At 55.8% G+C, this 54,770-nt stretch carries 62 protein-coding genes, 1 tRNA gene and 1 pseudogene (1 of these 64 running past the window's edge); 25 read left to right on the top strand and 39 right to left on the bottom strand.

What is annotated here, in order from left to right:
• Both A4E33_RS07245 and A4E33_RS07240 read left to right on the top strand, forming a co-directional pair.
• Positions 1–398 carry the end of a hydantoinase/oxoprolinase family protein gene (locus tag A4E33_RS07245; protein WP_292347022.1) on the top strand. The gene continues 535 nt to the left of window position 1, outside the view, so only the last 398 of its 933 coding nucleotides appear in the window; its start codon lies beyond the left edge, outside the window; it ends in the stop codon at positions 396–398.
• A gap of 30 nt (positions 399–428) precedes the next feature.
• A complete protein-coding gene (locus A4E33_RS07240) occupies positions 429–677 on the top strand; it encodes a hypothetical protein (protein ID WP_292347021.1) in 249 nt (82 codons plus the stop codon).
• A 27-nt stretch (positions 678–704) separates the two neighbouring features.
• On the opposite strand, the gene hypE is transcribed toward A4E33_RS07240, so the two are convergent.
• Genes hypE through A4E33_RS07225 form a run of 3 tightly spaced genes read right to left on the bottom strand, consistent with a single transcriptional unit; the run spans position 705 to position 2,264 of the window.
• Positions 705–1,700 carry a hydrogenase expression/formation protein HypE gene (hypE, locus tag A4E33_RS07235; RefSeq protein ID WP_292347020.1) on the bottom strand — a complete coding sequence of 332 codons (996 nt, stop codon included), beginning with the start codon at positions 1,698–1,700 and terminating at the stop codon, positions 705–707.
• Positions 1,701–2,039: a hydrogenase maturation nickel metallochaperone HypA gene (locus A4E33_RS07230; protein ID WP_292347019.1), complete on the bottom strand. Its 339-nt coding sequence runs from the start codon at positions 2,037–2,039 to the stop codon at positions 1,701–1,703. It abuts the gene before it with no gap.
• Positions 2,040–2,264 (bottom strand): HypC/HybG/HupF family hydrogenase formation chaperone, encoded by a 225-nt coding sequence (locus A4E33_RS07225; RefSeq protein ID WP_292347018.1) that lies wholly within the window; start codon positions 2,262–2,264, stop codon positions 2,040–2,042.
• Between the two features lie 201 nt (positions 2,265–2,465).
• Between A4E33_RS07225 and A4E33_RS07220 the strand changes: the two genes are divergently transcribed.
• The 4 genes from A4E33_RS07220 (at position 2,466) to A4E33_RS07205 (ending at position 6,181) form a co-directional block, all read left to right on the top strand.
• Complete coding sequence (locus A4E33_RS07220) at positions 2,466–2,879, top strand: hypothetical protein (protein ID WP_292347017.1); 414 nt, start codon at positions 2,466–2,468, stop codon at positions 2,877–2,879.
• 314 nt (positions 2,880–3,193) lie between these two features.
• Positions 3,194–5,062 carry a tetratricopeptide repeat protein gene (locus A4E33_RS07215; RefSeq protein WP_292347016.1) on the top strand — a complete coding sequence of 623 codons (1,869 nt, stop codon included), beginning with the start codon at positions 3,194–3,196 and terminating at the stop codon, positions 5,060–5,062.
• Positions 5,063–5,073: 11 nt separating this feature from the next.
• Positions 5,074–5,448, top strand: coding sequence for an ArsR family transcriptional regulator (locus A4E33_RS07210; RefSeq protein ID WP_292347015.1), 375 nt, complete (start codon positions 5,074–5,076; stop codon positions 5,446–5,448).
• A gap of 91 nt (positions 5,449–5,539) precedes the next feature.
• Positions 5,540–6,181, top strand: coding sequence for a hypothetical protein (locus A4E33_RS07205; RefSeq protein WP_292347014.1), 642 nt, complete (start codon positions 5,540–5,542; stop codon positions 6,179–6,181).
• A 38-nt stretch (positions 6,182–6,219) separates the two neighbouring features.
• Here the strand turns inward: A4E33_RS07205 and A4E33_RS07200 are convergent, their stop codons facing one another.
• From A4E33_RS07200 to A4E33_RS07185, 4 genes are all read right to left on the bottom strand, one after another.
• Positions 6,220–6,576, bottom strand: a complete 357-nt coding sequence (locus A4E33_RS07200; RefSeq protein ID WP_292347013.1) for a hypothetical protein — start codon at positions 6,574–6,576, stop codon at positions 6,220–6,222.
• Entirely contained in the window at positions 6,545–7,516 is a 972-nt protein-coding gene (locus A4E33_RS07195; protein WP_292347012.1) for a tyrosine-type recombinase/integrase, read from the bottom strand. The genes A4E33_RS07200 and A4E33_RS07195 overlap by 32 nt, the downstream gene beginning before the upstream one ends.
• Positions 7,517–7,710: 194 nt before the next feature.
• Positions 7,711–7,795 (bottom strand) — tRNA-Ser (locus A4E33_RS07190).
• An 84-nt stretch (positions 7,796–7,879) separates the two neighbouring features.
• The gene (locus tag A4E33_RS07185; protein ID WP_292347011.1) at positions 7,880–8,956 is read right to left on the bottom strand and encodes a hypothetical protein; all 1,077 of its coding nucleotides are present in this window, start codon (positions 8,954–8,956) and stop codon (positions 7,880–7,882) included.
• A gap of 28 nt (positions 8,957–8,984) precedes the next feature.
• On the opposite strand from A4E33_RS07185, the gene A4E33_RS07180 reads away from it, so the two are divergent.
• Positions 8,985–9,971: an archaeosine biosynthesis radical SAM protein RaSEA gene (locus tag A4E33_RS07180; RefSeq protein ID WP_292347059.1), complete on the top strand. Its 987-nt coding sequence runs from the start codon at positions 8,985–8,987 to the stop codon at positions 9,969–9,971.
• Positions 9,972–10,207: 236 nt separating this feature from the next.
• Here the strand turns inward: A4E33_RS07180 and A4E33_RS07175 are convergent, their stop codons facing one another.
• The 3 genes from A4E33_RS07175 to A4E33_RS07165 all read right to left on the bottom strand — a co-directional run bounded on the left by A4E33_RS07175 (position 10,208) and on the right by A4E33_RS07165 (position 13,166).
• Positions 10,208–11,446, bottom strand: coding sequence for a TIGR00300 family protein (locus A4E33_RS07175; RefSeq protein WP_292347010.1), 1,239 nt, complete (start codon positions 11,444–11,446; stop codon positions 10,208–10,210).
• Between the two features lie 125 nt (positions 11,447–11,571).
• Positions 11,572–12,174, bottom strand: a complete 603-nt coding sequence (locus tag A4E33_RS07170) for an NTP transferase domain-containing protein (protein ID WP_292347009.1) — start codon at positions 12,172–12,174, stop codon at positions 11,572–11,574.
• Entirely contained in the window at positions 12,162–13,166 is a 1,005-nt protein-coding gene (locus A4E33_RS07165; protein WP_292347008.1) for a histidinol-phosphate transaminase, read from the bottom strand. The genes A4E33_RS07170 and A4E33_RS07165 overlap by 13 nt, the downstream gene beginning before the upstream one ends.
• A 195-nt stretch (positions 13,167–13,361) precedes the next feature.
• Here A4E33_RS07165 and A4E33_RS07160 point away from each other — a divergent pair, with 195 nt between their 5' ends.
• The 4 genes from A4E33_RS07160 (at position 13,362) to A4E33_RS07145 (ending at position 17,264) form a co-directional block, all read left to right on the top strand.
• Positions 13,362–13,541, top strand: coding sequence for a type II toxin-antitoxin system ParD family antitoxin (locus A4E33_RS07160; protein WP_292347007.1), 180 nt, complete (start codon positions 13,362–13,364; stop codon positions 13,539–13,541).
• Positions 13,542–13,555: 14 nt separating this feature from the next.
• Positions 13,556–14,725 (top strand): cell division protein FtsZ, encoded by a 1,170-nt coding sequence (ftsZ, locus tag A4E33_RS07155; RefSeq protein ID WP_292347006.1) that lies wholly within the window; start codon positions 13,556–13,558, stop codon positions 14,723–14,725.
• Positions 14,726–15,201: 476 nt separating this feature from the next.
• Positions 15,202–16,062: a coiled-coil protein gene (locus tag A4E33_RS07150; protein WP_292347005.1), complete on the top strand. Its 861-nt coding sequence runs from the start codon at positions 15,202–15,204 to the stop codon at positions 16,060–16,062.
• Between the two features lie 74 nt (positions 16,063–16,136).
• Positions 16,137–17,264: a DUF373 family protein gene (locus tag A4E33_RS07145; protein ID WP_292347004.1), complete on the top strand. Its 1,128-nt coding sequence runs from the start codon at positions 16,137–16,139 to the stop codon at positions 17,262–17,264.
• Between the two features lie 94 nt (positions 17,265–17,358).
• On the opposite strand, the gene A4E33_RS07140 is transcribed toward A4E33_RS07145, so the two are convergent.
• The 9 genes from A4E33_RS07140 to A4E33_RS07100 all read right to left on the bottom strand — a co-directional run bounded on the left by A4E33_RS07140 (position 17,359) and on the right by A4E33_RS07100 (position 23,039).
• Positions 17,359–17,874, bottom strand: coding sequence for a hypothetical protein (locus A4E33_RS07140; protein WP_292347003.1), 516 nt, complete (start codon positions 17,872–17,874; stop codon positions 17,359–17,361).
• Positions 17,875–17,948: 74 nt separating this feature from the next.
• Positions 17,949–18,230: a DNA-binding protein Alba gene (gene albA, locus A4E33_RS07135; protein ID WP_292347002.1), complete on the bottom strand. Its 282-nt coding sequence runs from the start codon at positions 18,228–18,230 to the stop codon at positions 17,949–17,951.
• 14 nt (positions 18,231–18,244) lie between these two features.
• Positions 18,245–19,264 carry an aspartate-semialdehyde dehydrogenase gene (asd, locus tag A4E33_RS07130; protein ID WP_292347058.1) on the bottom strand — a complete coding sequence of 340 codons (1,020 nt, stop codon included), beginning with the start codon at positions 19,262–19,264 and terminating at the stop codon, positions 18,245–18,247.
• Positions 19,265–19,527: 263 nt separating this feature from the next.
• Positions 19,528–19,701, bottom strand: a complete 174-nt coding sequence (locus A4E33_RS07125; protein ID WP_292347057.1) for a 4Fe-4S binding protein — start codon at positions 19,699–19,701, stop codon at positions 19,528–19,530.
• A gap of 251 nt (positions 19,702–19,952) precedes the next feature.
• Positions 19,953–20,717 (bottom strand): 4-hydroxy-tetrahydrodipicolinate reductase, encoded by a 765-nt coding sequence (gene dapB, locus A4E33_RS07120; RefSeq protein ID WP_292347001.1) that lies wholly within the window; start codon positions 20,715–20,717, stop codon positions 19,953–19,955.
• A gap of 6 nt (positions 20,718–20,723) precedes the next feature.
• Positions 20,724–21,677, bottom strand: coding sequence for a 4-hydroxy-tetrahydrodipicolinate synthase (dapA, locus tag A4E33_RS07115; protein ID WP_292347000.1), 954 nt, complete (start codon positions 21,675–21,677; stop codon positions 20,724–20,726).
• A gap of 8 nt (positions 21,678–21,685) precedes the next feature.
• Positions 21,686–21,877, bottom strand: coding sequence for a 30S ribosomal protein S17e (locus A4E33_RS07110; protein WP_292346999.1), 192 nt, complete (start codon positions 21,875–21,877; stop codon positions 21,686–21,688).
• A 26-nt stretch (positions 21,878–21,903) separates the two neighbouring features.
• Positions 21,904–22,443, bottom strand: a complete 540-nt coding sequence (locus tag A4E33_RS07105; RefSeq protein WP_292346998.1) for a thiamine-phosphate synthase family protein — start codon at positions 22,441–22,443, stop codon at positions 21,904–21,906.
• Positions 22,444–22,487: 44 nt separating this feature from the next.
• Complete coding sequence (locus A4E33_RS07100) at positions 22,488–23,039, bottom strand: HDIG domain-containing metalloprotein (RefSeq protein ID WP_292346997.1); 552 nt, start codon at positions 23,037–23,039, stop codon at positions 22,488–22,490.
• 373 nt (positions 23,040–23,412) lie between these two features.
• On the opposite strand from A4E33_RS07100, the gene A4E33_RS07095 reads away from it, so the two are divergent.
• Positions 23,413–23,589, top strand: a complete 177-nt coding sequence (locus tag A4E33_RS07095) for a hypothetical protein (RefSeq protein WP_292346996.1) — start codon at positions 23,413–23,415, stop codon at positions 23,587–23,589.
• On the opposite strand, the gene priL is transcribed toward A4E33_RS07095, so the two are convergent.
• Both priL and A4E33_RS07085 read right to left on the bottom strand, forming a co-directional pair.
• Positions 23,582–24,679 (bottom strand): DNA primase regulatory subunit PriL, encoded by a 1,098-nt coding sequence (gene priL, locus A4E33_RS07090; protein ID WP_292346995.1) that lies wholly within the window; start codon positions 24,677–24,679, stop codon positions 23,582–23,584. The two genes, A4E33_RS07095 and priL, sit on opposite strands and share 8 nt — an antisense overlap.
• Entirely contained in the window at positions 24,679–25,422 is a 744-nt protein-coding gene (locus A4E33_RS07085; protein WP_292346994.1) for a DNA polymerase sliding clamp, read from the bottom strand. The genes priL and A4E33_RS07085 overlap by 1 nt, the downstream gene beginning before the upstream one ends.
• Positions 25,423–25,521: 99 nt before the next feature.
• Between A4E33_RS07085 and A4E33_RS07080 the strand changes: the two genes are divergently transcribed.
• The 4 genes from A4E33_RS07080 to A4E33_RS07065 all read left to right on the top strand — a co-directional run bounded on the left by A4E33_RS07080 (position 25,522) and on the right by A4E33_RS07065 (position 28,790).
• Complete coding sequence (locus A4E33_RS07080) at positions 25,522–26,118, top strand: RlmE family RNA methyltransferase (protein ID WP_292346993.1); 597 nt, start codon at positions 25,522–25,524, stop codon at positions 26,116–26,118.
• Positions 26,115–26,993 (top strand): GTP 3',8-cyclase MoaA, encoded by an 879-nt coding sequence (moaA, locus tag A4E33_RS07075; RefSeq protein ID WP_292346992.1) that lies wholly within the window; start codon positions 26,115–26,117, stop codon positions 26,991–26,993. The genes A4E33_RS07080 and moaA overlap by 4 nt, the downstream gene beginning before the upstream one ends.
• Before the next feature lie 96 nt (positions 26,994–27,089).
• Positions 27,090–27,593, top strand: a complete 504-nt coding sequence (locus A4E33_RS07070) for a hypothetical protein (protein ID WP_292346991.1) — start codon at positions 27,090–27,092, stop codon at positions 27,591–27,593.
• 18 nt (positions 27,594–27,611) lie between these two features.
• A complete protein-coding gene (locus A4E33_RS07065) occupies positions 27,612–28,790 on the top strand; it encodes a M20/M25/M40 family metallo-hydrolase (RefSeq protein WP_292346990.1) in 1,179 nt (392 codons plus the stop codon).
• Positions 28,791–29,090: 300 nt separating this feature from the next.
• On the opposite strand, the gene A4E33_RS07060 is transcribed toward A4E33_RS07065, so the two are convergent.
• From A4E33_RS07060 to A4E33_RS07030, 7 genes are all read right to left on the bottom strand, one after another.
• Positions 29,091–30,080 carry a tetratricopeptide repeat protein gene (locus A4E33_RS07060; RefSeq protein ID WP_292346989.1) on the bottom strand — a complete coding sequence of 330 codons (990 nt, stop codon included), beginning with the start codon at positions 30,078–30,080 and terminating at the stop codon, positions 29,091–29,093.
• Between the two features lie 37 nt (positions 30,081–30,117).
• Complete coding sequence (locus A4E33_RS07055; protein ID WP_292346988.1) at positions 30,118–31,233, bottom strand: MFS transporter; 1,116 nt, start codon at positions 31,231–31,233, stop codon at positions 30,118–30,120.
• Positions 31,234–31,244: 11 nt separating this feature from the next.
• On the bottom strand, positions 31,245–33,164 hold the full coding sequence (locus A4E33_RS07050; protein ID WP_292346987.1) for a beta-CASP ribonuclease aCPSF1: 1,920 nt from the start codon (positions 33,162–33,164) through the stop codon (positions 31,245–31,247).
• A gap of 24 nt (positions 33,165–33,188) precedes the next feature.
• A complete protein-coding gene (gene psmB, locus A4E33_RS07045; protein WP_292346986.1) occupies positions 33,189–33,830 on the bottom strand; it encodes an archaeal proteasome endopeptidase complex subunit beta in 642 nt (213 codons plus the stop codon).
• 84 nt (positions 33,831–33,914) lie between these two features.
• Positions 33,915–34,763: a CBS domain-containing protein gene (locus A4E33_RS07040; protein ID WP_292346985.1), complete on the bottom strand. Its 849-nt coding sequence runs from the start codon at positions 34,761–34,763 to the stop codon at positions 33,915–33,917.
• Positions 34,764–34,768: 5 nt separating this feature from the next.
• Positions 34,769–35,203 carry a universal stress protein gene (locus A4E33_RS07035; protein WP_363053982.1) on the bottom strand — a complete coding sequence of 145 codons (435 nt, stop codon included), beginning with the start codon at positions 35,201–35,203 and terminating at the stop codon, positions 34,769–34,771.
• Between the two features lie 32 nt (positions 35,204–35,235).
• Positions 35,236–36,276 (bottom strand): amidohydrolase family protein, encoded by a 1,041-nt coding sequence (locus A4E33_RS07030; protein ID WP_292346984.1) that lies wholly within the window; start codon positions 36,274–36,276, stop codon positions 35,236–35,238.
• A gap of 45 nt (positions 36,277–36,321) precedes the next feature.
• On the opposite strand from A4E33_RS07030, the gene A4E33_RS07025 reads away from it, so the two are divergent.
• Complete coding sequence (locus tag A4E33_RS07025) at positions 36,322–36,489, top strand: preprotein translocase subunit Sec61beta (protein WP_292346983.1); 168 nt, start codon at positions 36,322–36,324, stop codon at positions 36,487–36,489.
• Positions 36,490–36,502: 13 nt separating this feature from the next.
• Here A4E33_RS07025 and A4E33_RS07020 read toward each other — a convergent pair.
• Positions 36,503–37,122 (bottom strand): annotated as a pseudogene (locus A4E33_RS07020) (coenzyme F420-0:L-glutamate ligase).
• 371 nt (positions 37,123–37,493) lie between these two features.
• Between A4E33_RS07020 and A4E33_RS07015 the strand changes: the two are divergent.
• The 3 genes from A4E33_RS07015 to A4E33_RS07005 all read left to right on the top strand — a co-directional run bounded on the left by A4E33_RS07015 (position 37,494) and on the right by A4E33_RS07005 (position 39,048).
• A complete protein-coding gene (locus tag A4E33_RS07015) occupies positions 37,494–38,204 on the top strand; it encodes a hypothetical protein (RefSeq protein ID WP_292346982.1) in 711 nt (236 codons plus the stop codon).
• 114 nt (positions 38,205–38,318) lie between these two features.
• Positions 38,319–38,585, top strand: coding sequence for a hypothetical protein (locus A4E33_RS07010; protein WP_292346981.1), 267 nt, complete (start codon positions 38,319–38,321; stop codon positions 38,583–38,585).
• Between the two features lie 178 nt (positions 38,586–38,763).
• The gene (locus tag A4E33_RS07005; RefSeq protein WP_292346980.1) at positions 38,764–39,048 is read left to right on the top strand and encodes a DUF1922 domain-containing protein; all 285 of its coding nucleotides are present in this window, start codon (positions 38,764–38,766) and stop codon (positions 39,046–39,048) included.
• 233 nt (positions 39,049–39,281) lie between these two features.
• Here the strand turns inward: A4E33_RS07005 and A4E33_RS07000 are convergent, their stop codons facing one another.
• Entirely contained in the window at positions 39,282–40,658 is a 1,377-nt protein-coding gene (locus A4E33_RS07000) for an MFS transporter (RefSeq protein ID WP_292346979.1), read from the bottom strand.
• A 77-nt stretch (positions 40,659–40,735) separates the two neighbouring features.
• Between A4E33_RS07000 and A4E33_RS06995 the strand changes: the two genes are divergently transcribed.
• Together A4E33_RS06995 and A4E33_RS06990 are read left to right on the top strand one after the other, a co-directional pair.
• Positions 40,736–42,010 carry an NAD(P)/FAD-dependent oxidoreductase gene (locus tag A4E33_RS06995; RefSeq protein WP_292346978.1) on the top strand — a complete coding sequence of 425 codons (1,275 nt, stop codon included), beginning with the start codon at positions 40,736–40,738 and terminating at the stop codon, positions 42,008–42,010.
• A gap of 119 nt (positions 42,011–42,129) precedes the next feature.
• Positions 42,130–43,542 (top strand): hypothetical protein, encoded by a 1,413-nt coding sequence (locus A4E33_RS06990; protein WP_292346977.1) that lies wholly within the window; start codon positions 42,130–42,132, stop codon positions 43,540–43,542.
• Between the two features lie 308 nt (positions 43,543–43,850).
• Here the strand turns inward: A4E33_RS06990 and A4E33_RS06985 are convergent, their stop codons facing one another.
• From A4E33_RS06985 to A4E33_RS06955, 7 genes are all read right to left on the bottom strand, one after another.
• Entirely contained in the window at positions 43,851–45,617 is a 1,767-nt protein-coding gene (locus A4E33_RS06985) for a PEGA domain-containing protein (RefSeq protein ID WP_292346976.1), read from the bottom strand.
• A 442-nt stretch (positions 45,618–46,059) separates the two neighbouring features.
• Positions 46,060–46,503 carry a phosphate-starvation-inducible PsiE family protein gene (locus A4E33_RS06980; RefSeq protein WP_292346975.1) on the bottom strand — a complete coding sequence of 148 codons (444 nt, stop codon included), beginning with the start codon at positions 46,501–46,503 and terminating at the stop codon, positions 46,060–46,062.
• A gap of 2 nt (positions 46,504–46,505) precedes the next feature.
• Positions 46,506–47,267 (bottom strand): uroporphyrinogen-III C-methyltransferase, encoded by a 762-nt coding sequence (cobA, locus tag A4E33_RS06975; RefSeq protein WP_292346974.1) that lies wholly within the window; start codon positions 47,265–47,267, stop codon positions 46,506–46,508.
• Positions 47,264–48,157: a hydroxymethylbilane synthase gene (gene hemC / locus A4E33_RS06970; protein ID WP_292346973.1), complete on the bottom strand. Its 894-nt coding sequence runs from the start codon at positions 48,155–48,157 to the stop codon at positions 47,264–47,266. Before hemC ends, cobA begins: the two co-directional genes overlap by 4 nt.
• Entirely contained in the window at positions 48,148–49,419 is a 1,272-nt protein-coding gene (locus A4E33_RS06965; RefSeq protein ID WP_292346972.1) for a glutamate-1-semialdehyde 2,1-aminomutase, read from the bottom strand. The genes hemC and A4E33_RS06965 overlap by 10 nt, the downstream gene beginning before the upstream one ends.
• Positions 49,412–50,389: a porphobilinogen synthase gene (gene hemB, locus A4E33_RS06960; protein WP_292347055.1), complete on the bottom strand. Its 978-nt coding sequence runs from the start codon at positions 50,387–50,389 to the stop codon at positions 49,412–49,414. The genes A4E33_RS06965 and hemB overlap by 8 nt, the downstream gene beginning before the upstream one ends.
• 620 nt (positions 50,390–51,009) lie before the next feature.
• Positions 51,010–51,744, bottom strand: a complete 735-nt coding sequence (locus A4E33_RS06955) for a flavodoxin family protein (RefSeq protein ID WP_292346971.1) — start codon at positions 51,742–51,744, stop codon at positions 51,010–51,012.
• Between the two features lie 70 nt (positions 51,745–51,814).
• Here A4E33_RS06955 and A4E33_RS06950 point away from each other — a divergent pair, with 70 nt between their 5' ends.
• The 3 genes from A4E33_RS06950 (at position 51,815) to A4E33_RS06940 (ending at position 53,481) form a co-directional block, all read left to right on the top strand.
• Positions 51,815–52,060, top strand: a complete 246-nt coding sequence (locus A4E33_RS06950; RefSeq protein WP_292346970.1) for a DUF2769 domain-containing protein — start codon at positions 51,815–51,817, stop codon at positions 52,058–52,060.
• 66 nt (positions 52,061–52,126) lie between these two features.
• On the top strand, positions 52,127–52,792 hold the full coding sequence (locus tag A4E33_RS06945; protein ID WP_292346969.1) for a hypothetical protein: 666 nt from the start codon (positions 52,127–52,129) through the stop codon (positions 52,790–52,792).
• Positions 52,793–52,881: 89 nt separating this feature from the next.
• On the top strand, positions 52,882–53,481 hold the full coding sequence (locus A4E33_RS06940; RefSeq protein ID WP_292346968.1) for an NAD(P)H-dependent oxidoreductase: 600 nt from the start codon (positions 52,882–52,884) through the stop codon (positions 53,479–53,481).
• Positions 53,482–53,488: 7 nt separating this feature from the next.
• On the opposite strand, the gene A4E33_RS06935 is transcribed toward A4E33_RS06940, so the two are convergent.
• Both A4E33_RS06935 and A4E33_RS06930 read right to left on the bottom strand, forming a co-directional pair.
• Positions 53,489–54,103, bottom strand: coding sequence for a hypothetical protein (locus A4E33_RS06935; protein WP_292346967.1), 615 nt, complete (start codon positions 54,101–54,103; stop codon positions 53,489–53,491).
• Positions 54,104–54,166: 63 nt separating this feature from the next.
• Entirely contained in the window at positions 54,167–54,715 is a 549-nt protein-coding gene (locus tag A4E33_RS06930) for a hypothetical protein (protein ID WP_292346966.1), read from the bottom strand.
• Positions 54,716–54,770 lie beyond the last annotated feature (55 nt).

Below are 54,770 nucleotides of genomic sequence, written 5' to 3'. Positions count from 1 at the left end.
GCGAATATTTCGCAACGAGCGCGGATGCCCACTTGGTCCTCGGGCATATCACGCCTTCGCTCTATACCTGCGACACTCCCGACCGTAAGGAAAAGACCAATGAAGCTGCGTTCCGCCGGCTCGCCCGCGTGGTCTGTGCAGACCTCGACGAGATCGGGATCTCCGGTGCAATGCAGGTGGCCGAACAGTTCTGGAAGGTCCAGCGGGATATTGTCTGCGGCACGGCCCGGCGGGTTTCACAGATATCCGGTGCAAGGGAGATTATCGTTGCCGGGATCGGTGCCCCCCTGTTCTGTGCGGAACTCGGGGGGATCGATCTTACCCGCGAACTCGGGCCGGCAGCGGATGCGCTCCCCGCGTTTGCTGTGCGTGAACTGGGAAAAGCGAATGATCTCTGACAGGGGGCTCACAGATCCGGAGATGCTGTCGTGAAACCATGGAAGATCAGCCTCATACTCTTTGCCGGCTCCCTGGTCCTGACAGGATTCTTCTGGATGTTCGGGCTTCCGTTCTTCTTCCTTTTCCTCTTCATCCCGCTGATCCCGCTGTTCACCGGGTCCCGGCAGAGACGGCGATGCCCGGTCTGCGGGTGGGAAACCTCCGGCAGCGAACGCTTCTGTCCGTATGATGCGTCCCAGCTTGAAGATTCCGCCTGTGGTGAAACCGGAAAAGGATAGAAAGGATCCGGGGTATTTTCGAATTTTTCAGCAGACTCTCGGAACGGGATCGCCCATCGGGGGCTCGATGAACCGCTCGCCGCCTATCGAGGTCTCCATGATAACGTGAGAGCCTTTTGTCACGGTACCAATAATCGCAGCGTCCTTCCCGTACTTGTGCGAATGGAGGGCATCGAGGATTGCACTGGCGGAGGACGCCGGCACTCCCATGACAACCTTTCCCTCGTTTGCCACTTCGAGGGGATCGATGCCGAGCATACCGGCAGCACTCCGGACGTTTTTCCGGATCGGTATCTTCTCTTCCTGGACCCGGACACAGACCCCGCTTTTCCGTGCCATCTCGTTGATGGTGCTGGCAAAACCCCCCCTCGTAGGATCCTTCATGGCATGGACCGTGCCGGCGTCGAGCACTTTCTCGACCATCCCCCAGAGCGGCGAAACGTCCGATTTGATCTGTTCCCCGAGGTCGAATCCCTCGCGGTGGGCCATGATGGCAAGACCGTGATCCCCCAGCGTGCCGGAGACGATGATGACATCGCCGGGAACAAGCCCGTTGTCGCGGACGATAGTCTTTGCAACCCCGATACCGGCTGTGTTGATGACGATCCCGTCCAGAGCACCCCGCTCCATCACCTTTGTGTCTCCGGTGACAAGGTTCGCTCCCGCCTCGCCCAGCGCCTCGTCCATGGATGCAACGATCCGTGCAAGATCGTCTGTTTCAAACCCTTCTTCAATGATCATGCCGCAGGAGAGTGCGACAGGTTTCCCCCCCATCATCGCAAGGTCATTGATAGTGCCACAGACCGAGATCCTGCCGATATCCCCGCCTGGAAAAAAGATGGGCCGGATAATATGTGAATCCGTTGTGAAGACAAGGTTTTCACCCCTGAACGGGATTACCGCGCCATCGTCAAGGGCCTCCAGCCCTATACCGCCGGCGTTATTGTGCCGTACCTTCGTGAGGATCCGGAGGAGTTCCCCCATGACTTCGCCCCCGGCCCCGTGCATCATGTTCACTTTCATCTAATCATCCACCTCAATCTCAACGTTGGTGACAACGATCTCCCGGCCCTTCACCAGTTCTGGTAATGCGCCGCATTTCGGGCAAACATAGATTTCAGATCCTGAATAGCCGCAGGGGCATTTCGTCTGGGGATCCGTTTCATTGCATTCGAGAACAGCATCCTTAAAAAGGGGGTCCTCCTCCTTGATGGTATTGAACAGGAACACAACCTGTTCCGGGTTGACCATTGCCATCTTTCCGACTTCTACATTGATCTTCTTTACGTTCTTTGCATGGTGCTCGAGGGCAGCAGTCCGTGCTGTTGCATACAGGTCATACGCGATGGTGTACTCGTGCATTCAGTTTTCCATCGCGGTAAAGACTTCCCTGAACAGTTCCCGGGTCTCCAGCCCCTCCTCTCGTGAGAGGCGCTGGATGGCAAAACCGACGTGGACAAGGACAAATTCGCCGACTTTCACGTCCACAAGATCCAGCCGTACTTCCTGGCGGAGTTCCCCGTAATCGACAACCCCGATGTTTCCCTCTTTAATCTCGATGACTTCAGCCGGGACTGCAACGCACATAATCTGCCCTCACGTTCCTGACAGGCAATGTTGGCGCTTGGAACAGATAAAAACAATGATGATGAACGGAATTGGCCGGATTGCAGGACTGTCGGGATCTGCCGGATGCCTGTATCAACCCCGATTCACCGCATCTGCAACCCCGTTACTTTCACCGTGCCCATTCCATGTCTTTATACCTCCGGCCTGCAGGTATTCTGTATGAATCAAAAGAACATCGCGATTGCCGGTCTTGCCGGCGGAACGCTCCTCTTCGTCCTCCTTTTTGGCCTGAACGTGATCATGAACCAGATCATTCCCTTCGATATCGCCCGATTCCCCGGCATGCGCTCCATGGAAGACCCGGTCATGCTGCTCTTTTTTGTATACCCCTTTGTTGTTGCGGTTGCTGCGGCATATCTCTTTGATATCCTTTCCCCGGTTCTCTCCGGATCTGTCATGCAGAAAGGCGTGTCATTCGGGGTCATCCTGCTTGTCATCATTGCCATACCCTCGAACTTCGCCATGTATACCTCCATGGACTGGCCGGTTTCGTTCTATATCGGCAACATGATCTGGGCTGTCACCGGTTTTCTCTCGGCAGGAATCCTGTTTGCACGGATTTGGAATGTATAAAGCGTGGCAGTTTTTTTGGAAAAGGAACAACGCCGGGGAAGGGAGACCGAATAGGTGGTACCTAATCCCCCCGATTTTAAGGCTAAATTGAGCGTTTTTTGGTAAGCGCGCGGATTTCTAATTTTTTTTGAATCATATGTGGAGCTCGGCCGCATTGTGTATTTTTTGTATTCTACAATAACTCCGAGCGAGAATCGCTTGATTCATTCCCCATTGACATCTGCGATCTCAAATGAAAAAATATTTTATTCAATAGACTTATTTTGCATAACTTGAGAATTTAGATAAATTACATTAAGGGTTGCATTTTTTTCATGGATGCTGATGATTATCAACAGGAAGGAGAAACCCTCTACAGTCTCGGGCGGTATCAAGAGGCGGTTGATGCTTTTAATCAAGTATTATTACTTGAACCAAATTCGGCTCAGGCATGGTATGGGAAGGGACTTGCTCTTCAGAATCTCAATAAGTTTCAAGAAGCGTTTGATTCCTATGAACAGGCATTATCAAACGATTCTGAGTTTGCGGCCCCCTGGATTGGAAAAGGAATGGTTTTCCTAATTTTTGGTAAATATGGAGATGGGGTTGATGCTTTTGATAAGGCAATATCATTGGATCCCGAAGACGTAACAGCATGGAATGGAAGAGCGGTCGCATTTAACCTCCTTGGAAAATTTCCCGAAGCAATCAATGCATACAATCAAGCAATAACACTCGCTCCAGATAATGCTTCACTTTGGAATAAAAAAGCCGAAACGATGGAAAGTCTCGGAATTCTTCAGGACGCTCTTGACTCATATAACAAAGCACTATCTCTTGATCCCTGCAATGCCGCAGCATATCATGGAATCGGCCATGTATTGTGTGAATTGTCTCGATATGATGATGCTTTAGCGATCTATGAAAAAGCATTGTCTATCGATCCAAATGATATTCAATCATGGGATGGGCAAGGGATTGCTTTTCATATGCTCGGTAAGTTCGATGAAGCTATAGAAGCCTTCGATCATGCTTTAACAATTGATTCTGATAATTCAGGAGTATGGTGTCATAAAGGGTCCACATTCTATGAACTTGGCAAGAATCAACAGGCATTGAATGCTTATGACCGAGCTCTCTCAATCGATCAAAATAATCCTTCTATTTGGAATAATAAAGGGGCTGCACTTGAAAAAATCGGAATAACTCAGGAAGCACTCCTTTGCTATGATAGGGCGTTATCAATTGACCCGAATTATACCTTGGCACGAAACAACCGAGAGATTGCCCTTGAAAATCTGAATAAAAACCGGGATGCTTTTTCGTGGTACCAAAAGGGGAAAGACTATTATTCATCGGGCGATTTTAAAAATGCGGAACTTGCTTTCGAAAAATCCTTATCCGCGAACCCAGAAAATTCCGATGCTTGGCATCTGCGGGGGAAATCATTAGTATTACAATTAAACTTCGAAGAAGGGATGAAATCTTTTGAAAATGCAGTAAAGACTGATCCTAATAATAAAGAAGCAAAAAAATCTTTGATATCAGCATCAGACAGTCGGGATCGCCTGAATAGATCTATTGAACTGGTTGAACAAGTATTAGACAAACCCGTTTCTAAAAAAGATCCAGCATCCGCGTTATCGTTAGACGAAAAAAGAAGAATAATGTTGAACTGTCTGGAGAGCATTGGGACTGGATCGGTGGAGAACTGCTATGGTGAAGAATTGGATGATTCTTACCAATCAAAAACCGTTGAATGGGATTACTCAATCCTATTGCGATCATCATTAGATCAAGAGAAATCTCATTCAGATGGAGATTTGAAAAATATTTCAGATGCTCAAACCTCATTTGATAATGGTTTAACATATGAAATTTTAGGATATCATCGAGAAGCGATTCAGTCTATCAACAATGGATTGAAATTATTTTCGAACGACGAGAATGCCTTAAATAATAAAGCAGTTGCTCTCGGAAAAATCGGAGATATTTCTGAAGCAAAAACGATACTTGATAAGGTCATCTCAATTCATCCTACGAAAATTGAGTGTCTCTTGAATTACTGTTGGATCTTAAATCAATACAAAAAATATGATGAAATCCAGATTGTATGTGACCAAATTCTGAATTTTGAACCTGATAATGAGAACGCCAAAAAAATTAAACGAATTTCAAGAAAAAACGCATCGATTAAACAATAAAATGCAACACTATGATAAAAAAGAGCGTTCGGCACTTCGCTGAAAAAGAGGAAAAATTTCTTGGCCTCCTGATAGATGCGTGTGTTCCAAAGAACGTTGGAAAAATTATCATTTTTCTTTCAAAAAAAACCGATGCAACAGTGAACGATTTTAGTCGTGGAATCGATCTTCGACAATCGGATGCTAGCAGAGCAGTCAACTATATGATTGAACAAGGGTGGCTACGGAGTATCCAAATTCCGATGGAAGAAAAGCCATATTGGTTTAAAAAATATGAACATGCAATGCCGTTGACAGAAATTATTGAGAGCATCGAAAAGGATAATCGGAATGAAGCTTGCGATCAGATAAAATTGGTCAGAAAAATCCGTGATTCCTTTAAATGACATTTCCGATTATTGACATTATGGATTTTTTCCTTAAAGAATCACAGGTTTTTTATCCTTAAAGCTTGTCAATCATACGTGGAAGAGAAACATGAAGAAGATTCTTGTTGTTGTAGTGGTTTTCCTTATCGTTTTTTTAACAGGATGTGTTGGTGATAATGAAAAAACTAAAACACCAGATCCCATCCCTACTACAGACCTGACCACAGTCCCTACTTCTTCACCCACAATCATTCAAACGACAACAATAACACAAACGACAATCGCTCCAACGAGTTCCTCAGCTATCAGAGAAAATATTTCATTTCCTGATTTCAAAAGATCTGACCAGATTAAAGGAAATTGGAGTCTTGAGGCCAGGGATTCATGGAGTATATATCAAATTAATAACGATTCAAAGCATAGTTTCTCCTTAACTATCAGACCAAAATACGACGAAGGCGACTACCACATAACATATCTAAGTGGGGTTATCATCCCAACATCGACTGATACATTTCAGATGATACTCCGTTGGGATCCGTCAAAAACTGGAACTCAGAATGACGCGATGCAGGATCTCGCTCAATTTATCTGGCATTATGATAGCAAAACGGGGGACTTAGTTGCCGATACGGGAGATCGCTTGAAGTACCACGAAGAAATAAATCTTAAGGATTTTGAACCGATCTATATACCGAGAACCACACCAATAGAATATAGATACTATTTGACCGAATCACCACGATACTGATGCCACTAGAAGATCTATCATCTTTTTATTAGTGTTATTCATTTTCCGTGGCCAAATGCAAAGGCAATCTCCGCCCACGCTTTGTCAACAAGACCACGATAGAATGAGACATCTATCGTACTTTCGCACCATGAAGGTTCGACCTGATATCTTCGAGCATCTTTCACCACGTACTGTATTTTCATACCTGGGGCGATCTCAACACCCTGCTGTTTGTACGCTTCTACTGCAGCACCTTCCAGACACCGGTGAGAATACTGCAATTTGCTGATCCTCCGGGATATGGCCAATGTTTTCGGATCGGCAGTTGGCAACGACTCAATTGTTTCCAGGTACATTCTTTCCAGGTCTGGTTTTTGTCTTTCAAGCTCTTGGATGGTCCTGGCTCTGGCCATACAGTTCATCTTTCCGGTCAGGTATGACAATCCCGGCGTGTTTGGCCATTTCCGCATCAATGTCGCCAGCGGTTAGGTGGGCGTAGGCTTTGAACATCTCGGAATCCACGGATCCCCACATCATCATTTTTATCATTGACTCCTTGACTCCATCGTTGATCAAATGGGTGATCCGGCTGTGTCGCAGGAGATGGGGCGTGATGTGTTTTTGTATTCCAGCGCGGCGGGCAATTTTCTCGAATTGTTTTGTGACGCCCCGGTACTGGAGTTGCTGGTGTCGTCCCGCGGTCAGGAAGACATAACCATCATCCGCCATCGGTAGGGGGTAGTCATTTCTCCATTGCGCAAGATATTGGCGCGACATCACCAGGGGGATGTAACGGGGCTTCCCCGTCTTGCAGTCAACGTTGATTGCGACGTTCCAGTCGGAAAATTTTACCTGGTTCCATCTCAGGGACCCGAGTTCACCAATCCGGAACCCCCCTTCGTACAGGACACTGATGAATGCTCGGTCGCGGGAATTGCGGCATGCGGCAATCATGTTGAAAACATCCTGCTTGGACACGAGCATCTCCGCAGTTTTTGTCATCAGCGGTGCAGTAGGAACACGGATCTTGTTGATTTTCCGCTCCTCGATTGACGTATACTCGTTCTCATTCAGCCAGAGGTAAAATCGTTTCAGGAACCCGATATAGTCGGCAAGTGTATTCTTCGCATACCGGGGGTTCCCATTCGCATCCCGGGCCATCTGGATCTTGTTTATCCCTGCGTGCAGGTCTCCGATGGCATTCTGCCTGAATTCTCCGATGAATTCCCGCCAGTGGACCAGAATGTAGCTGTATTTGTACAGTCTTTTGACGGTGATATTGTGCGTTGCCTGAACTTCGGCAAAGTATTCTCGGAGGAGTGTCAGGTCGTCATCGGTGATGCCTGGAAGCATCACATGGGTTTTTTTTGTCGGGATCCCGTTGCGAGCCCGGTGCAGAATCGTTTCGATGTATTCGGCATGAGTTTCGTCGGGTTTATGAAAACGGTTCAAAGGTGTTGTGATAGAGGCGTTCGTTGGCATCTGTTAAAGGGGTGAGATTAACCCCTATTTAAATAAATGTCAGAATTAGGTACCGTCTGTGTTTACGCCGGGGAAGAGATTTGAACTCTTGAGGTGCAGGGCACCAGTAGCTTTCAAGGCTACCGCCTTCCCGGACTAGACTACCCCGGCAGTGCTGCATATGTTGGATCTGCGATATAAAAAAGGCTTCTTTGGCAGGTGTATCCGTAAAACAGGTTTTCTGTCGTCGGCAAACTATCTGCGGAGGAACAGGGCAGCGGCGAGAGCTGCAAGCCCGGCCAATGGCGTCAGCGACAGGGCCGGTAATCCCCCGGATGCCCGGGACGATGCGGTTGCAAAGGGAGCTGGTTTCGTCGGGCTTACGGAAACGGATTCCGCATTCTCTGCATAAAGATACACCTCGCCCTGCACGGCCGGGTCATTGGGATAGACGCTGACAAAAACCGTGCTTCCCGTTCCGGTGAATGCGGCTTTTTCAGGATTCCGGGCATCCTGGTTATTCTCACGGTGCAGGACGCCGTTGTCATCAGAGTATTCGATAACCCAGTCAGCCGACGATGATGTGTACAGCATCACCGGCCCGGGTATCGTTTTTACTGAAAAGAATGCCGGGGTGTTTTGAGAAGATACAGTATGTGCGGATACGACCTTGCGGGACGCAGCGGCCTCGGACAGGGTCGGGACCGGCGTCTGCGGGCCCTCTGCAATAAGTACACGGGTCCCGATGAATCCTTTTGCATCCGTAAAGCTGACTTCGTATTTCCCGGGAACACGGATCGGTACATTCGTGGAAAACGAACCTTCGGAATCGGTATTCACAAACTGCGGGCCGAAAACTACTGATCCATCGGGGCCGACGATCTCTACCTGGACACCGGAATTTTCGTCACCCTCGATTGTGCCGGCGATGACAAGCGTTCCGTTAAATTCCTGGGTTGTATCGGAATCCATGCGGATCTCATCAGAACGGTCAACAATCCGGACAAGCCGCATTGTTACAGAATCCCCCATGCCGTTGACCGGAACCTCGACCTTGTAGGTCCCGGTTGTCAGGCCCGTCGTATCGAAAACGACCTTGAAGGTCTTATCCGGCTTGATGCTGACAACCTGTCGCTTGATCTCTGTTGTCGTCGTCAGCTGGTAATACAGGACCACGTCCACCGACATCCCCGGGGGAAATGTTGTCACGCCGGACACGACGAGAGGTTTTCCTACCGTGAGAGTCTCCGGGGCATCGATATTCACCTGGTAGGCAAGGGTGATTGCCGGCAAAAAGAGCAGTCCTATCACCAGCAGGACGATCTTTTTCATCTATATCAGATCAACTAATAGGATGTTAATGATTTCTGAACGGCCGGAAAAACCCCTTGCGTCGTGGCGGGGGAAGGAGCGGTATGAAAACGAACTGCTCGAATGCCTGACGGTTATTTTCAAAAGCGGCGGCTGCTCGTGGTCCGGCTGCCGCATGTGCAGTTACCGTCACGAGCGGTACAGGGCGGAGTCCTGCGATGCCCTTCTTGGCCGTCTCCGGGCACAGCTCGCCTGGGTGATGAACGAGTATGACACCGGGTCCTTCCGGATGGTCAAGATCTTCACCTCGGGGAGTTTTTTCGATCCGCAGGAAGTCCCCCCGGCATTTCTCGCCGATGTTGCGACGGCATTCCGCGGAAAACTCGTCATCGCCGAGACCCGCCCGGAATTCATCCGGGAGGAGACGCTTGCGCCGTTCATAGAAATCCTGGATGACGGCAGCTGGAAAAAACCCCTGTATTGCGCCATGGGCCTTGAGACAAGCAGTGATGCAATCAGGGAGAAGTGCATCAACAAGGGCTTCACCTTCCGGGATTTCCGGGATGCTGCGGGGCGTGCCCGCACAGCAGGAGCCGGTGTAAAAGCGTATCTGCTCTTCAAGCCGCTCTTTTTATCCGAACGGGAGGCGGTCGACGATATGAAATCGTCCTTTGCCGACACAGTCCCCCTTGCCGACATGATCTCGATGAATCCCTGCACGGTCCAGAAGAATACCGAACTCGAGTATTACTGGAAACGGGGGGCATACCGGCCACCCTATCTCTGGAGCGTGCTTGCACTCCTCGAAGCGGCACCGGTCCACGTCACCTGCGATCCGCTTGGTGGCGGGCAGAAGCGCGGTCCGCACAACTGCGGTACCTGCGATTACGAGATCGTCAAAGGGATCCGGGATTACTCCCTGAACGGCGATCGCGACCTTATCGGTGCCCTGCTCGACATCTCCTGCCGGTGCAGGCAGGAATGGGAATTCGTGCTCGAGAATGAAAAACCGTACTGCATGCCGCTGACGCGGTAATACCAGGTTGCAGCTCTGTAGTAAATCTTATTTTGGGAAATGAAGCCCGCCTCTTGCGCCACCAGTCCCCGGTCAGGGAACGGGGCGTATTGCGATAGTGAAAAACTACGTTTCTCTTGAGTTCGCGAAAACCTGCAGATATGCTATCGAAATGCTGGGGTGGCTACAGTTGCGGGGGGAGGGTTCGCGGAGCCCCACGAGCGTGGAGCTAATATTGTCTCCAGAGCAGGTTTTTTTTATTTTTTCTGCTGGCCGCTCTGGATCTCAAGCTGGCGGGTGAGGAGGGGCAGGAATGTCCCGGCATCGGAAACGATGCCAATCGCCTGCGTTGTGCCGCGGTCCATCAGCTTGGTCAGGTGGGCGGGATTGATATCGACACAGACCGTCTTCACGTTCGAGGGAAGGCAGTTGCCGACCGCGATGGAGTGGAGGAGGGTTGCGATCATCAGCACCATGCTGCACCCGTCGATATGTTTGCGCATCTCGTCCTGCGCCTGCATCACGTCGACAATAACGTCCGGCAGCGGGCCGTCGTCGCGTATGGAACCGGCAAGGACGAACGGGATGTTCTTCTTTATGCATTCGTACATGATCCCTCCCTTGACAACGCCCTTGTCCACTGCATTTTTAATCGATCCGGCCCGCATGATCTCGCTGATGGCATAGAGGTGGTGCTTGTGGCCCCCCATCACGGTGTTGCCGGTGGCGATGTCCATCCCAAGCGAGGTTCCGTAGAGGTTGTACTCGATGTCGTGGGTCGCGAGGGCGTTTCCGGCAAAGAGGACATCGATATACCCGTTCCGTATCATGGACGCGAGTGCCTTATCGGCACCGGTGTGAATGATGGCCGGGCCTCCGACAACGGCAATCCTGCCGCCCTTCTTCCGCACCTCGAGGATCTCCTTGGCGATCTTGGCGATCAGGGTCTCGCTGGGGCGTTCAGGCGATACCGTCCCGTGCATGAACTCGAACGTGCTCTGCTCCCGGGGACGTTCGGGGTAGATGACGCTCACACCCTGTTCACCGACAACCACAAGGTCTCCTTTCCGTATCTTTCCGAGTGCCCGGGCCGTTGCCGTCTTTTTTGCCGGGTCGACGACAACCAGGAAATCCATTTCGATCCCCGAGACATCGATCCATTCGCCGCCGACCTTGACCTGGGTCGGGTGGTTGGAGGTGGTATAGAAACCCTTGGGAACAACCCGGTCGGCCTCAGCGGCGACAAGGTGGACGTCCTTGACTTCAACCGGGCGGGCGCCGAGTCGGTGGACTTCCGAGAGGATTGAACGCAGTTTCTCCTTGCCTGATGCATTGATCCGGAGCCGGGCATAACTCGGGTCGGTCTTCTTCTTGCCGATATCGAAGACAAGGATCTCGAAGTTCCCGCCCATGTCCATGACCCGGTCGAAGAGCTGGGTCATGATCCCCGAGTCTATTATATGACCGCGCAGCTCTATCTCCTGCGATTCTCCCATAATACCCGGATATTGGCGAGCAACCTTAATATGCGTTACCTCGGAAAACGACGGAATTGCCAGTATTTTCCGGCTATCCGGACAAAACGGGATGGAATGGGAATTCTGCGATTTCTGGAACCATCTCAGCGTGCAGGTTCTGCCGAGATAATCGCCACGGCCCGGGCAAGGTCCGCCGGTGTATTGACATTCAGGGCCAGCCGGGGCTCGTCAAGCAGGAGTGCATACTCTTCCTGCCCCGAACCGATATGGTCTCCCCGGAGGATATTCACGCCCGCAGGGCAGGATTCGATCCCGCCGACCAGTTCCCTGTACGGCATACCTCCCCGGCAGGATTGTACCAGGCCTGCGGGGATCCATGTCGACAGGGCATCCATCCCGCATTCGCTATAAGTCTTCATGATCGTGCTGATAATGTCCGGCCCGATGCAGGGAATATCAGAAACGCTGACAATGAGAGGCTGATCCTCATCCAGGTACCGGGCAGCGCTGACCATGTCTTCGATATATCCGCAGCCCTCCGTCCGGACGATCGCGATGCCGTGAGCCCGGCACCAGTTGGCGGTCATGGTGGTTTTTGGGGAAATAACGACAACCGGCTCGCACCCGGCCTTGCGGAACGCATCGACGACGAAGGATATCATCGGCCTGCCGCAGATAAGCGTGAGCGGTTTCTCCCCCCTGCCAAGACGGCTTCCTTCGCCGCCTGCCATGATCAACGCACGCATGAACCCAGCACCTCCAAAAGTTGCGTGTTCTCCTCCGGTTTCCGTACCGCGATACGGATGCAGGTCGGGAGCCCGAATGACGTACAATCCCGGACAAGGATATTCTTATGTGCGAGTTTTTCACAGAGCGGGGCAACATCCCTGCCATAGTCAGCGAGAATGAAATTCGCGGATGACGCAGTACATGACAGGCCGAGACCCGTCATGCCGGAAGTCAGCCGTTGTCGTTCCTGTTCTATCTTTCTGCGGGAACCGGCCAGGTCCTCAAGGTGCAGAAGAGCTTCCATGGCAAAAGCTTCCGCATACGCGTTGACGCACCAGGGGGACCGGGCGGTCTCGATCTTCTCCACGAGATCGCGGTCCCCGAACCCGAACCCGAAACGGATGCCGGGGACTGCGAATGATTTTGTCAGTGAATGGAGAACGAAGAGGTTTGGGTCCCGGACGTCCGCGAGGCTCTCGGCATCATCCGCGAGCGCGATGAAGGCTTCGTCGCAGAAAAGTATTCCGTCCTGTTGTTTTGTGGCTGTGAGCAGTTCAAGCAGTTCTGCCCGGCGCTGAAGCGTACCGGTCGGGTTGTTCGGATTACAGACAAAACGGACGGTAGTTTTCTCCGGTTTTTCCGTACGACGTGCGCCGGCCAGGCTGGCTGAAAGCTCGTACTCTCCAAAGGTCGGTGTATCAGTGAAGAACCGCGATCCCTTTGTACGACCCAGTGCGACAGAACAGAATACCCGGATGATCTCGATAGAGCCGTTGCCAACGCAAATCTCCTCAGGATCCCGTGAGAAAACAGATCCAATCCGTTCCTTGAGTGCCGAATAATTGTCATCAGGGTATGCAGACAGGTCGGCGGTATCGCAATGCCAGTCGATCTCTGGGGGGAACGGGTTCACGCTCGCGCTGAAATCCAGCACGTTTTTTTGGGTTTTTTCACGCTGCAGCTTTCCTGTTCCTCCGTGAATCACTTTTTTCGGAAAGCCAACAGCCATGAAAATCCGCTCTTTTTCTCAAATATTTGGTTTAACAGTCATAAATGCGTTGTGCGGTGTGCCGTACCTGCAAAGAAGAAAGTTTTTATATTCAACTGTGTTATTCTGTTTTATCTGGTTAAGTCAGACACGGAAAATCTCTTTGTCTGACATATGTATGACATAAGCCAGACATGTGTCAGAAATGTGAGAAAAATGATGCAAAGGATCACGCTCCGGTTACCCGAACAGCAGATCAACATGCTCCAGCAGCTGGTTGATTCAGGGGAGTATCCCAATGTCTCCGAGGCTGTGAGGGCAGCAGTGCGCGACCTCGTTGAAAAACGTGCCAGCCGTGTCCTGAAGGAAAGCGACCAGGTTTCATTCAAGGTTTGAGAGGGTAGAAAGAAATGCAGAGCATTATCAACGACGCTTTAAAAAACGCCGAGCTTGAGAAAGAGATGACCAAGCCCGGCACCACCAATGCTGCCGAAGACGATTTCGTGGGACAGCCGCGTATCGTCATCATCGGCTGCGGAGGCGCAGGCAACAACACCGTGAACCGTATCCACCACATGGGTGTATCCGGTGCAGAGACGATCGCGATCAACACGGACAAGCAGCACCTGGACATGATCCAGGCCGACAAGCGCATCCTGATCGGCAAGTCCCTGACCAAGGGTCTCGGCGCAGGCGGGTATCCCGATGTCGGTAAGCGTGCAGCCGAGATGGCCCGGCCGACCCTTGAAGCAATTCTTGAATCGGCAGACCTGGTCTTCATCACGGCAGGTATGGGAGGAGGTACCGGTACCGGTTCCGCACCCGTTGTAGCACAGATCGCAAAGGAACAGGGCGCCATTGTCGTCGGCATGGTCAGCTACCCGTTCCAGGTTGAAAAGGCCCGCCTGATCCGTGCAGAGGAAGGTCTCGAAGCACTCGCATCCGCAGCCGACTCCGTGATCGTCCTCGATAACAACCGGCTGAAGAACTTCGTGCCGAACCTCCCGCTCGGCCAGGCGTTTTCCGTCATGGACCAGCTGATCGGTGAAACCGTCAAGGGAATCTCCGAGACCATCACCGAGCCCTCGCTCATCAACATCGACTACGCCGATGTCCGGGCAATCATGTCCAAGGGAGGCGTTGCCGTTATGCTCGTCGGTGAGAGCAAGCAGCAGAACAAGGCAGAGAGCGTTGTCCGCGAATGCTTAAGCAACCCGATGCTTGACATCGACTACCGCGGCGCAACCGGCAGCCTGATCCACATCACCGGTGGCACGGACCTCACCCTGCAGGACGCAGAGGAGATCGCAACCTCGCTCACGTACGAGCTTGATCCCCACGCAGATGTCATCTGGGGCGCCCGTGTCAGGACCGACATGGAAGGCAAGGTACGTGTTCTGGCAATCATGACCGGTGTCAAGAGCGCGCAGATCCTCGGAACCCGCCAGTCCTACAAGACGGTCATCTCCGAGATGGAGAACAAGCGCGCCAACCCCAAGGCAGTCGAGATGCCGGTGTCCAAGCGCAGCGGCGGCAGGGACCAGCCCAGTGGCGGCGGCGTCCTTGAATGGGTCGGATAAACACCGAAAACCACGAATAAAAATATCGCAACCCAACAGGAATCATCAGGGAACAGTTGGTAAGCCCAACCACCAACTTCCTTTTTGCCCGGTTTTTCATTTCATCCGTTCCGGAGGGTTTGTTTTTCGATCGCGTTTTCCGCCTTCGGCGAAATCATTAATACGCTCCCCTGCCTCTAATATATAGTACATTCGGCCAATCCTTTGCCGGGTGGTCACGGCCACACGCCCCGGAGCGGGCAGGCCTGGTATCGGGAGTTGAACATCATGAACAGAGTGTTGAACAAAGACTTCGGTGCGAAGTCTTGCAATAATTCTCCACTGATTGCCTTTTCTGATGTTTTCCATCCTGCATGCTGCATGCAGAACTGTCCTGTGAACGGGACGGAAGGATCTGTTCGTGGATCCTCCCGATACCTCGCAGGCGCATTTCCTGCGCACCCCGCAAAGGAGAATCTGGTGAGGAGTGGTAACGCATGTTGAATGACCTGATGGAAAAAAGGAAAAAAACCCTTGCAGAGTCTGAAGAACACAAAAACCGCCGCAACGAACTGAACGCATTGGCAAGCAAGTTTGCCCGTGACCGGAACACCTTAAACAACCAGACCCGCGAGTTCGTTGAAGAAGCCCAGAAGAACAAGGACCTCAGGGACAAGTATAACCAGGAAGTCCTGGATATCAAGGCAAAGCGCAACGAGCTCAACGACAAGGCGAACGTCCTCTTCGAGGAGATCGAGGCGTTCAAGAAGGAGCACGGTACCCAGAAGAACCGGGGTGTCAAGGAACTCCAGAAGCAGATCGAGTACATGGAGTACCGCCAGCAGACTGAGGTCTTCACCACCGATAAGGAACGTGAGCTGATCGACAAGATCAAGCAGATGAAGAGCCAGGTCCGCGAGCAGGAAGCCGAGCTCGAACAGAACAAGGAGATGCGCACGAAGGTCTCCGAAGCCCGTGAATTCCGCAAGCAGGCATCCGACCTGCACGCGAAGGTCACTGAGGTTGCAGAGCTTGCCCAGAAGCACCACGACCTCATGGTCGAATCCTACCGGAAAGCCGATAAGTCCCGTGAGGCTGCTGACGCGGCCCACAAGAGTTTTGTCGAGGCACAGGAATCGGCCGATGCCGAGCACAAGTTCTTCATCGCCTGCCAGAAGGAACTCCGCGATTATGACAAGGTAATATCAGGCCTGCGCAAGAAGACCAAGAAGGTCAAGGTCACCAAAGAACAGAAGGCTGTCAGGAAGGAAGCCGAGAGCCTGTTCAAGAATTTCCGCGCAGGCGAAAAGCTCACAACCGACGATATCCTCCTCCTCCAGCGCTCAAAACTCATCTGATTCCCTTTTTTTTAACAGTTCTCCTGCCGTGAGGAATGATTTAATAGATTTACGGCAATTTTATATTTAAACGAATGACGCAGGGACGAACGCTGGTCCTGAGTGTTGATCGGGACGACGATATCGGGTGGAAAGCAAAGATCGAGAGCCCGGCGGTTGGCAGGGAAGCATGCCTGAAAGCGGCGAACACGCTTGCCCTTGTCGATCCCGAAGACTCCGATGTCAACGCGATCTTCTCCGCTGTCAAAATATTCGATGAGCTGAGCGCCAAAGGCGAAGATACGGTAATCGCCGTTGTTGCCGGAAATCACCTCCACATGATCGATGGCGACCGGAGGATCGCGAGGTCCCTCGAGCAGGTCATCAGCGAAACCAGGGCAACGAACTGCATCCTCGTCACCGACGGGGCGGAGGACGAGTACGTCATCCCGATCATCCAGTCGTTCATCCCGGTCTCGAGCATCCGGAGGGTTATCGTCAACCAGATGCCGAACCTCGAAGGCACCTATTATATCCTGAAAAAACTGCTCGATGATCCCAAGATATCCCGGATGATCTTCATCCCGCTGGGTCTTGCGATGCTGCTGTACGCGATCGCCTACCTCCTGAACTTCCCCGGTATCGCGACATTCATCGTTATCGGGGTTATCGGGTTCTACATGCTGTACAAGGGCTTCGGGCTTGACGAGATTACTCACGGTATCATCGACGCTCTCCGGCTCTCACTGCAGCGCGGGCGTTTCTCGTTTGTCACGTATACCATCACGATCCTGCTCGTCCTCATGGGAATCGTCAACGGGTTCATCACGATGCTCCAGTATTACTCCACGGACTTCGGGGTCCTGCATTTCGTCATGCTCTTCATCTACGGGGCGATTGAGTGGATGATCGCTGGAGGCCTTGTTCTGTCGGTCGGGATCATCATCGACGTGTACTCCAATGAACGGGAGGGGCTTGGGAAAGTGATCGTGTTCCCCTTCTTCATCACGGCTATCGGCCTGATCCTCTACTGTGCGAGCCTCTTCCTCCTCCCGGTAAAAGAGATGTCCCACTTCCCACTTACTCCGGAAGCGGCCGCATCACAGATCGTCTACTTTGCGATTGCCGGCATCATCTCGGCGGTCTCCGGTGTCATTGCCCAGTTCTTCATCAACCGGAGACTGGCAGCGCTCCGCAACCAGGAGATCATCGAGACGATTTAACATACGGTACCGTTTTCAGGCATGCCGGTGCATTTTTCGTTCATCGTGAAATGATAAAAGGAGGCCTGCAAAAGAAAACACGGTATGGACTGAATCAGTTTTGTTGCGGAGGAACCGGAGCGTTGGTCTGTGACTCTGCTTTTATTCCTGGTCCCTGCACATCCATATCCGTAAAGAATCCCATCCCCCCGGGGAATTGTTTTGTATTGTTGAACCGCTTGGTGGCCTGCGGTGACTGAACGGTGAGGAACGGGATGACGACATTGAACTCATGGGAGGGATACCAGTATACCCCGTTTCCGTAGGACTGCGAAGCATTGTATACGGTAAAATCCGCGCTCGAGAGGTCGATTCTCTGGATCCTGGCATCCTCGTAGTTCAGGATCTTCAGCAGTTTGGTTTTGAGATCCTGTTTGCCCAGCAGGAAGAAGATAAACCGGGTCCCTTCGTCAACGGTATAATTGACATGGATAACCGCTGTTCCGTTATCGAGCCTGATATGGATGTCCTCGACCGTGATATAACTGTACCGGTCATTGTCTGCCGCCATGGCCGGGGCTGCACACCCCGCGAGGACGAGCATCAGGAAAGCCAGAGCATAGGCTCGCATTGCTGAATAAGTACGTGAATTCTGTTTAAATCGTTTTGGGTCGGGTACTATCGCCGTCTGAAAAATGCAAAAATTTATTTCTTGCTGGCAAGGATGATCTCAATGCTGGAGACATTGGTCTTGCCGGTATCGGTATCGATGATCTCAGTCGAGGTGATAATCTCCTTTTTCACAACCCCCTCAAGAAACCGGTTGAGGGATATCTCGGCGGTATCAACAGCCCGGGAGATCGCCTTGCCGCGTGCCTTGATCGCCACTTCCTCCGCGCCATTGTTGAACTGCGTCACGACGGCAAGAACGTAATTCATGACCGGCTTGTTCCCGACAAACACGGTGTTCTCTTTTACCTGCTGCATGGTGTCCTCCGCTGTCAGAGATACTTCTTCTTCACGATCAGTTCCGCGTTGAGCACGCTTGCGCCGGCAGCGCCGCGGATGGTATTGTGCCCCATGGCAATAAAGCGGATGCCTTCCCGCAGGCGGCCGACCGAGACGGTCATCCCGTTGCCCCGCATACGGTCGAGGCGCGGCTGGGGCCGGTCCTGTTCCTCGTCAAAGAAGTGGATCGACTCTTTGGGCTGCGTCGGCAGTCCTCTGATGGGCGGCTTGTAGTCCCGGAACGCCTTCTTCAGCTTCTCGACCGGCTCTTTGATGTCCACCCAGACCGCCATCGTATGGCCGTCAATAACGGGCACGCGGTGGCAGCTGGCGCTGACTTTGAACGGGGCATTGACCACTTTCCTGCCCTTCAGCGTGCCCATGATCTTGAGGGTCTCGGTCTCCATCTTCTCTTCTTCCTTGCCGATGTAGGGGATGACATTGTCATAGATGGCCATCGCTGCAACACCTTCGAACCCGGCGCCGGAGATCGCCTGCATGGTGGCAACGCGGACATCAGTGAACTTAAATTTGCGCAGGGGAGCGAGCGCAGTGACCATCATGATGGTGGAACAGTTCGGGTTCGTAACGATGAACCCGTCACGGCCGGTATCCTTCTGGACGTCGATAAGGCCCAGGTGTTCCGGGTTTACTTCGGGAACCACCAGGGGAATGATGGGATTCATCCGGTGGGAACTTGCATTGCTGCATACCGCTATGCCTGCGTCGGCAAATTCCTGCTCCACGCTGGTAGCGATCTCGGCCGGCAGGGCCGAGAAGACAAGGTCCACGTTCTTCATCGCCTTTGGCGAGGTCGGAACGACTTTGATCTTCCCGATCTTCTCCGGGAAAGGAGTGTCAAGCCGCCATTTGACGATCGAACCATAGGGTTTTCCCGCACTGCGGTCGGAAGCGGCGAGTGTCGTAAGGTTGAACCAGGGGTGATCTGCCAGCTCTTCGACGAACCGCTGGCCGACATTTCCCGTGGCTCCGAGTACTGCAACATTGATCATAGGTGTCAGGTCCTGTGTGTCTGTCTCGTTCCGCCATATCAGGTATGGCGGATAATAGTGTCCCATTTCATCTGTGATGATAAAAACATTGTTTTTTGTACGATTTTCCCGCTCCAGATGTCTTCCGGAGTATTCCGAATATGCCCTGTGGTCCTGTTTGGGAAAAACGATAATCCCCGATCGGGATACCGGATACAAAGCGCCCCGCCAGTCCCGGGGGACAGGAAAAACAGTGTACTGGTGCCGGAGTCTTATATCCGGGCTTATTCCATGTGGATTGCTTCCGACGGGCAGACGTCAACGCAGGTCTGGCAGTCAACGCACATGTCCTTATCGACCTTTGCCTTCTCGTTCTCGAGCGTTATTGCCGAGGCAGGACATTCACTCACGCAGGTTTCGCATCCGGTACACTTCTCTTTGTCAACGACTGCTACCAACTCGTTCACTCCGCTCTATATGTTTTGGCGGAAGGAAAAAAAGGGTTTCTATTTGACGAGCCTCATCAGAGGCGAGTCAGGAGAAGAACGCAAAGCGTCTTCGACATAACGGGGGTCGACAGATCCGACAAAGAAGAAGAACGTGTCATGGGTCTTCCACTCCGGACAAATGGGTCAGATTCCTCTGTAAATCAGGCAGGCACAAGATTCAATTACGTTCTCCAACCTGTACAGAACCGGAAAATTGAGTCTCACTTCTTCAGCGCCAGCACGTCGTTCATGCCGTAGATGCCGGGCTTTTTACCCACGACCCAGCGTGCTGCCATGACGGCACCGCTGGCAAAGACCGACCGGTCGTACGCCCGGTGGGAGAGCTCGATTGTTTCGAAGTTCTTCGAGAACATCACCGTGTGGTCGCCGACGATATCCCCGCCGCGGATGACATGCACGCCGATCTCATTTTTCCGTTCGGTCATGCCCTCGCGCCCGTACATCTTGTCGCGGGCGCCCGCCTCCTCCTCGATGATCTGAAGAAGGGTCTTTGCCGTCCCGCTCGGTGCATCCTTCTTGTTCCGGTGGTGGGCTTCGATCACCTCAATATCGTACTCCTTCAGAAGTTTTGCCGACTGCCGGACAAGCTGCTGGAAGATGTTCATGCCTATCGAGAAGTTGGTGGAGATGACGGCCGGGACATGGCCGCTGATCGCTTTCTCCATCTCCGTCCTCTGTTCCGCGGAGATGCCGGTCGTCCCCACCACGAGGGCGCAGTTGTTCCGGGCTGCCAGCTTCACGTTGTCCACGACTGCCGAGGCGACCGTGAAATCGATCAGCACATCCGCTTTCGTCTTTTTCAGGAAGGCATCCGCATCTTTGGCCGCAACGATCTCGGCACCGAAGAAAGACGCCGGCTTGAGGTTGATACCCCCTACCAGCTCGAGATCTTTCGACTCATGCACCATGCGGCCGATGATCTGGCCCATGCGGCCGGAGGCGCCGCAGACAACGACCTTTGCCATCGGATCTCACCGTCTCCGGCCTTTTGCGGCGGGCTTCTTTGCCGGGGATTTGGCCGGCTTCTTCGGTACCGCACGTGCTCCGGATTTCGGGATGGTTGCAAGGACCTTTTTCAGCTGCTCGGTCTTCGCCGCGTCAAGATCGTCAAGCGGGAGTCGGACAGGTCCGCCGGCCAGCCCCATCAGTTCGGCCGCTTTCTTGACCGGGATTGGGTTCGTATCTATGAACATGGACCGGAACAGCGGCGACATCGCGTAATGGAGCACGAGCGCCTTCTGGTAGTCTCCCTTCCTCATCGCGTCGCACATGGCGACCATCCGGGCCGGGTCGATGTTGGCCGCAACCGAGATAACCCCCGCTCCGCCCAGCGCCATGACGGGGATGGTGATATTGTCGTCGCCGGAGATGAGCACGAAGTCCTCGTCCTGCGTCTCCTCGATGACGCGGGACATCTGGCCGATGTTGCCGCTGGCTTCCTTAACCCCGACGATATTGGGGTGCTGCGCCAGTTCTGCGATCAGGTCCGGCTCCAGGTTCTGGCCGGTCCTGCCGGGGATATTGTAGATGACGACCGGGATATCGAGGTCGGCGAGTTTCGTGTAGTGCTTCACAAGACCAGTCCGGTTGGGCTTGTTGCCGTACGGGCTGATGACGAGCACACCGTCTGCACCGATGTCCTTCGCAGCTTTCGTCAGCCGGATCGCTTCTACCGTGTTGTTGGAACCGGTACCGGCAAGGACCGGTACCTTGCCATTGACCGCATCGACCGTGACCTCGATGACCTTCTCGTGTTCATCAAAGGAAAGGGTGGCTGATTCGCCGGTCGAACCGCAGGGCACAATCCCGTGGACGCCACGAGACAGCAGAAACCCGATGTTTTTCTGAAGGCCGGGGATGTCCAGGCCCATCGCGGGGTTTCTTTTAAAAGGGGTAATAATCGCTGGAAGGACACCTTCAAACATGAATAGGGTTATGAATGTTTCTTGGTATTTATTTTTCTTGTAATGTATCCGGCGATGCGGTTCCGGACCCGCTTGCTGTCGATAACCGCGGACTTCTCAAGCTGCTGCTTGTTCTCTTCAAAATTGTTCGAGAAACCTGCCCGCTGCTTGGTGACAAGTTCAGTTCCGATAGTCTTGATATAGGATGGCTTGATTCCCATGGAGTTTCCTCGCAAAGTGCATTATGTTAAATGCGGTTGGAGCAGATAATGATATTGTTGAGAACGTCGGCCGGATCCTCACCGGGCAGGATGATGCGCGAGTCCGCAGCGGTTGTGCCTCTCCGGTAAATGACGTCGGGGATCTCTTCTTTGCAGCACGATGCTATACCCCAGTCCATGGTGCTGATCCCTTTCTGCGATGATGCGGCATCCAAAAGAGCGCATTCGAGGAACAGGTCGTTTTCAAACACCCTGAGCGCACGGTCGGAATACTGCAGGATTGCAGCGCTCCGAATGGCCGGGTCGAATTTCATGATAGTCAGGATGACCGGGACAACCGGTTCACCGGTCCCGAATGAGCAGGATGCAGCGGCACTGCCCCCGGCACCCTTCCGTATCCCCCCGGCGGCAGCGGCAACGCTCCCGGCGTCCCGGGCACCCCTGAGGGCGTACCCGAACGAGATGCCCTCGGGCGGGACAAGCCGGGGACTGGCCGATCCTTCCGTCTGCGTCACCGCAGCCTGCAGCGCTGCGAGCGTATTGCTCCGTTCCTGTACCGGGTCCATGGATCGATCATCCAGTACTTGGCGTCGCTGTTCTTAAAACGTGATTATTCCAGCCCGAGTTCCGTGCGGATCTCCATCAGGCCTGCCAGCGCGTGACCGTAGAAGACCGGGATCTCCATCAGGCCGCCGATGAGGGCGATCCGGTTGCGGTCGCATCCGGCAGCAAAGGACTTCTCCTTTGCTTTTTTCGTTATCGTCTTCACCGAAACATCGGAAAGCCGGCCGCCCTTGACAAGGGCGCATGCCATGATAAGGCCCGAAGCGCTGTCTGCCGCCTGGAGTGAGATCTCCACCGGTGTCTCGTACGGGGCGGTATGAAGGAAATGATTATGGCCCGCGATGATCCCGCAGAGGTCATCCGGAATACCGGCAACTTTCAGAAGCCGGGCCCCGGCAACCCCGTGCTGCTGCATATCGCCGTTGACCTGTTCGAAATCAATGTCGTGCAGGAGCCCGATCTCTTCCCAGAGGGCCGGGTCGCCGCCTAGCGGACCGGCAACCGCTTTCATGATCGCCCCGGTTGCGAGGCAGTGTTTCACGAGCGCGTCCCCGTGCACGTGCTGCCGGAGGAGCGCGATGGCTGCAGATCGTTGCATGGCAGAATGATTTTCTTATGTCACCATGAGTGTATCGATTTTCGATTCTCAGAAAATATCTGCCTTGGAGAAACATGCATGAACTGGTTTTGTTCACACTGGAACGATGAAAAATACAGCATTTAGGATTTTTTGTGAGGGCTCCCCGCCTCAGGGCCCCTCTCGGGGCACGGCGGGGCCAGAGCAGGTCCGGAAAAACAGTATTTGAATGCCGCCGCGGGGCGCCCTTCGGGGCGGCGGCCGTTCATCTCAATCGGGGGCATGGGGGCATCAGCCCCCATAATCCTGTCATTTAACAGGATTTTTATCAAACCCGGCTCCCCGGTAAGAACTTGGATAAGCCTAAATCCTCCGGCAGCGAAAATCTGCGGTAATGGACGAACGACTTCTCGATGTGATCATCGGATTTGCCGCATTCCTCACACTCATAATCCTCCTCGCAGTCCTTCCCATGGTCATGCCTGCAGGGACTGCATACCTGGCGGCAATCATTGTATTCATCCTCTTTCTCTCGGGTGCCGGGTATTTCGTAAATGCAAAGATCACGTAGGCGGGGCTTTTAACGCTTCCTTTTTCTTTCCTTTTCCGGCAGCCAGGTCCTTCTTCCTGACCTTGTAGTAACTCAGCGGGTGGTTCACGTGCTCGCAGAGCTGGTCGCGGTTGACACAGAGGCCGGTCGTGCGCATCGCGGCACAGGCGGGTGCCGTGTACTCTGTCCCGGATCCCCCGCGCCCGGTAATGTGCTCAACCTGGTACATGGTCTTTTCCGGGTCGAAGTCCGGTGAGCGTGCAAAGAGCTGGGCGATTGCCGGGACGTCCATCCCGATTGTGTGGACGAACGAGGTCAGGGAGAACCGGCCGGCGTGGGTGAGGTTGGTGCCGGCGGTCAGGGCTTTTATCAGGGCCTGCATGCAGGGCGGGAATGCATTCTCTTCAATGGCACCGAACTGGCGGAGCATCTGCTCCTGGTACTCCTTTTTGATCGATTCAGCAACGGGCGCCAGCTGCTCGCAGATGCTCTTTGGCACGTGGTAGGGGAGGTCGCGGCGGAGGATGACGCGGATTCGCTCCCGGAGCAGTTCGAGGAGTTCCTCTTTTTTTATCTCCACAAACCCTTTGCTCACCCTGCGGTTGACGAGCTTGAACCGGTCTTCGTGCAGAACGGACACGATCTCGACATAATCGGCAAGCGGCATCCGGTCCCTTGCAAGGTCGATTCCGAACTCGGCAGCGATGTGTTGTGCAATGCGGCTGTTCTGGTCGTCGTCCAGTACGGCATTCTCGTTCCAGCCTTTCTCCGACTCAGAGCCGGTCTCGGAGTTGAGGAAATAGTACGCCCGTTCCGCCTCATACCGGGTGAGCCGGTCATAGAGCTGTTTGTCCTGGATGCAGGAGACAATGATCCGGGCCAGCACGTAACTTGCGATCTCGTCGTCATCGCGGTGCTGGAAATGGGCGGCGATGGTCTTCTTAGCCGCCAGCGCCTGGTTGATCCGCCGGACCGCGAGATCGGTCAGGAGTGCCCCTTTCTCCTGTTTCAGCAGCTGATCGATGGGGGGGAACGAGCGCTTGATATGGTCCTGGGCTTTTTTTAAAAAAGGGAAATGGGAAAGTTCCTTGGCCGATGGGGAATAGTCCATCAGTCAGCCTCGATCCGGGGAGCGAGGAGGTACTCGACATGGCCGTTTCCGCCGGCAATGTCGAACGAGAAGCGGACCGGGTGGTCGATGCCAAGGAAGATCTCGACCTGCTCGGCCCTGCTCATGACCTTGCCCATGTCCTTGAGATAATCGAGGCTGAAGAGTGACCGGGCTTCGACCGGGGTAAGGGATACCAGTTCGTCTTTTGAGAATTCGCGACGGATATGGTCTGTGTCGCCTTCGGCAACCAGGTAGAAGGTCTGGTCCTTCGGGTTGATCCCCAGCGCGATCTTGTCGGAGATCACCGCGGCTGCTTTCATCGCATTGTTCAGATCCTCGCCCTTGATAACGATCTTGCCCGGGAGGTTGATGGTGGGCGGGTTCGGATCCTTCCGGATCGTGTTGGTGTCAAGGAGGGTGATGGAGTAGTGGTACCCGTGGACAGAGACCGACATCTTCTGGGCATTGTCAGCCATCTCGATGCTGATGACATCACCTTTGGTGGCCATGCCGAAGATGTTCTTCATCTTCATCAGGTCGATGCCCAGCTGGCCTTTTGTTGCCTTGTAGGTCTCGAACGCTTCCTTCTTGAGGGTGAGTGCAACCATCGCGACGTTTGCCGTGTCAACCGCACGGGTTGAAAAACCGCTGTCGTCCGTATGGAGCCGGCACTCAGGGATGAGAGCCGAGATCGCATCGATTGCTTCCCTGAACATGTCTGCGTCTATCGTTGCTTTTAACATCGCTTACCCCTTAACAAACTGTCTTATACAGTATATCGTCATACTTTAATTATAGTGTTTTGGGTTTAGCCCGGGCATTTTTCAGGGACGGTCAGGCACATGGGATCGCAGTGGGGAACCGACAGGACGTACCTGCGGGCAAAGCACGAAGGATACCGATCGCGTGCAGCGTACAAGCTCCTGGAGATCCAGAAAAAATTTTCTATCATACGGCCGACAGACAATATCGTCGACCTCGGGGCTGCTCCCGGCAGCTGGCTCCAGGTTGAGCGTGCTCTCACAAACGCACGGGTGCTCGGGATCGATCTCAACCCGATTGCCGAGCTTGCCGGGGTGGAGACGATCGAAGGAGACCTGAACGATCCGGACGTGCTGGCACTGGTGCGGGAGAAACTTCCGATCGTGAACGTGGTCCTCTGCGATGCAGCCCCCAAACTTTCCGGTCACAAAAGCTACGACCAGGCACGGATCATCGAGCTGAACGAACAGGCGCTTGCCTTTGCGAGCAGGGTCCTGAAACAGGGAGGCAATTTCGCGATCAAATCATTCCAGGGGACGGATTTCCCGGAACTGTATGCGGACTGCAAGAGATATTTCTATTCTGTCAAGACCTGCAATACAAAATCCTCGCGCAAGGGAAGCACGGAACTGTATATCGTTGCAAAGAATTTTATCGGTACGGAAGGCACAGAATGACGCTGAAGGATCCCCATGGCCGCCCGGTCAGTAACCTCCGGGTCAGCCTGACCCCGCGGTGCAACCTCTCCTGCATCTACTGCCACCGCGAGGGCGAAGATGCCCCGGGGACGTCCCTGACCGCTGCAGAGATCGCCGAGGTCCTGAGGGTTGCAGCAGGTTTCGGGATCCGGAGCGTTAAATTCACCGGCGGCGAACCGCTGCTCCGTCCGGACCTTGCCGATATCATCCGGTCCGTCCCTGACGGTATGGAATCGTCTATGACCACCAACGGTACGCTCCTTGCCGGTTCTGCTGCCGATCTCAAAGAAGCTGGCCTCCGTCGGGTAAACGTGAGTATTGACAGCCTGAACCCGGATACATACAGGAAGATCGCCGGCACCGACCGGCTCTCTGATGTGCTGGAGGGGATCGATGCCGCGCTCGGGCACGGCCTGACACCGGTCAAGCTGAACATGGTTGTCCTCAAAGGGATCAATGATCACGAGGTTGACGACTTTCTTGCGTACGTCCGGGGCAATCGTGACCTCGTGCTCCAGCTGATAGAGCTGATGCACTTCAATGACTGCGATCATCACGGTGAGCTGAACGGCCTCGAGGCCTCCCTTGCCGCCCGGTCGAAGCAGATCGTGACCCGCCGGATGCACCACCGGAAGAAGTACTGTCTTGACGGGGCGGAAGTGGAAGTGGTCCGGCCGCTCCATAACACCGAGTTCTGTGCGTACTGTAACCGCCTCCGTCTCACCTCTGATGGCAAACTGAAGCCATGCCTGCTGCGGACCGACAACCATGTCGACATCCGGGGCACAATGGGAAAAGCACTCGAGGACCTTTTTATCGAAGCGGTGAAACGGCGCCAGCCGTTTTTTACCTGAACCTCCAACCGGCCCCCCGTATCTTCGTCGTGTGCCGGATACACCCCTCCGGCACGAAGCGAATATATTTACGATGCCGTTGCCAACTAACCGGACATGCAGGATGACAGCGAGTACATGCCGGTGCTCCGGCACCTGTACGGGAAATCCCTGGTGCTCCACGATCCCGGGGCTTTTGACAAGGTACTTTACTTCTACTTCATCGACGCGCTCGCCCACATCGATTACACGCTGAGCCTTTCCGTCTGGAACTACGAGTCGCCGAAGAATATCATGGGCGCGGAATACCTTCGCTGGCGGATCGACGAAGAACAGAAGGGAGATCGTGCAAAATTCCCCGGTTTTGTCAACTGGCTGCGGGAGAAGAAACCCGAACGGTTCGGGAAACTGCCCTCTCTCTGGCAGATGATCTACGATACCGAGGACCCTGCCTGTTACCGCAGCTTCCGGATCGTCCTCGATCCCGACAGCAGGAAGCCGGTCCCGGCAGATTATCTCCATGCGATGATCGACGAGTTCTTTGAACCGGAGTTCCTGAAAAGCCTGTATGAGGAAGGATCGCTCGCAAAGCTCTTCCGGGAATACCTCAGCCAGGGCTGACGGTACGGGGATACTGTCATGCATGTACGCCGGATCTGTTCGGACCTCGTGAAGATCAACAGCGAAAATCCTCCCGGCAGGACCGATGAGGTCATCGGGTACATAAGGTCGTTCCTCGACAGTATCGGGATACGGTCGCGGGTCTATGGCGATGACCGGGGCATGTGCAACCTGGTCACGGACCCGGCACGCCAGCCTCTCATCCTGTCCGGGCATGTCGATGTCGTCCCGGCACGCGATGCGGCGTGGACGTATCCTCCCTTCTCCGGGAAGATCGATAAAAAATATGTACACGGGCGCGGTTCCACGGATATGAAAGGCGGGTGTGCATCGATCCTTTCTGCCTGTAAAATGATGGCGGATGCCGGGCAGGAGATCCCGGCTACGCTGGTCTTTGTCTGTGACGAGGAGACCGGTGGACAGAGCGGGATCCGGCGCATTCTTGCCGACCGCATCCTTGCTCCTGCTGACTGCATCATCGCGGAGCCCACTCCCTGCCGGAACCCGGCCATCGGGCAGAAAGGGCTCTGCCGGTTCGGATTTGAATTCACTGGTGTCCCGGCCCATGGCTCGCTCTACCCGGCCGTGGGAACGAGCGCGATCATGGAAGCGTTTTCCCTGATTCAATATGTCGACACACTCCATTCCCGGAATTTCCCGCTCAGCCCGGATCTTGAAGAGATCCTGGCCCGTTCCGCTGACGTGATGAGGTCTGAATTCGATCTCAATGGCAGCACGGATATCCTCCGGCACCTGACCTACAACCCGGGAACAATCCGCGGCGGCGAGAAGTCCAATGTCGTTGCAGAGCATTGCGTCCTCGAACTCGAGATGCGGGTTCCGTGGGGATGCCCGCTGCAGGACCTGAAATCGGAGATCATGGCTCATGCAGGGAACGCGAAGGTGATCCTCGAGGAGAGCCACGAACCCTCGATGACCGATCCGTCGGGGACTCTTGTGAAGACCACCTGCGAAGAGATAGAAAAGGTCTGGGGAGGAGAGGTCTTTCCCTTTGTCCAGTGGGCCGCAAGCGACGCCCGCCACCTCCGGCTCCATGGCTTCAGTGTGCTCGAATACGGGCCCGGCGAGATAAAAACCCTGCATGCCGTCAATGAGCGGGTCACCATCGAATCGCTCGGGAAGGCTGCGCTCGTGTACCGCGGGATCATGGAGCGCTACGCGGGGATGGGCAATTAGTACAGAGATATCAAAACCGGAGATTTTTCATCAGAAGAAATTCTCTATCAGCAGATATGATCGCCCCCCTTGCGCCAGCCCTGCCCCCGTTGGGGGCGGGGGCGCATTGCGATTGCTACTCAGAATGTTTTTGGGAAATTCATGAGAATCGGGAATTATCCGCTATCGCATCTGCGCCCCGTCCCCCCATTGGGGGGACTGGTGGCGAAAGAGGGGGGTTTTCATGTTCGAAAACAGGAATTATATGGGATAAAAATGTCAGATCTCGTCCCGGCGTTCCGGTCCCGTCCAGAAAAAAAATTACTCCCGTCTCATCACAACAGCCAGCCCCGCAATAACCGCAAGCGCAAAGAGCACGGTCACGGGGGAAACAGGTGAATAGGTCGTCTTTTTCGGGATCGTTGTCTTTGCGGGGGCAGCGGATTCCGTGGGTGTCTCAGCCTGTGGCTCTCCGGTTACGTCCGCTGTCACTTCCGGCGGGGTTGTGACAATGGTGAAGAGCGTGCCGATGCGGCTGACGGTCTCCTTCGGCGTAATCGTGCCCGCGATCGTGAAGGACTGCTGCCTGCCAAGCGCATCAGCCTTGTTCGCCTTTGCTTCCGCAAAATTAGGATCGATCCCGAGGGCCTTGTTGAAACACTCCAGCGCATCGTTGGGTTTGCCAACTGCGACCAGCGCCTTCCCCTTGTTATTCCAGACCGTTGCATTTTTGATGGTGATCTCCGTTGCACGGTCGAATGCAGCGAGCGCTGCTTCGTACTTTTTTGCCAGCATAAGCATCGCTCCCTTGTTGTTCCATGCCATGAAATCATCGGAATTGAGCATTGTACAGCGGTCGGATGCCACGAGAGCCGGCGCGGACGTATCGTTGAGCATCAGGTATGCGTTTGCCTGGTTGCAGTACGCGTCCTTGCGGTTCTGTTCGACAATAAAGAGGTTGTCGTATGCGGTGATTGCGGTCTCGTATTGCCCGAGTTTGAAAAAGGCATATGCCCGGGCATTGAGCGCTACCGGGTCCATTGATTTAATCGCAAGAGCATCGTCCGCTGAATCGATGGCCTCGGAATATTTTCCCTGCATATTGAGCGCTGCAGCCCTCCCGGCATAGGCCTGGGCGAACCTGCTGTCCTGTTTTAGGGCATTGTTGAAAAACGTAATGGCTGCAGCGGGGTCATTGACCTTGAGGGCATCCTGCCCCTTTGTGTACCATTCCACGGCATCCTCCGCAGGAAGCGCTGGGATGAGCAGGAACGATAAGAAGAGGATTAGGACCAGGGTTGAGGATCTCATATTCACATGACGAAATTTCCCTTGATCGCAGATGAATCTATTGCTTATTTTCACGGGCAGGCAGGATTTCTGCATCTCTTCCGGCCGTGACGCAGGAACAGAGGCCGATGGTCGCCGCTACCGAGATCGCGGCAAGGGCCGCTGTGAGGAACGCTGCCGGAAACCCGAGCCCGTCGGCACAGAAACCGGCGGCAGCCGGCAGGAGGGCCATGCCGAGGTACGCGAAGGCGGAGTACAGGCCCATGACCGTGCCCTGGTTCCCCGTTGTTCCGGCAAGGAACGCCATCTGGGAGATGATGACGACACCGGCCACTGCCCCGATGACAAGGAACCCGGCCGGGGAGAAGAACAGGAGGACGATCCCGCCGGCCATGAGGATCGCTCCCCACCGGATGGCGGTCACCGGCTCCGGTGCCATGCGGGCACTGGCGATTACCGCGATGATCGTTGCAATCCCCATCATGGCCATCCAGGTCCCCAGCTCGCCGGAACCCGCGCCGGAGTGTTTCGGGTACAGGGCGGTGACAACGCCGGTAATACCGATGATGATGGTCGAGTACCAGAGCCAGCGGTGGTGCCGGGCTATATGGAAAATTTCCCTGCCGGTTATGCCGGCCGGAGCCGCTGTTGCCGCAGGTTCGCGGACCAGCAGGCTCGCAACAGCCGGCACGGCGAGCAGGAGGGTGAAGAGGGCGATCCCGGCGGGAGGTGTGCCGAGGTATGCAGCGAGCCAGCCGGCAAGGGCAAGGCCCGTGACGAGCCCGGCGTTCTGCGATGCCATCAGCCACCCGCTCAGCCGGACATGGCCGGGATCGGCATTGACCATGGCCATTGCAGCAGCGACAAAGAGGCCTGCCCCGACCCCCTCGACAAAACGGGCAGTGATGACAGGAACAGGATCTGAGGTCACCGTAAGGAAGAGGCCGCTCGCAAGCGAGATGAGGAGGCCGAGCCGGACAAACGGGAGGCGCCCGTACCGGTCTGTCAGGATGCCGGCCGGGAGCGTGACGAGGAAGGCGCCGAGGAAATACCCGGCATAGATGAGCCCGTGGGCCGATGCATCGGGAGAGTACGCGGGGAGAACCGGGACAATGGCATTGGAGAGCGCCATAACGGTGAAGTATCCGATAAAAAGGGGGAGATACCGGCGCATAACCGAGCCCGTCAGAGCATGCGGTATGTCTCGAGGTTCATCGGCGAATGCGTCTCGATATGGTAGCGCTTGTAGATAGAACTGGCAAGGTCGATGGTATTGTTCTCGTCACCGTGGACACAGAAGATCTTCTCGGGACGCGGCTGGATCTGGCCGATGTAGTTCATCAGTTGCCGGCGGTCGGAGTGACCGCTGAACCCGTCGACTGTCGTGATCTCGAGGTTGATGGTGATGGTCCCCTTGCGGCCCATCGGGACCTCGCGCCAGCCCTTCTGGATGCGCCGGCCGTAGGTGCCATCCGCCTGGTACCCGACAAAGACGAGCGCGTTCTTCTCGTCCTGCGCAAGGCTCAGCAGGTACTCCATGACCGGCCCGCCGTTCAGCATGCCGCTTGTAGAGATGATGACACAGGGGTCGCCTGAGATGACCTTCTCGCGGAGCTCGGAGGAGTCCACCTGCTGGAAGCACTCGGCAAGGAACGGGTTCATGCCCTCCCGGAAGATGAGGTTGCGCAGCTCGGTGTTCAGGTACTCCGGGTACGTTGTGTGGATAGCGGTCGCCTCGCGGATCATACCGTCAAGGTAGATCTTCACCTTCGGGATCTTGCCAAGGCGCATGCCTTCCTCAAGGGCGAGCATGACCTCCTGCGAACGCCCGACAGCAAAGGCCGGGATGATGACCTTGCCGCCGCGGGAAAGCACCCTGTTGATGGTCTCGTACAGGAGGCCTTCGGCATCCGAGCGGGGCTGCTGGAAGTCGTTGCTGCCGCCATATGTGCTCTCCATGAAGAGCGCCTCGAGCCGGGGGAACTGGTTGATGGCCGGGTTGAAGAGCCGGCTCTTGGCATAGTTGAAGTCGCCCGTGAACGCGATATTGTACATCCCGTCACCGACATGGAAGTGGGCGATGGCCGAGCCGAGGATGTGACCGGCGTTGTGGAAGGTGAGCTTGACGTCCGGTGCGATATCGGTCACGCTGCCGTAGTTGAGCGTGATGGAGTGCTGGATGTAGGTCTTGACCTCCTGCGACGAATACGGGATCTTCCGGCCTTCCTTGTTAATCACGTCGAGGTAATCGAGCTGGAGCATCGCGGAGAGATCGCGGGTCGGCGGCGTGGAGTAGACCGGCCCCTCGTACCCGTACTTGTACAGCAGCGGGATCAGGGCGCAGTGGTCGAGGTGGGCGTGGGTGAGGACCACCGCATCGAGCGAGGCGAGCGGGTGGATCTCCGGTACGTAGAGATAGGGCGTGCCCCCGGCATTGTCCGGCTTTTCCCCGCAGTCGATCAGGATCCGGCTGTTCTGTGTTGTCAGGAGGAACGCGGCGCGGCCGACTTCCCGGCAGCAGCCGAGCATCGTCACCCGGATCCACTGGTCCTTCCGGGTGGCATCCTTCCCCATCTCCTCGCGGCCGGGGATATCCCGGTGGATCCGCCTGCCGATGGTCCGGAGGAACTGCTTGCGGTCCTCGTTCACGGACCGGAGGTACTGCCGGATCTGCTTGACCGTGGAGCTCTCGATCGGCGGTGTCCGGACGACCTTGGGCGTCCAGCCGATATGCCGGGTAATGTCCCGGAGCGTTGTCCCGTTCTTGCCAATGACCACACCGGGCTTCTCGGCCTCGATCAGCACTTCGCCGGTATCGGCATCGAAGAAGATGTCCGTGATGCCGGCGGTCTCCGGTACCACGGCCTTGATCTCGGTGTTTGCCTTCTCGGGATCCTCCAGGATAGTCGGCCGGACTACGATCCTTTTTCGCAGGTCGCGGGCAAGGATCTTGATGAGGTCTGCCTCATCGGCAAAGCGTTTCGGGTCGTCAGTGTAAATGACCAGCTCGGGTCCTTCGAACTCGACCTGCGTCACGGTGATGCCGCGGGGCACCTTCTCATTGATTTTATCTTTGAGCTCCTTGAGCCGTTCTTCAATCAGCATAAAAAAGTCTTCCCAAAAAAGAGGTTAGGCGCCGTTCGTGGCAGAATACTTCTTGAGGGCGTCCTCGCCCAGCACCTCGTATTTCTCCTTTGTGATCACAACGACCTGGATCCCTTCCCCTGATCCTGCATCACGTTTCATCGCGGACTTCAGTGACCGGACCGCAAGCTCGATCGCCTCGTCGCGGGGCATATCCTTCCGGAACCGGTCCTCGAGCACACCGTATGCCATGGGCGAGCCGGAACCGGTTGCAACGATCTCCTCCTCCTTCGTTGCACCACCCATCGCGTCCACTGAGTAGACGCTCGGGCCGTTCTCGTCAATGCCGCCGACCAGCAGCTGGACATAGTACGGGAAATACCGGTTCTGGTTCAGGTAATTCGAGAGCAGGGTTGCTGCTGCGCCGACCGTGATGGCCCGGGACCTGCGGATCTGATACAGGTTGCATTCAACGGTCAGGATGCGTGCAAGCTGCTGTGCGTCGCCCACTCCTCCGGCGGTGGTCATCCCGATTCGCTCGGCTACCTGGTAGACTTTCTTGGCTTTCTTGCTTGCGATCATGTAGCCCATGGTCGCCCGCTTCTCGGTTGCAAGGACAACACCGCCGGCAAAAACAATGCCTATCGTTGTTGTCCCCTTCATGGACTCCTGTAACTGTTCGGGCATGGTAACTCCCTAAAAACAAACAAACGCTGGATGATTATAAAAGCGCTGTAAAGTATTAGGTGATATCAGGAAATTTAAAGGTTGTCATTCCTGCCCATCACGGCAGAGCGACCTGATGAGCTCGCGGTCATAGAGCATGGCAACGAGCCGCTTGTCGCCATTGACCACCGGCAGCTGATCGACCCGTGCCCTCCGCATCTTGAGTGCGCACTCGCTGACCTCGGCGTTCGCCGGGACCGCGACCACGTTCTTGACCATGGCAAGCTTGACGGGGCGGTTCGGGAGCTGGACCCTGGAGATGCCGAAGCTGATGGTGTGGTTGTCCCGGATGCTCTCCCAGGTCCACTCGTCGTCATCAGTACCGTTCGAGAAGTCGGAGACGCCGACGCTGTCCTCGATGGAGGAGCTGCGGATGAGATCGCGTTCCGAGATGATCCCCTGCAGCCGGTTCTCGGCATCAAGGATCGGGATTGCATCGACACCGGATATCTCCATGACCCGGCCGACAACCGGCAGCGGTGTCTCTTCCCAGAGTGCAAAGGTCTGGCTCATGTAACTGTCCTTGATCTCGTCCTTGATCTTCTTCTGGGCGATCGCGTGGATGAGGTCGGCGACCGAGAGCAGGCCGAGCAGGTGGCCGTCCTCGACAACCGGCAGGCGGCGGATCTTCTTCTCAACGAGGATACGTGCCGCATCGCTCACGGTGGTGTCGGGACCGATGGTGACAGGCTTTGAGGTCATCAGGAGGCCAAGCTGGGTCTCCTCGGGCTTGCGGAGAAGGTCCTTACGGGTGATGATGCCGACGATCTTCTTGTGCTTGATGACCGGAACACCGGAAATGCCCGTCCGTTTGAGGATCTTGAGGACATCGTCCCGGTTTCCGGGGATCTCGACGTGGACCACGTCGGATGTCATGTAGTCCCTGACAATCATTTCTGTTATGATCTCACCACCATGGTTGTGATTCTGCTGTGGTTGACGACATGGGCGCTCACGCTCCCGATAAGGAGGCGGTCGGCCTGGCTCTTGCCGTGCGAACCTACAACGATCAGATCGGCTTTCTCTTTCTCGGCAAGGGAGACGATCTCGCTTGCCGCATGGCCCTGCTGTATGTGTGTTATTGCGGTAACGCCTTTCTCTGTGGCATATTTTTTTGCTTTTTCGAGGACCGTGTTCCCTTCGGTCTCAAGGACACGGTACATGATCTCGACCGTGCTGTCGGCAGGGAGCGAGGAGAAGAGCCCGGTCTCCACCGTGTAGATGATATGGAGCCTGGCATTCCACACCTTTGCTTCTTCAACAGCGCGGATCAATGCGCGCTGGCTGGCATCCGAGCCATCGACCGCGACAAGGATATTAGAAAACACCGGCATCACCCAAAACAAACATGCCTGTTTTGTTGGATTTACAAAGTAAAAACGTTTGTCCTGATAATTGCCCGATCAGCCCGTTTTACCAGCGTTGCGAGCGGATCGCGCGAGAACCGGAGGGCCGACCGGGCCGGATCCACGGTAAAAAGGTTTGCCCGCCCGCCCTTCCGGATGAAGAACGAAGGACCGGTGACGGCCGAGCCCCGCACCGCTGCCCGGAGGATGGCCGGGGGGGGAAGGCGGTACACGGCCGAGACGAATGCCATCTCGGAGAAGAGGTCCGGCGGGACAAACATGGCGTTGTCCGTGCCGAGGCAGACAGTGCAGCCCAGGTCCTCCATGAGGGCGAGGGGCGGGCAGCGGGACGTGGATGTCACGCCGAGGATCCAGTTCGATCTCGGGCAGACCGCGATCGGGATATCTCTCTCGGCGCATTCGCGGAGCTGCTTCTTTGTTGCATGGGTCATGTGGACGAGGAGATCCGGCCCGTACCCAATGGCGTCATCGATATCCGCGGAATCCCGTTCGCCCGCGTGGAACGCGATCTTCTTTCCTGCCTTTTTTGCTGCCGCAACCAGCCGTCCGGCATCCGGCACATCCCGCGTGCTGCTGATCCCGAGGCCGCCGGCAACGGTCTCGCCGCCTTCGCGGCCGAAGGCAAAGGGCCGGAAGGGAAGGCCACGGGCGGCCTCCTCCAGCATCCGGACGCCGTCAATACCCCCTTCCCGGAAATCGGCGCATCCTGCCGTGCCGGCCGCGATCATCCCCTCCATGCCGGCCCGCATACCTCCCACGATATCCTCACGCGGGGCAGCCCGCAGGAGCCGGTGTTTCAGCCCGTCGGGCGGGGCGACGAGATCCGCAAGACTGCCGGTCGTCCCGCAGTCCATTGCAATGGTGTCGCCAAGGTGCGTGTGGGCATTGTACAGCGCCGGGAAGATCCAGATCTGCGGCGCCCGGGAATTCTCCTCGATTGCCGTAACGGTCCCGTTCTCAATGTACATATCGACCGGGGAGAGCGCAAGCTCCTCATCGAGCAGTGCGTAACCGGAGACTTTCTTTTCGGGCATTTTCATGGTGCGCTATCTCCTTTATATAACGGGAAACCAAATATATGTTGCATGGCAAAGAAGCAAGGTGGAAGATTACTCTCATCCGCGGGTCTCGTCAACTATTACGAGAGCGAGGACCGCAGGGCAGTCCATATCAGCCCTGTCACGGTCATCATCGTTGCCGCGGCGATCGGTATCGTCATTTACATCTTGGACCTGTGGTTCCGGTCCGCTTAGTAATATTCTTTTTTCAGCACGTGTTTCGTAATATCTTCAGCAGTCGTGAAGATATTGTCGTGGCCGGCCACCGGCCGCAGTTCCGGAAGACGGCTGCGGGAACGCCATTGTTGCTCTCGCCCATAACACAGTTCGAGAACCCGGCGATCTCGTCCACGACCGCCTCCCCGGTGATCTTCAGGAAATAACCGAAGAGGTCGGTATCGCCCCGGAAGTCACGGATCACGTTGCCGGTCTCGCCGCGCCGCAACGACCGGCCGCAGGGGTCGGTGATGATCGTGCCGACATTCTTTCCTGAGAGCTTTTTAATATCCTTCCGCAGTTCTGCCGCAGACTTCATTGGTCGGGCGGGAGGAAGATCACCATGCCGTCGTCGATACTGGACTGGTCAACACCGGCCCGGACACCGATGTGGCAAAACGACATTTCGGAGAGGATGAACGGGTGCTCCATGATGATGTCGGTAAAAGCATCGAGCACGCCCTGCAAGAACCGCGGGTCCTCGCCGTTCAGTTTTCCGAGCCGGATCGCCCGTTCGGATGCCGTGATATCGGTAAGTTTTTTCGTATACCCTTTTGACTTGGACCAGATGGTCGAGGCAACGCAGAGGATATCGCCATCCTGGAACTTCACCTTCCCGCAGACCTGCGCCGCGATGTCGTCTCTCTTCCGGATGAGCGGGAGACCCGTACGCCTATGACCGTGATGTTCTCCATAGCATCTCTATGAGCCGGGCAGGCGATATTGGGATTTCGGAATTGTCCTGCCCTGCCACCGGTATTTTTCCGGAAAGGTGCAGTGGTCCGGGTTCATGAACATGATTCATCGGGCAGACTGCCCGCAGGTTTCCTGTCCCCTGGTCCGGTGAAATATCCGGCAGTTTGTGGTTGTGGGCATATCCTCGTTTTCCTGTACGATCACAAAATTCCGCAGGAATCAACGGATGAATCAGTGAACGAGCAGCTGAATTTTAATATATTTTTCAAAATAAGGTAGTATCAAGGATGATTCAGCGGAAGGAAATTCTCAGGTATTTATTGATCTTTTTCTGTATCTGCATTCTGACAGTTATCCCATGGGCTTCAGTTTTTGGCATACAGGATCCAGGTCTTTCCGGAGCAATTCGTGAATTCCAGCGTATTGTGTTTTTTGTCACGGTCACTCCCCTTGTGCTGAAAATTGTTTATGATATTTATATGAAACCGCTGGCGCAGGAGATGAAGGAAGAAGAGGCAAAGGAGGCTGACCGGAAAGACGGGAAACCGTTGCTGTTCAAACCAACTACCGGGGTATCTGTTTTGTTTTTGATCTTCATAGCTATGCCTTTATTTTCAATTATCAGTCAGTTTACCCCGGATAAAGAGGATATTGGTCTGACTATTGCCATAACAGGGGTTGGAATATTTTTCATCTGGATTTGGTATAATGTGCCTGTTTTTGTCTTTACAGAGGATTCGGTGCAGATCAAATCACATCCGTTGTACCTCTTGGGCATTGACAGGAAAACAGTAATCAGGTATGCGGATATATCGTCGGTGAGTCCTGATCCGGCAATGAAAGGTACCCTGTGGGGTGTGGACGCCAGGCATCGGATGGTGATATCCACGATTGGAACACAAAAAATATACGGGCTGGTTTTTTACAATTCCGATATCATCGCAAAAATCTACTTACGGTTCAGGGAAAAACTGGGGGACGAGGTAACGTTGGAATAACGTATTCTTTTCTCCTTCTGTCTTTTTAATACGATAATTCAGGTATCATATTGATGCAATGAACAGCAGCTGAAGATTAATATATTATTCAAAAACAAGAATCTGTTGAACAATATGGAGAGTAAGGTAACTATCCGGAATGTGTTGATAATCGCAGGTATTTTCTTACTTATCGGGATTCTTGGCGGGTTTGTTTACGGCATGCTTTTTTCCGGTTACCCGATTCTTGCTGACTCTGGCGGGTTTTTACATTATGCAGCTCTGGGAGTAATATTAGTCCTTGGTATGAAACTTTTTCCTCAATACTTTGGGCTACCCCGGACACCGGAAAGGAAAAAAGAAGAGACCGGGGAGTCTGACCAGAAAGACGGGAAACAGTAACTGATTAACCCGACAATCCCGGTTATCTTCGGTGTTTTTTATCGACGACACCGGGCAATTACCTCCTGCAGTTACTTCCGGTACCCCGGACTCCCTCCCGGGATGTTCCCCCGTCGTCCGGAAATTCTGCGAAACGACGATATGTATTTATAACGACAATGCCGATCACCTGAATAATATGTACCTCATCATCCGGTGCCCCTCGTGCAGCACGTTCACGTACGTGGACCGCTACCAGAAATGGAAGCTCTGCCCGCAGTGCGGCCATGCCCAGGAGATCGCCCGGACTCCGGCATACCTGGATGTCGAGGACTTCCACGAGGCCGAACACATCGTGAAGCAGATGCAGAAGCACCTGCAGGCAGTCAAAAAGAAAGACTTCTCCCCCGAGGAAACGGCCGAGCTCCGCCACCACTACACGGAAGCGCTCCGGAAACGCGGCCGCGGGACGCCGGTGCAGTGATCTTTTCCGGATTTGTTGAATCTGTCATGTTACGCATTCAGCAGAATTTGTGAAGGTGACCCCCCTTCCTGAAAAATGTTTCACACAGATTCCTGTCCACGGCCATGCTCGACGGGGCGAGCCCCGACGAGGCGGCGAGCGCCCGTGGTCCCATCGCACGACAAATCACGATTTCCCCGGGATTTATTCATCGGTTTTTTTCACGCTGAAAATCCTCCGACAATATCGTGGCATCACTCCCCGTGGATCGTTCCCCGTACATACGATGCCGCGATCCCGGTGATGCAGAGGGCAGTGAACACAATGAACGCGACCGTGACGCTCGTCATGAGGGCTGTGTAGGCTGACGGCGTGATCACGGCCGTCCCGATGAACACGGCAAAACAGAACATGACGATAGCCATGGAGAGCAGCTGGCCAAGCGAGCGGACGGTCGCGTTCATGCCGGCCGCGATGCCGAGATGACGGTTTGCCACCGAGCTCATGATTGCGTTGGTGTTGGGGGAGGAGAAGAGACCGTAGCCGAGACCCATCACCATCAGGCTCGCGACGATGATCCAGACCGGGGTCTGCGGGGAAAGGAAGATGAAGGGCGCAAGGCCGGCGGTCGTGATCGCCATGCCGGCCGTGGAGACGATCCGCGGCTCCATGCGATCGGAGAGCCGGCCGGCAATGGGCGAGAAGACGCACTGGACTATTGGCTGGGCTACGAGAATGAGGCCGGCAGCGGCGGCAGTGAACCCCTGGATGTACTGGAGGTAGAGGGAGAGCAGGACACCCACGCCGTACGTTGCGCCGTAATTGATCATCGCGGCGATGTTGGAGAAGACAAAGGTCCGGTTGCCGGAGAAGACCGCGAGGTCCATGAGCGGGCTTGCCGACCGCGTCTCCTGCCGGTAAAAGATGACGGCTCCGACAGCAGCGCACGCGATCCACGCGAGCCCGGCCGTGTCCGGCAGCAGGAGCATGCCATAGATGAGGGAGAAGAGAATGACCCCGTAGATGGCCGCCCCGGGCCAGTCGAACCGTTCGCCGGCTGCATCGGCCCACTCGTCACGGACTCCCTGAAGAGTCATGGCGATGGTGACAAGACCAATGGGGACGTTGACAAAAAAGATAGCGGGCCAGCCGGCAAGGTCGGTGAGGACCCCTCCGATGAACGGGCCGATGGAGAGGCCGGCATAGACCGTTGCGATGGTGATGCCGAGTGCAGCCCCCCGCTCGCCCGGGCCGTACACCTGCGTCACAATGGCAACGGACGTGGCAAAGAGCATCGCGCCCCCGATGCCCTGCACGAACCGGAACGCGATCAGGATCCCTGCCGTCGGCGAAAAGGCGCAGGCAAGGGATGCGAGCGTGAAGACAAGGACGCCGGTAAGGAAGACCTTCTTGCGGCCGACAATATCCGCGTACCGCCCGAACGGGACGATGAAGACAGCGGCGGCGATAATGTACGCGGAGGTGATCCATCCCAGCGTGACGGCATCGGCGGAGAACTGCGATGCCATCGCGGGCAGGGCAACGGTGATGGATGAGCCCGTGTACGGGACGAGGAACGAGGAGAGCGATGCGACAAGGAGGATGATCCTCTTTTCGCGTTCGTCAGCCATGGGTGTACGGCGTTGGTGCTGATCGGGATTAAGGATATTGCACTCCGGCAGGATCCCGGCCCCGCGGGGAATGCTTCATGAGCGATGGGATGAGAATACCTGAGCGGGTGCAGCAGGTGGCACGCTGGGACAGTATCGTGATTGGCGGGGGCCCGGCCGGGCTCTTCTGTGCAATCCATGCCGCTGCTGCAGGATGCCGCGTCCTGCTTCTGGAGAAGAACACGAGGCCCGGCGCCAAGATCCTGGTGGCCGGGACCGGCCAGTGCAACATCACACACGATGGGGATATCCGCTCGTTCGTCTCCCGGTACGGCGACCACGGGAAATTCATCCGGCCTGCCCTGATGTCGTTTACCAACACCGATCTCATGCACTATTTTGCCGCCCGCGGCCTTGCCCTGCGGGCGGAAGAGGGAGGCAAGGTCTTCCCCGCATCCCGGAAATCGGCAGATGTCCTTGCCGTGCTGCTGGCGGAATGCGATAAACAGGGGGTCACTATCCGGTGCAGCGAGCCGGTGACCGGGATTACACGTGAAGAGGGTGTATTCGTTGTCTCAACCGGCGCCGGGATGTACCATGCCGCAACGGTTGCCATCACCACCGGCGGGGCTTCATACCCTCAGTGCGGCACAACCGGCGACGGGTACCGGCTCGCGGCATCGCTCGGCCAGCCGGTAACGGAGACTGCCCCGGCGCTGACGCCCCTTAATATCCGGAACTACCCGTTCGCCGGCCTTGCCGGGATCTCGTTTGCCGCAATGCCCTTCTCGATCTGGCGGGACGGGAAAAAGGTGCGGGACTGCACCGGTGATGTCCTCTTGACCCATACCGGCCTCTCCGGCCCCGGCATTCTCGATGCATCGCGCTGGATCAGGCCCGGCGACACCGTGAAGCTCGGATTTGCCGGCCCGGTCCGGCGCAACGAACTGGCAGCAGACCTTGCGAAGCGGGCGCCGGAGAATCCCGGCTGGTGGGTCGGCACGATCCTGGCGAAGTACCCGATCCCGGAGCGGCTCAACCGGATACTGCTCGGGATATCCGGGATCCCGGAGAAGCTGACGTGCGCCCACTTCTCCGCAGCACAACGCTCGGCCCTTGCCGCGACCTGCACGGAGTTCCCCATGGACGTTGAATCCCTGGGAGACGAGCGGGTCGCGATGGTGACACGCGGCGGAATTGCGCTGGATACCGTCAACCAGAAGACCATGGAATCGAAGCTCGTCCCCGGCCTCTTCTTTGCCGGGGAGGTGCTGGACATTGACGGCGATACCGGCGGCTACAACCTGCAGGCCGCGTTCTCGACCGGGTATCTTGCGGCGCAGGGGAGCCGGAAACGGCTGAGTTCTCCGTAATGATCGATGATGTAATCACATGATACTCTCATCAGGATCAAAACGGGAATTTTTTATAGATCCGAAAAAATAGATCAGATAACGAACTGAAAGATAGAGCCTCGTTTTTGAGTGATGCTATGAAAGGTATGCAAAAAGATAACCGACAATTTCTCTTCAGCGTGCTTGGAATTGTGGTTCTGATTGCAGCGGTTATTGTGGTCGTTTTTTTCCTGTTACCTGATACAAAAATCTCCAACAAACCCGGTCCAGGAGATTCCGGCTGCCGGATTGACTGGACGGGAACGCTCGTGGATCCCTGTGTGCCGGTGTTTAAAATTGTGAATGGTACGAACAACAGCATTGGTTTTACAAATTTTTCAGCGGAGACTTTCGACGCCGCGCCGTCACCAGAAGACTGTAAAATTCTGGCAGTACAAGCGATGAATACCTATGGAGGAATGCCCCCCGATGCTGTTTTTACGTCCATCATGGATTCATCGACGTGGTCTATCGGAAGAGAAGGAGATCCCGGATTCCGGTCTGCAGTTGGAACGCGCCGATTAAATTACCGGCAGACTCGTTATGGCATGCCGATTCATGGAAAAACCGGGTGGTTAGAGATAGAGTTAAGCTTCGGCGGGAATGTTACAATATTACGGAAGCACTGGTTTTCCATCGAGGAACAGGGCCTCGAACGGATCATCCCTGCATCACAAGCGATTGAACGACTGAAGAACGGTGAGGGAAAAAACCTGCCCCCTCGAGTCCTGAACCTGACCATTCATGATATGAAACCGGGGTACTATGCCCCTGATAATGTCACTAAATCCTCATACCTCGAACCTGTATGGATCATCAACGCGACCGATGAGATCCAGAATAAATCCTTGAGACTCTATGTTCCTGCCGGGACAGATTCCGGCAGGGCTGTAGTATCCAAATCCCTTATACCTGCACCGGTTCGTAATTTCTCTCAGGTTTCGGGTAAAGTCCCGCAACCGGATGTGACCATGGTGTCAAACGTCCTGATCGGTACAAATGGTCCCATTGGCAATCAGGCCGCATTGGAATCGATCCGGAATTTCACGAATAACCCGGATATCAATCTGACGTACAACGGCAGGTTTATCGAACACAATGAATGCGGGCGGGTGTATTTCTGGAATTATTACGACTTTACCTCGCCGGATTGTGAATTCAAGGTGGAGACATACACCGGGACAATCCTCTTCGCAGTGATGAATAAATCCTGTTCGAATGTGAAGATCCACAATCTTTCAACGCTTGTTGGTTCTGATCCGGAGCATGCCAGAAATCTGGTTACGGCTATCGTCAGGGATCGTTATCCTGAGTTTGATGAACAACATATGTCTGTCAGTGGCGGGGGCATCGACAAATGGTATGGAATATCTTACGGTGCCGGTGGAAATTCCAGCTCTCTCTTTATGGCATTCAACAAGGAGGAAGGGCAGCTTACACTCTATGAGTTATGGAACAGTAATGAAGTGACCCAGTGTGGTCGCGGCCCGGTCCGTATCAGCGATTTATAATCCAATATTTTCATAGACATTCCCGGCAGATTCGGGATATTTACGAGTCCTCCCCGCCTCAGGACACTCGAAGAACCTGATGGTTCTTCTCGCATCTCATCCCTTCGGGATTCGATGCCTCGCGGGGCACGGCGGGGCCAGAGCAGGTCGGGAAAACCGGTAACTGAAAGCCGCCGCGGGGCGCCCTTCGGGGCGGCGGCCGTTCATCGTACTTGGGGGTATGGGGGCATCAGCCCCCATCATTATTCCCTGAGTGCACAGAACAGATTTTTCCAAAACCCGATGTTTAAAAAATGGTAGTGCCGGGATTATTCCCGCTTCCCCAGATACAGAACCGCAAGCCCCGCCAGTGCAACCGCACCAAGCCCAGCCACCGGGCTCATGGGCGTCTTTGTTGTCGTGACCGGCACCGGTGCAAGGCTGAGCGCAACCGGCGTGCTCTGGCCTCCCGTCACCGTCACGGTCTGGGTCGCATCAGTATAACCGGCCTGCCGCACCATGACGACATGCGAACCGGCCGGGATATCGGGGATGGTTGCTGGCGTTATCCCGCGGAAGGTGTTGTCAATGAAGAGCTCGGCGCCCGCGGGGGTCGAGACGACCATGATCTGGCCTGTCGTGTCCGGTACCGGGGACGGTGTGCTGGGGGTCAGCTGGGCGTTGACCGTCACGACCTCCCCTGCCCTGACGGTCACGGTCTGCGTGTAGCTCTTGTAATCCTGCAGCCGGAGGGAGACCGTATGGGTGCCGGCAAGGACGCTCGGGATATCGAGCGAGCCGCCGTACGGGGTCTGGCCCATGTAGTTCCCGTCAAGGTAGACCGCGGATCCTGCCGGTGTCGAGTACACATCGATGGATCCCACGGAGCCCTGCTGGGGGGTGAACGTCCAGGAGATCGGGGTCTGCTGGCCCGCATTCACCGTGACCGTGGACATGTACTCGTCGTATCCCGCCTTGTACATGCGGAGGTTGTGCGGGCCCGGGGCAAGGCTGGTGACAATGTAGGGTGTCTCGGCATAGTAGGTCCCGTCAACGTAGATGTCAGCGCCTTTGGGGGACGTGACGATGTTGAGCGACCCGGTGCGGGGCTGCGGCGGGTTGGGCACGAGATATGCATTGACCGAGGCAGTCTTTCCGGCAGTCACGTACACCGAGGTCCCGTACGGCTGGTAGCCGTTCATGGAGATCTGGAGGGTGTGTGTCCCGGCGCTCACGGACGTGAAGGTGGTGGGGGTGTTCTGCCAGATGCTGCCGTCAAGAGTAACGACCGCACCCTGGGGGCGGGAGTCCACCTGGATGTTCCCGTACGACTGGACGGGAATGAGGGTTGAGTACAGGCTCACGGTCTGGCCCCTTGCAGGCCATGAGCTCACACTGCCCGTGAAGATCTCGTAGCCGGGCTTCTGGACGGTAAAGGACCTGAAGGCTGTCCCGGTTGTCGCGACATCGGTATCGCAGTACCCGTTCGCAATCGTGCAGCCGGAGGAGAGCTGATCAAAGGAGACCGTTGCCCCGTTCACGTTGCAGTACACCCGGATCCAGCCCCTGTCGCAGCCGATGCACGGAACATCGGTGACAGTCGGCTCAGGGTGTATGGTGACCCGGGTTGTCGGTGCCGTGGTCGGGATGACGATCTCATTCAGCGTTGCATCGACTGCCGCCTGTTCGCCGGCGCCGACGGACTTCTCGGTCTGGTACGTCTCGAAGCCGGGCATGGAAATCGAAACGCTGTGGCTTCCGGCTCCCACTTCACGGCCGGTGATGGGCGTTGCACCTGCGGCTTCACCGTCAATCGTGACTTCGGCGCCGGATGGCGTTGAGATGATGGTCAGCCAGCCGACCTTCGGCCCGGGAATATCGGTGACAGGCGTCTCCGGTTCCCGGGTGACCGGCCGTTCGGCAGGTTGTTCGGTTGGTGGTGCAGATGTAATTATGTATGTGGTTTCCGTCACCGGCTCCAGGGTTACCCCATGGATGATCTCGTCGGTTTCTGCCGGTTCTGCAACGGCGGCCATCGCGGGTGCGGCCAGCAGGAAGGCAAGAAGAAAGCAGGTAAGAAGGACAATGGTTCTCATACTATCCGGAAATAATTAAGACTGTCGTTGCTTTTTAATGATGCTGATACGGTACACGAAAACAGCGTGCGGGGAAGACCGTGGCTTAATGTAATTATCCGTTCTGGAGAAATCATGTTAATGTGGTGAGATCGCCCCCCTTGCCCCATCCCTGCCCCCGTCGGGGGCGGGGGCGCTGAGGATTCCGCGGCATTACCAGGTATCAGTCTGTCTGTTTTTATTGTACGGTACTGCAGCACTATCCTGACGGGATGCCAGAGCGGCGGGGGCGAAGCCGCCTGGCAACGCCCCTGAAAGCGTCAGAACTGCGTTTTTCTCCAGAGTATATTTTTCATCATCGGGTGATAAATGCCCGTTCGAACCCCTTTATACCCGTCACATCCTTTTTGAAAAAAATGTCGCCGGTGCGTTATTCCTTCGCCGCAATTGTTGAGGCCGGGCCTTACTTCCCGTTCTCGTGGTCACTGCCGACCGTGATCCCGGCCTTCTTGATCATGTAATACCCGGCAGCAAGCCCCGCAACGAGCACACCGGTGCCGATGAGCTGGAGCCCGAACTCGGAAGCCGTCATGCCGGTGGGATCGAACAGGATTACCTTTCGTGCAATGGCGATGATGGCGAGAAGGACAACGATCTCGACGTGGACCGAGTTCTCGCGGAAGTACGCCTTGATGGTTTCAAGGAGTTCGACACCAATCAGTACCAGCAGGAACCCGCCGAGAACCGTGATCATCTCGTGGGATTCCAGCAGCCACGGGGAGATGTTGGTCAGCGACGTCACCAGGATATATGCAAGGTCGGCCATGGCAGCGATGAGCACCACGATGAGCATGACCATCAGCGCAGCATAGATGACCTTCTCGATCTTGTTGATAATCTCGAGCATATTCAGTCCTCCTCAACCGGTATCAGGTCCGGGGTATCCGGATCGTAGAGTTTCACAACATTACCAATGACGATGACGGCCGGAGGTTTCACCCCGGTTTTTTTCGCCACGGCGGCGATGTCCGCAAGCGTCCCGGTGGTCACACGGCGGTCAGCCCGGAGACCCCGCTCGATGATGGCAACCGGGGTGGTCTTCTCCTTGCCGTTCTTCACCAGTGCATCCGCGATCTTTGCAAGGTTCGCAACACCCATAAGGATGACGATGGTGCCCCGGCTCTTTGCCAGCAGCTCCCAGTCAAGGGCCGGCCCGGGCTTTGTCGGGTCCTCGTTGCCGGTCAGGACCGTGACCTGCGACGCGTACTTCCGGTGTGTGAGCGGGATGCCGACCGATGCCGGGACCGCAAGGGCGCTCGTGATCCCCGGCACCATCTCGATCGCAATGCCCGCTGCCCGGACAGTCTCCAGTTCCTCGCCGCCCCGGCCGAACAGGAACGGGTCGCCACCCTTGAGCCGGACAACGATCTTCCCTTTGCGGGCGCGGTCCACCATCAGGGCCTCGATCGCGTCCTGCTCGAGCGTGTGTTTCCCGCCATATTTCCCGCAGTCGATCTTCTCCGCCCGCTCCGGCAGCGACGCAAGGATCTCCTCGCCCGGCAGCTGGTCGTAGAGAACGACATCCGCCCTGTCGATGACCTCCCGGCCGCGCCGTGTCAGGAACGCCGTCCCTCCCGGGCCGGATCCCACCAGGTACACCTTTCCCGTCATGATGGTCCCGCCGCAATCCCCAGTCTCTGGTACGCCTCGTCGATCAGGCCCTGCGCCCGCGCTTTCAGCTGGCGGCCCTGCTCCCGCGCCTCTTCGATGGTCGTTATGTCCGTCTCGATCCGCTCCGCCCGTGCGCCGTCAAGGGAGAGCACTTCGGCAATCAGGTGTCCGCCGTTGCAGTAGATCCCGAGCGGGGTGAAGCATCCCCCGCCGAGCTGCTCCATGACCGCCCGTTCGATCATGACATCGGTCCGCGTCTGCGGGTGGTCGAGTACCGAGAGCACCTCGCGGAGCGACGGGTCGGCCCGGCAGACCACCGCGATGGTGCCCTGGTTGGGAGAGGGCACGAATTTCTCCGGCGGCAGCCGCTCGCCCTGGATACGGATATCCATCCTCCGGAGCCCGGCCTCGGCGAGCACGATCGCATCGTACTCCCCGGCGCCCAGTTTCCGGATCCGCGTGTCCACGTTGCCCCGGAGATCCTGTATGGTGACCGAGGGATCGTGCCGGAGCAGCTGGGCACGCCGCCGGGTGCTGGAGGTGCCCACGATCTTGACGGCAGAGAGGGATCCCCGGTACGCAAGGAAATCGGCCGGCGGGTCCCGCTTCAGGATGGCTGCCGTGACAAGCCCGCTCGGGCGGTAGGCCGGGATGTCCTTCATGCTGTGCACGGCACAATCGATCTCCCCGGCAAGGATTGCATCGTCCAGCGCCCGGACAAAGACACCCTGCCCGCCGATCTCGTGGAGCGGGACCTGCGTGGTCGTGTCGCCGGCAGTGCTGATGACGGTCTGTTCGGTTGCGATGCCAAGTTCAGCGAGCTTCTTTGCCACGATCTCCGTCTGGATGAGCGCGAGCTTCGAGCCCCGTGTTCCGATTCTTATCGACATGTCTGGTACGCCTGTATGAGTGTCTGGATGTCGCTGTCCGTGTGCGCTGCCGAGAGGAAGTTGGTCTCGAACTGGGAGGGAGGGATGAAGATCTTTGCCGCCAGCATCCGTTCCCGGAATTTGCCGAAGGCGGCGGTGTCGCACTCCTTCACCTCGCGGTAGTTCTGCGGGGGAGCGCTCCGGAAGAAATACTTGAACATTGAGCCGAGCCGGACAAACGATCCCTTGCCGTCACTGCCCAGCGATTCTTCAATGGCCCGGGTTCTGTCATCAAGATGACGGTATATATCCGGGTGGTCGTGGATCCACCCGATCGTGGCCATGCCGGCCGCGAGCGAGAGCGGGTTGCCCGAGTAGGTCCCGGCCTGGTACACCGGGCCCTGCGGGGCAACGAGCTCCATGATCTCGCGCCGTCCGCCAAATGCCCCGACGGGCAGGCCGCCACCGATGATCTTGCCGAGCGTGGTGATGTCGGGCTTGATGCCGTACTTTACCTGCGCCCCGCCGATGCCGAGCCGGTAGCCGGTGATCACTTCATCGAAGATCAGGAGGACGTCGTGGGCTTTGGTAATCGCCCGGACCTCGCGGAGGTAATTGTCCTGCGGGATGACGGGGCCGATATTGCCGAGCACCGGCTCGAGGATGAACGCCGCAATGTTTTCGTTCCTTGCCAGGATCGATTCGAGACCTTCGGGATCATTGTAGGGCACCTGCCGCGTGTGGGCGACAACGTCCGCGGGGATGCCGGCCGAATCCGGTACACCCATCGTGGTTGCGCCGGAGCCTGCCTTCACCAGCACCGCGTCGTGGGCGCCGTGAAACCCGCCCTCGATCTTCACGATATCCGTCTTTCCGGTAAACCCGCGGGCGAGCCGGATCGCGGCCATCGTTGCTTCCGAGCCGCTCGACACGAACCGGATCATCTGCATGCCCGGGTGGTCGGCCGTGATCATCCTGGCGTACGCCGGTTCGAGCGGCGTGGGCGTCCCGTACAGCCACCCCTTCTCCAGCTGCTCCGCGATCGCTTTTCTGACTGCCGGGTGCGCGTGCCCGAGGATCATCGGGCCGTAGGCACAGCAGCAGTCGATGAGGTCGTCGCCGTCAACGGTCTTCAGCCGGGAGCCCTCCGCCCGTTCCGTGTAGAACGGGTAGGGTTGAATCGCCCGGACCGGGCTCGATACGCCGCCGGGCATCAGGGTCTTTGCCCGTTCGAAAAGGCCGGCGCTCGAGACCCTCTCCCTCTCGTCGTTCTGCTTATTCATCCAGCCACCCGGCCACGTCCTCTGCGAAATACGTGATGATGAGATCGGCGCCCGCCCGCTTGATGCAGGTCAGGCTCTCCATCACGGTCTCCTTCTCTTTCAGCCAGCCGTTTGCCGCGGCGGCTTTTATCATGGAATACTCGCCGCTCACCTGGTATGCCGCAACCGGCAGGCCGATGTTCCTGATCTCGGAGAGGATGTCGAGATAGAACCCGGCCGGTTTCACCATCAGGATATCGGCCCCCTCGTCCGCGTCCAGCTGGGACTCGAGGATCGCCTCGCGGCTGTTGCCGGGGTTGAGCTGGTAGGTGGTGCGGTCCCCGAACGAGAAGCCGGAGTCCGCTGCTTCCCGGAACGGCCCGTAGAGCACCGAGGCGAACTTGGTGGAGTAGGCCATGATCAGAACCTCCTCGAGCCCTTCGGCATCGAGCGCTGCCCGGATCGAGCCGACCACGCCGTCCAGCATGCTGGAAGGCGCCACAATGTCGGCCCCGCTCAGCGCGTGGCTGATAGCGATCCGGTCCATCAGCTCGAGCGAGGGATCGTTGAGGAGATCCATCCCGCCCCGGGTCTCGCCCACGAGCCCGCAGTGCCCGTGGTCGGTGTACTCGCAGGCGCAGACATCGGTGATGACAACCATCTTCGGGACTTCCGCTTTGATCCGGCGGACAGCCTGCTGGACAACCCCGTCCGGGTCGTATGCGGACCGGGCCTCCGGGTCCTTCTCCTTCGGAATGCCGAAGATGAGAACCGCCCGGATCCCCTTGTCCCAGAGTTTCTGTACCGCACCCGCGATGCCATTCACGGGATACCGGAACTGGCCCGGCATGGCATCGATCGGCCGCGGGGCTGTGATATTCTCATCCACGAAAAGCGGGGCGATAAGATCGTTCTTTGTGAGCGTTACTTCGCGGAGGAGCGGCTGGATGTTCCGCGACCTCATCCTCCTCATCCGTCTCTGGGGAAAGATACCCGTACTGCCACCACCTGCCGGTCGTTTGATTACATTTTCTTGTTGCTAGCGTATAAAGGGATAGAGTATGGTGATGGCGGGCCTGCCGGTGCCGGGTTTTTTCTTCACCATGGCCCGATGAAATCCTTCGGATCCCGGCCATGTGGCATCTCCGTCAGGATAATTCCGAAAATGCCTGACCATAAAAATGCAAGGCCGATACCAGGTACTGCTGCGGAATCCTGAGCGTCCCCGCCCCCGACGGGGCAGGGCTGGCGCATGGGGGGGCGATCATATCAACTGGCCGGTTTTTTCTGATGAAAAAAAGCTCAGGATCTCTTGATGGGGGCTGATGCCCCCGTTCCCCCGGTTGCGATGAACGGCCGCAGCCCCGGAGGACGCCCCGCGGCGGCTTTCAGTGAGCAGTTTTTTCGGGCCGGTGATTGTCCTCCTAACCACCGCGAGTATCATTCTCTGACCGACATCGTGAATAATTACCTCCTCTCATGGATTTTCTGAAACCTTCTGGGTGAATATCCGAATGGGGGGTTGCCACAGCGGCAGGGGCAGAGCGCTGGTGGTGCCCCCGGGGGCGTGCAATGATTCCGCCCGGGCAGAATTGAGGAAAATCCGGAACATCACTTTGACCGGCCGGTCTCCTCCGCCCCGTGCCGCTTCAGGGCGCAGGCCAGCCGCAGCGAGCTCGAGACAAGGTCCTCGAGATCCTCCTGCGTGTATTTGTTGCTCTCGATCTGCGCCCAGTCCTTTGTGGTGTCTTCGTCGTTCTCCCCCACCCACGAAGCGATCGCGACCTCGGGCATGTGGAACCCGAGCCAGGCAAAGAAGTTCATCAGGTTGCCGGCAACATGCTGGACGCCGTCAACGTGCCCGATGATGATCAGGCCGGCCACCTTGTCCCTGATCATCGGGTTGCCGAACCACGAGTACTGGTTCTCGATCGCGTTCATCCGCTCCACGAACTTCTGGACAAGCGCGGAATGGTTGTTCCACCGGATCGGTGTCGCGAGGATGAGCACGTCGCACGCAAGCACCGCGTCGTACACGTCCTGCATCTGGTCGTCCTCGTACTTCATAGAGCTCTGGCAGGGATACGTGCAGTACGACGGGTTCTCGGAGTAGTTCCCCTCACACTCGTAGATCTTCAAATCTTTCAGACGGATGAACTGCGTTGTGCACCCGTAGCCCTCGAACCGGGCGAGCGCCCGCTGCAGCAGTTTCTCGGATTTGCTCATCCCCGGTTCGTACCGGCTCGATCCCGAGAGCCCCAGGACCCGGATCTCCCGGCAGGTCTCCCTGTCCGGCACCGGGATGGTACTCACCCCGAACTTCCTCCCGACCAGTGGCGCAGGCATGATTTAAGTATCATGGAGCCTGTCTAATCTACTTATGGATCGGCCCGGCCGGTGCCGGGCGGGACGTGGCATGATGGCGGGAACTGCTGAACAACTCATCCGAAAGAACCGGGCACGGTGCATCTGCGGGACGTGCCCGACCTACAACGAATGCATGCGGGCGGCAGAGAGCCTGCTCTTCTGTGTTGTCGGCAAGGCGGAGAACTGTACGTTCGATCCGAAGGACTGCCTCTGCCCGACCTGCCCGGTGATAAAAACGCTCGGACTGAAGAGAGCGTTCTCCTGCATCAGAGGCAGCGCCGCAGATCAGGGCTGACAGCCCAATCCCGCATCAGCCGGCATGATGGCAGGTTTTTTTGCCGCTGCCGTCACTATTCTGAGAATGCGCATCCTGTCCGGTTCCCTCATATTTCTTCTCGCTGCCGCCCTTGTCCTTACCTCCGGCTGTACGGAGGCGCAGCGCGGCCCGTCCGCGACCGCCGGTCCCGTATCGCCCCTACCGTCCGGGGTGCCCGACCTGAAGGCGCTCGCCCTTTCCCCGGCCGAGCTGCCGGCCTGCTTCTCCCTGTCGGACGAGCGCGTGAAATCCCCGGATGATGTCAGCGATCTCGCGAAGAACGCCGGGTGGGAGGCCGGGTACGAGGCCGTGTATACCTGCCCGTCAGCCGGTTCCGGGCCGACCGTTATCGTCCATTCCCTTGCGGTCTATCCTGCGGTGAACGTACTGAATATCGCCGGCATGGTGGACCGGCAGGACCGGCCGCAGGGGTACGTGTTTGAGAACATCTCCGACCCGGACCAGAGCTTTTACGTGAGCGGCTTTTCCGCACGCTTCAACGCGAGTGCCGTGCCCGCTGCCTCGTCAGGCTCCTTCCTGGTGGCAGGCGGGAAGAACATCTCTGCCCCGGCCTCAGATTCCGCGGGCGATTTTGCCGAGTTCATCGTCTTCCGCAAAAACGTCTTCGAAGTGCTGAAGATGACCGGGCCGGGCACCAATGCAACGCTCCTCCATGAACTGGCCCGGACGGCTGCGCAGAAAATCCCGTGACTGGTTCTCCATCCCACGTTTTTTTACCCGGGACGCATAATAGATAGGCATCAGGCAGAGAGCGGATTTTCAGGAGAAAGGGAGTTTTCATGGAATTCAGGGATATCGTCATGCAGCGGTACGCGGTCAAGCTGTTTGACGGCCGGATGATCGACGAGCAGACGCTTTTTGTGCTGCTCGACATCATCCGCTATTCGCCGTCGGCTTTCAACCTGCAGCCGTGGAAGATCAAGATCGTGTCGGCAAGCAAGATCAAGAAGAACCTGCTTCCCCACACCAATAACCAGCCGCAGGTGACCACGTGCTCGCACCTGCTCGTCTTCTGCGCCAACACCGAGCTCGAACCGCTCGTGGACAAGGCGGTGGAGGGGCTGGTCAAGAGCGGCCTTTCCCCGGAGACGGTCAGTCAGTATGCGGCCATGATCAAGGCCTATATCGGGTCGATGACCCCGGAGCAGCGGATGGCCTTTGCCCGCGAGCAGATCCACATCGCGCTTGCCAATGCCATCAACGGCGCAAAGTCGCTCGGCCTCGACTCCTGCCCCATGGGCGGCTTCGACCCGGCCGGGTATGCAGAAGCTCTTTTCCTGCCAGAGGAGTACGTCCCCGTGGTCCTTTGCGCCATCGGCTATGCCGCCGACAAGGCCCCGCCGAAGTGGCGGCTGCCAAGGGAAGAAGTGTTCTTTTAGATTATTCTCATGTTTTTTCCGATTCGGCAGGTAACGGAGTCATTGGATAGACCCGGACTTTCCATCCGTCCATTTCCGTATTATCCAGTTTCCTGTTCTCTGGTGTCGATGCAACAACCCACAATTCTATCGTATCTTCAGGGTGGTTTCCGAATGGATCAACAACAGTGTAAAAGTGATCGATCTGATATCCGGGATCCTGCTGGAGCAGGGTCAGTTTTTGTGTGAGGTTGCGCTGGTTTTTCTCAAATTCTGTGTCACGGACAATCCTAATCGAATAATTTTGAACGCGTGTTCCCTGAAGACTTTCGATCTGGCTTTCATTTTTTATCGCATATGCATAGAGCGTTATTTCATCGGGATTCGGGCCAAACTTCCATTTATGGACAAATAAAAAACGATTTTTAAAACTCAATGTTCTCAACTTGTCTAATAATTCAGGAGTTGGTGTTTTTTCTTGTGGAGTGTTCTGTTGTATCAAATTCATCGGAACAGCTGACGTCGGATTTTCTGTTGCTGTTGCCCCCCCTATACCATGAACACCCGTCATGCCGTAATACACAAGACCAATAACGGAGATGATAATTATTCCGATAACAACCAGCGATATCCGGTTTTTCATGATTATTGCACTCTCCTTTGATTCTATTCTGGGGTATTTTTTCTAGATTATGGTTAATATAAATTAATTGTTATGGGATTCCGGATAAACCTGAATTATCCACCCATCGATCACAGTATAATCCAGTTCCTTGTTCTCCGGAGTCAATTGATTAACCCACATTTCAACATAATATCCCGGTGGATCCCCGAATGGGTCTGTAAGCATCGAGATCCGACTTATCTGGTAGTCTGGATTATCCTGGAATTTGGTTAAATGCTTTTTCACATCTTTTACCGTTGCTTCGAATTCGGTGTCATGAACCATTCGGATTGTATAATTATTCACCCTACGGTGATCAAAGCTCTTCATCGCATGTTCATCACGGATGCTATATGTATAAATTGTGATTGATTGGTTAATCGAATCGATATCTAATCTGCTTGTTGCGAACAGATGAGAAAATTTAATCGAATCTAAAACTTTCTTTAACTCTTGAGGAAGATCCTTGTAATTATTCAGGGAATTTTGATCCCGTACTATCGATTTTAACCCGGCAAGACCTCCGCAACCGGTCTTTTGGTTTGGCAATATCTGAAGATTCTGATCGATGGGCCCTGTTGAAATGCTCAAAGAACATTGAACACCCTTTGATTTTTCAGGAAACGATCAAGAGAAAAGATGATAC

The sequence above is a fragment of the Methanoregula sp. PtaB.Bin085 genome, from assembly GCF_002067035.1.
In the GTDB taxonomy this organism is placed as follows: domain Archaea; phylum Halobacteriota; class Methanomicrobia; order Methanomicrobiales; family Methanospirillaceae; genus Methanoregula.
Note: the sequence above shows the minus strand (reverse complement) of the source record. Positions and strands in the feature narration are given on the sequence as shown.

Coding starts and splice junctions, on each gene's coding strand:
- A4E33_RS06950 (WP_292346970.1), top strand. CDS start 51,815: ATGATGGCGGGAACTGCTGAACAACTCATCCGAAAGAACCGGGCACGG.
- A4E33_RS07170 (WP_292347009.1), bottom strand. CDS start 12,174: ATGCGTGCGTTGATCATGGCAGGCGGCGAAGGAAGCCGTCTTGGCAGG.
- A4E33_RS07160 (WP_292347007.1), top strand. CDS start 13,362: ATGATGCAAAGGATCACGCTCCGGTTACCCGAACAGCAGATCAACATG.
- hemC (WP_292346973.1), bottom strand. CDS start 48,157: ATGTCGATAAGAATCGGAACACGGGGCTCGAAGCTCGCGCTCATCCAG.
- A4E33_RS06965 (WP_292346972.1), bottom strand. CDS start 49,419: ATGAATAAGCAGAACGACGAGAGGGAGAGGGTCTCGAGCGCCGGCCTT.
- A4E33_RS07040 (WP_292346985.1), bottom strand. CDS start 34,763: ATGATTGTCAGGGACTACATGACATCCGACGTGGTCCACGTCGAGATC.
- A4E33_RS07065 (WP_292346990.1), top strand. CDS start 27,612: ATGCATGTACGCCGGATCTGTTCGGACCTCGTGAAGATCAACAGCGAA.
- A4E33_RS07025 (WP_292346983.1), top strand. CDS start 36,322: ATGGCAAAGAAGCAAGGTGGAAGATTACTCTCATCCGCGGGTCTCGTC.
- A4E33_RS06985 (WP_292346976.1), bottom strand. CDS start 45,617: ATGAGAACCATTGTCCTTCTTACCTGCTTTCTTCTTGCCTTCCTGCTG.
- A4E33_RS07195 (WP_292347012.1), bottom strand. CDS start 7,516: ATGCTTCCAGGCATCACCGATGACGACCTGACACTCCTCCGAGAATAC.
- asd (WP_292347058.1), bottom strand. CDS start 19,264: ATGATCAATGTTGCAGTACTCGGAGCCACGGGAAATGTCGGCCAGCGG.
- A4E33_RS07110 (WP_292346999.1), bottom strand. CDS start 21,877: ATGGGAATCAAGCCATCCTATATCAAGACTATCGGAACTGAACTTGTC.
- A4E33_RS06980 (WP_292346975.1), bottom strand. CDS start 46,503: ATGCTCGAGATTATCAACAAGATCGAGAAGGTCATCTATGCTGCGCTG.
- A4E33_RS07005 (WP_292346980.1), top strand. CDS start 38,764: ATGTACCTCATCATCCGGTGCCCCTCGTGCAGCACGTTCACGTACGTG.
- A4E33_RS06995 (WP_292346978.1), top strand. CDS start 40,736: ATGAGCGATGGGATGAGAATACCTGAGCGGGTGCAGCAGGTGGCACGC.
- A4E33_RS07105 (WP_292346998.1), bottom strand. CDS start 22,443: ATGGACCCGGTACAGGAACGGAGCAATACGCTCGCAGCGCTGCAGGCT.
- A4E33_RS07030 (WP_292346984.1), bottom strand. CDS start 36,276: ATGAAAATGCCCGAAAAGAAAGTCTCCGGTTACGCACTGCTCGATGAG.
- A4E33_RS06955 (WP_292346971.1), bottom strand. CDS start 51,744: ATGCCTGCGCCACTGGTCGGGAGGAAGTTCGGGGTGAGTACCATCCCG.
- A4E33_RS07080 (WP_292346993.1), top strand. CDS start 25,522: ATGGGATCGCAGTGGGGAACCGACAGGACGTACCTGCGGGCAAAGCAC.
- hypE (WP_292347020.1), bottom strand. CDS start 1,700: ATGAAAGTGAACATGATGCACGGGGCCGGGGGCGAAGTCATGGGGGAA.
- A4E33_RS07225 (WP_292347018.1), bottom strand. CDS start 2,264: ATGTGCGTTGCAGTCCCGGCTGAAGTCATCGAGATTAAAGAGGGAAAC.
- A4E33_RS07215 (WP_292347016.1), top strand. CDS start 3,194: ATGGATGCTGATGATTATCAACAGGAAGGAGAAACCCTCTACAGTCTC.
- A4E33_RS06935 (WP_292346967.1), bottom strand. CDS start 54,103: ATGAAAAACCGGATATCGCTGGTTGTTATCGGAATAATTATCATCTCC.
- moaA (WP_292346992.1), top strand. CDS start 26,115: ATGACGCTGAAGGATCCCCATGGCCGCCCGGTCAGTAACCTCCGGGTC.
- A4E33_RS07140 (WP_292347003.1), bottom strand. CDS start 17,874: ATGCGAGCCTATGCTCTGGCTTTCCTGATGCTCGTCCTCGCGGGGTGT.
- A4E33_RS07205 (WP_292347014.1), top strand. CDS start 5,540: ATGAAGAAGATTCTTGTTGTTGTAGTGGTTTTCCTTATCGTTTTTTTA.
- A4E33_RS06940 (WP_292346968.1), top strand. CDS start 52,882: ATGGAATTCAGGGATATCGTCATGCAGCGGTACGCGGTCAAGCTGTTT.
- dapB (WP_292347001.1), bottom strand. CDS start 20,717: ATGGCAAAGGTCGTTGTCTGCGGCGCCTCCGGCCGCATGGGCCAGATC.
- albA (WP_292347002.1), bottom strand. CDS start 18,230: ATGCAGCAGGTAAAAGAGAACACCGTGTTTGTCGGGAACAAGCCGGTC.
- A4E33_RS07100 (WP_292346997.1), bottom strand. CDS start 23,039: ATGCAACGATCTGCAGCCATCGCGCTCCTCCGGCAGCACGTGCACGGG.
- psmB (WP_292346986.1), bottom strand. CDS start 33,830: ATGCCCGAACAGTTACAGGAGTCCATGAAGGGGACAACAACGATAGGC.
- A4E33_RS07185 (WP_292347011.1), bottom strand. CDS start 8,956: ATGAAAAAGATCGTCCTGCTGGTGATAGGACTGCTCTTTTTGCCGGCA.
- A4E33_RS07150 (WP_292347005.1), top strand. CDS start 15,202: ATGTTGAATGACCTGATGGAAAAAAGGAAAAAAACCCTTGCAGAGTCT.
- A4E33_RS07200 (WP_292347013.1), bottom strand. CDS start 6,576: ATGGCCAGAGCCAGGACCATCCAAGAGCTTGAAAGACAAAAACCAGAC.
- ftsZ (WP_292347006.1), top strand. CDS start 13,556: ATGCAGAGCATTATCAACGACGCTTTAAAAAACGCCGAGCTTGAGAAA.
- A4E33_RS07095 (WP_292346996.1), top strand. CDS start 23,413: ATGGACGAACGACTTCTCGATGTGATCATCGGATTTGCCGCATTCCTC.
- A4E33_RS07085 (WP_292346994.1), bottom strand. CDS start 25,422: ATGTTAAAAGCAACGATAGACGCAGACATGTTCAGGGAAGCAATCGAT.
- A4E33_RS07060 (WP_292346989.1), bottom strand. CDS start 30,080: ATGAGATCCTCAACCCTGGTCCTAATCCTCTTCTTATCGTTCCTGCTC.
- A4E33_RS07055 (WP_292346988.1), bottom strand. CDS start 31,233: ATGCGCCGGTATCTCCCCCTTTTTATCGGATACTTCACCGTTATGGCG.
- A4E33_RS07230 (WP_292347019.1), bottom strand. CDS start 2,039: ATGCACGAGTACACCATCGCGTATGACCTGTATGCAACAGCACGGACT.
- A4E33_RS07010 (WP_292346981.1), top strand. CDS start 38,319: ATGGAGAGTAAGGTAACTATCCGGAATGTGTTGATAATCGCAGGTATT.
- A4E33_RS07070 (WP_292346991.1), top strand. CDS start 27,090: ATGCAGGATGACAGCGAGTACATGCCGGTGCTCCGGCACCTGTACGGG.
- A4E33_RS07165 (WP_292347008.1), bottom strand. CDS start 13,166: ATGGCTGTTGGCTTTCCGAAAAAAGTGATTCACGGAGGAACAGGAAAG.
- priL (WP_292346995.1), bottom strand. CDS start 24,679: ATGGACTATTCCCCATCGGCCAAGGAACTTTCCCATTTCCCTTTTTTA.
- A4E33_RS07220 (WP_292347017.1), top strand. CDS start 2,466: ATGAATCAAAAGAACATCGCGATTGCCGGTCTTGCCGGCGGAACGCTC.
- cobA (WP_292346974.1), bottom strand. CDS start 47,267: ATGACGGGAAAGGTGTACCTGGTGGGATCCGGCCCGGGAGGGACGGCG.
- A4E33_RS07180 (WP_292347059.1), top strand. CDS start 8,985: ATGATTTCTGAACGGCCGGAAAAACCCCTTGCGTCGTGGCGGGGGAAG.
- A4E33_RS06990 (WP_292346977.1), top strand. CDS start 42,130: ATGAAAGGTATGCAAAAAGATAACCGACAATTTCTCTTCAGCGTGCTT.
- A4E33_RS07050 (WP_292346987.1), bottom strand. CDS start 33,164: ATGCTGATTGAAGAACGGCTCAAGGAGCTCAAAGATAAAATCAATGAG.
- A4E33_RS07035 (WP_363053982.1), bottom strand. CDS start 35,203: ATGCCGGTGTTTTCTAATATCCTTGTCGCGGTCGATGGCTCGGATGCC.
- A4E33_RS07210 (WP_292347015.1), top strand. CDS start 5,074: ATGATAAAAAAGAGCGTTCGGCACTTCGCTGAAAAAGAGGAAAAATTT.
- A4E33_RS07175 (WP_292347010.1), bottom strand. CDS start 11,446: ATGGGAGAATCGCAGGAGATAGAGCTGCGCGGTCATATAATAGACTCG.
- A4E33_RS07145 (WP_292347004.1), top strand. CDS start 16,137: ATGACGCAGGGACGAACGCTGGTCCTGAGTGTTGATCGGGACGACGAT.
- A4E33_RS07015 (WP_292346982.1), top strand. CDS start 37,494: ATGATTCAGCGGAAGGAAATTCTCAGGTATTTATTGATCTTTTTCTGT.
- A4E33_RS07000 (WP_292346979.1), bottom strand. CDS start 40,658: ATGGCTGACGAACGCGAAAAGAGGATCATCCTCCTTGTCGCATCGCTC.
- dapA (WP_292347000.1), bottom strand. CDS start 21,677: ATGTTTGAAGGTGTCCTTCCAGCGATTATTACCCCTTTTAAAAGAAAC.
- A4E33_RS06945 (WP_292346969.1), top strand. CDS start 52,127: ATGCGCATCCTGTCCGGTTCCCTCATATTTCTTCTCGCTGCCGCCCTT.